Here is a 57,671-nt window from a genome sequence, read left to right as displayed (position 1 = left end):
GTCGCGGCGCGTGGCGAAGTAGCCGAGGGAGTCGCTGCGCCCGTAGGCGCCGAGCAGGGCGCGGATCCGGGGTTCCTCGTCGCCGTGCAGGGCGGCGGTCAGCCGCTGGGAGCGGAAGAGGGTGGCGGCGGCGTTCAGCAGGGCGAGGGCGCCGAAGAGGCCGAGGAGGAAGTACAGGGGCCGCGGCGGGCGGCCGTCGAACCGGCGGGCCGAGAACAGCCCGCCGAAGACCTGTTGGGCGGCCCAGTCCAGCCACTGCTCGGGCGGGAGGGTGCCGGGGAAGAGCGCGACCAGGCCCCACCCGAGGAGGACGGCGGCGAGCAGGCCGAGCCCCAGTACGAGCAGGGCCCGCCAGAAGGCTCCGGGGCGGGAGGCGGCGTAGAACTCCCTTCGGGCGGCGATCAGTACCACCAGGGCGGCGACGGCGATGACCAGGGAGGGGCCGCCGACCCGCACGTCCCCCTCGGCCGTGATCAGCAGGTCGACGAGGATCAGCAGGGCCAGATAGGTGACGACGATCCACCAGGCGACCTTCTTGCGGGTGCCGAGCGCGGCGGCGAGCAGGAAGAGGAAGACGGCGTAGGCGAGGTTCGCACTGACCGGCACCACAAAGGCGTCGAGGAACCCGACGACGTGCCGCAGGAGGTGGCGCAGCATCGGGGAGAGCGCCAGGACGGCGCAGACCAGCCCGAGGGCTCCGAAGAACGCGGCGTACGCGTCGGGCACCCGGCCCGGGAAGCGGTTCCGGGTGGCCCTGGTCCGCTCCAGGGTGGCACTCATGGTTCGCACTGTAGGGAGGAGGGGGGAGGTCCGCGCGCCGAGCCGCCCGCCCTCGGGAGGGTGGCGGAGCACGGGAACAGGGGATTCGAGCGCGGGACCGACGGTCCGCAGGTGATCCTCGCCGGGGTGGACGGGGCCGCGTCCTCGATGCGCGCGGCGGCGTACGCGGCAGGGGGCGGGCCCGTCACGGTGGTGCCGTGACGGGCCACGCCCCTGCGGGGCCGCCGGTGCCCGCCGCCGGTTCCGGGCGGGCGGGCAGTTCCGGGCGGGCGGGGCCCGGCGGCCGGTGCCGTCTACCTGCCCATCGTCAGGCCGCTCTTGGCGGCGCCGCGGGAGAGCACGGCCTCGCCGATGGCGTCCTGAGCCGCCCGGTACCGCTCCTCGTCGGGGTCCTCGGCGAGCGCGGCGGGCAGGTTGACGACCTTGCCCGAGTCGAGGTCCATCATCTGCGGGATGAACTCGGCCTTGGTGACCTGCCAGCGCTCCCCGGCCGCGGTCGGCGGTGCGAACGTGAAGCGGCCGATCGAGCCGTAGTTGCCCCGCAGGTCCCGCGCGCCGGAGTGGTTGAACATCTCGCCGGCGACCTGGTCGCCCATGCCGTAGACGATCCAGGTCCCGTTGACCTTCTCGTAGGCCTGCGGGACGTGCGCGTGGGTGCCGAGGATCAGGTCGATGTCGGGGCGGTTGCCGGTCTGGGAGGCGGTCAGTGCCCGGCCGAGCGTGAGCTGCCGCTCGTCGGGCTCGGTCTGCCATTCGGTGCCCCAGTGGAGGCTGACGAGAACCACGTCCGCGCCGGCTTTCCGGGCGGCCCGCGCCTCCGCGATGATCTTGTCCTTCTCCATGAGGTTGACGGCCCAGGGCTGCCCCTCCGGCATCGGGTAGCCGTTGGTGTCGTACGTGTACGCGAGGTGGGCGACCTTCGCGGACCCGGCCCGGTACACCGTCGGCGTGGCCGCCTCGGCGGCGGTGCGGGCCGAGCCGGCGTGCCCGAGCCCGACCCGGTCGAAGGCGTCGAGGGTGCGCTTGACGCCCTCGGCTCCGGCATCCAGCGTGTGGTTCGAGGCCGTGGAGCAGCCGTCGTACCCGGCGTCGCGCAGCCCGTCGGCGACCTGGGGCGGGGACGTGAACGAGGGGTAGCCGGTGAAGGGCCCGCCGTCCGGCCCGTAGACGGTCTCCATGTGGCACAGGGCCAGGTCGGCGGCCGAGACCAGCGGTTTGACCCGGGAGAACATCGGCCGGAAGTCGTGGCCGTCGCCGTCCGCGTCGGCCGCCGCCCGTTTGATGATCGAGTCGTGTGGCAGCACGTCGCCGCTCGCGACGAGGGTGAAGCCGCGCGCGGCGCCGGCGCTGCCGGACGGCGGCGGGCCGTGGGGGTTGCCGAGGCGGGCGGGCGAGGGCTCCCCGCCGGCGGAGCAGCCTGCGGCGACGCCCGCGAGCAGGGCCGCCGACAGGATGGCGAGGACCCGTCGGGTGTGTCTGGTCATCTGAACCGTCTCCCATTAGTACGACTATCTGATCATCTTGTAGTCCATGGAGGGAGATGCCGCACATCCAGGACCGGCTCCGTCCGCTTCCGCTGGACAGGGGATCCGCCGCCGGCGGCCGTTCGCCGCGCCGTTCGACCGTTCACCGCCGGGCGCGTCCGCTGACCGGCCGACCGGGGCGCTTGGGCGCAAGGCCCGGGCGTGACGGTTCCCGAGGCCCCGGCGGCAGGTGAGGGTGGGTGCGTCAGGACCCCGACGGACCCAGGAAGGAGCCACCCGTGCCCCTCTCCCCCACCCTCGCGCGCACCGACCCCGAGGCGCTGGCCGAACTCCAGCGCGACCACGGGCGGGCTCTGTTCGGATTCCTGCTCGGCCTCACCGGCGGAGACCCCCAGCGCGCCGAGGACCTCGTCCAGGACACCCTCGTACGGGCCTGGCAGCACCCCGAGGTCCTGGCGAGCGGCCACGACTCCATGCGGCCCTGGCTGTTCACGGTGGCGCGGCGGCTCGCGATCGACGCCCGCCGGGCGCGCCTGTCCCGGCCGCAGGAGGTGGATGCGGAGGCGCTGGAGCAGGCGCCCGCGACCGAGGACGCGGTGGCCGGCTCGGTCATCGCCATCGACGTCCGGCGGGCGGTGGGCTCCCTCGGGCCCGAGCACCGCGCCGTGCTGATGCAGGTCTACTTCCGGGACCGCTCGGTCGCCGAGGCGGCAGCGGAGCTCGGCATCCCCGCCGGCACCGTCAAGTCCCGCACCCACTACGCCCTGCGGGCCCTGCGCAAGGATCTCCAGGGGTACGGGTACGGCCTCGGCGCCTGAGCGCGCCGCGGCGCCGCGCAGACGCACCGGGAGCCTCCGGGGGAATCCCGTGGAATCCCGGAGGAATCACTCGTGGAACGATCCCAATGCATATGGATCGGACAGAAAGCGCATGGAAATCGGCCGCAGACCGTTCAAGTTGAGTAAACACGCCCCGTCGCACAAGCCGGTCGGTGAAGGCTCGACGCTGACGAAGGCAAGCTCGACACGCGGGAGAAGGTGGAACGGTGCAGCCCGAGGGTACGAACGGCACCAGTGACGGCGGGCTCGCGGTGCCCATGGCATGGCTCTACGCCGAGTACATCGCCGACGAACTGCTGCGCACGGGACGGCTGATCCCGGTCAGTACCCTGGAGTTCCGCGCCGGGCGCGACACGCTCGCCCTGACGATCTACCTCTCCGACGCGGCCGGCGAGCTCTCCGGGATCCGGGTCGTCTCGCAGCTCGACGAATGGCTCTCGCTGACCGCGTACGGGCACCCCTGGCGCGACTGGGTGCACACCCGGTTCCTCGCGCTCGGCGAGGAGGCCCGCGACAGCGGGCGCGGCGAGGACCCGGACCTGGAACTGGCCCGGGCGGCCTGGCGCTGGCTCGACAGCACGGAGCTGTTCGCCACCAACCTCGACCCCGGCCGGACCGGCCAGGCCGACGGCCCGCAGGCCCTGGACGAGAACGCCCGGGTCTGGACCCCGGCCTGGCAACTCGGCCTCCCGCTGGGCCACTTGGCGATGCACCTCTTCTGAGGCGCACGCCCGGCACCGGGACGCGTACTCAGCGGGGCCGCTGCGGGAGCGGGGCCTCGGCCGGGTCCGTCACGAGGCCGGTGAAGTCGGCCTCGTTGCGCTCGGCCCGGGCGACGTACCGGCGGGCGATCAGCCACAGCACCGGGTAGACCGCCAGGCCGAGCACCGCCCACACCAGCGGCCCCGGAGCCGGGCGCGCCAGGGCGAACAGCACGGGCAGCGTCCCGACCAGCAGGGTGAGGGCGGCCAGCGCGCACAGCCCGGCCCGCAGCTGACTGCGCATCAGGGCCCGTACGTAGGTGGCGCCCAGGGTGGTCTGCTCGGAGATCTCCGAGCGGGCCGGGGTGTGCGCGGGCGGCCGGCGGCGGGCACCGCGCGGCACGCCCGTGACGGTCTCCCGCCGGGGCGGCGGCAGCGGCTGCTCCGGCGCAGGCGAGTGCCCCGGCGAAGGCGAGTGCCCCGGCGAAGGCGGCTGCTCCCGCGAAGACGGCTGCTCCTGCGACATGCTGCGGGAGTCTACGCAGCCCGCTTCCGCCGGGCGGGTCATTTGAGCAGACGGGAGAGCCTGCGGTCGGCGAGCGGCTTGCCGCCGGTCTGGCAGGTGGGGCAGTACTGCAGCGAGGAGTCGGCGAACGACACCGAGCGGATGGTGTCCCCGCACACCGGGCAGGGCTCCCCGTCCCTCCCGTGCACCCGCAGCCCGCTCTTCTTCTCCGCCTTCAGGCCTCCCGCGGCGATGCCCCGGGCGCGTTCCACGGCCTCGCCCAGGGTGCCCCGGACGGCCTCGTACAGCCGGGTGGCCTGCTCCTCGTCGAAGGCGGAGGCCAGCTTGAAGGGCGAAACCCTCGCGGTGTGCAGGATCTCGTCGCTGTACGCGTTGCCGATGCCCGCGATCACGCTCTGGTCGCGCAGGACGCCCTTGATCTGCCGCCGCTCCCCGGCCAGCAGCGCGGCGAACGCGGCCCGGTCGAAGCCTTCCGACAGCGGGTCCGGGCCCAGGCGGGCGATGCCGGGCACCTCCTGCGGATCGCGGACGACGTGGACGGCGAGGCGCTTCTGGGTCCCGGCCTCGGTGAGGTCGAAGCCGGCGCCGCCCTCCAGGGCCACGCGCAGCGCGAGGGGCCCCTTGCCCGGGCGGGGCGGGCGGTCGGGCAGGGTGTCGTGCCAGCGCAGCCAGCCGGCCCGGGCCAGGTGGGTGACCAGGTGGAGGTCGCCGATCCGCAGCGCGAGGAACTTGCCGTACCGGGCGGTGGGGCCGGCCGGCTGCCCTTCGAGGGCGGTGAGCGGGGGGTCGTACGTCTTGAGCACGCTGACCGCGAGCGGGAGGACGCGGACGACGACCCGCCCGGCGAGGTGCTCGTCGAGGAATTCCCTGAGGGCCTCGACCTCCGGCAGCTCGGGCATGCCCCCAGCCTGACCAGACCGGCGGCGGTACGCGAGCGGACCGGGTCGACCCCTCGGGTCGGTCCCCTCGGATCAGTCCGTTCGGCTCAGTCCATCAGGAACTCGCACCACACGCACTTGCCGCTGCCCCGCGATTCCACGCCCCAGGCGTCGGCCAGCCGGTCCACCAGCATCAGTCCGCGGCCCGAGACCCCCGAGGCGCCTGCCTCCCGACGGCGCGGCAGCGCGCTGGAGCGGTCCTCCACCTCCACCCGGAGCCTGCGCTCGGGGCCGGTCAGGACACGCAGGGTCACGATGGCGGGCCCGTCGGTGTGCATCAGCGCGTTCACGATCAGCTCGTCGGCGACGAGCTCGATCTCGTCGGCCCGCTCCCCCGCGCCCCAGGCCCGTACCGCCGCCCCGATCATGTGGCGGGCGCCGACCAGGGCCTCGGGGTCCCCGGGGGCCACGTGCTGCTGGAGCCGGCCGCCGCCCTGCGCGGTCTCCTCCACCCGGCGGCGCAGCAGGAGCAGCGCCATGTCGTCGTCGCCGCCCCGCTCGTCGATGGCCTCGCACAGCCGGTCCGCGAGCTGCTGGAGGTCCGGGGGCCCGCTGCGGACCAGGTCGCCGAGCAGCCGCACGCCGTCGTCGAGGTCTGCTCCGGGGTGCTCGACCAGGCCGTCCGTGCACATCAGGAGCGTCTCCCCCGGGTCCAGCTCCACCGTGGTCACCGGGTACTCCAGCCGCCCGAACTCCGCCGAGAGGCCCAGCGGCATCCCGCCCTCGGCCGACAGCCGCCGGCAGTCCCCGTCCCGGGTGCGCAGCAGCGGGTCGATGTGCCCGGCCCGCACCACCTGGAGGACGCCGGTCGCGAGGTCGGCCTCGACGTAGGTGCAGGTCGCGAAGCGGTCGGTGTCCAGCTCGTGCAGGAACACCGAGGCGCGGGCCATGACCGTGCCCGGCGAGTGCCCCTCGGCGGCGTAGGCGCGCAGCACGATCCGCAGCTGGCCCATGACGGCGGCGGCATGGGTGTCGTGGCCCTGGACGTCGCCGATGACCGCGCCGACCCGGCCTCCGGGCAACGGGATGACGTCGTACCAGTCGCCGCCGATGTCCTGGCCCATCCGGGCGGACCGGTAGCGGACCGCGATCTCCCCGCCGTCGACGGCGGGGATCCGGCGCGGCAGCATGGCCTGCTGGAGCCCCTCCGCGAGATCGTGCTCCTGTTCGAGGAGCATGGCGCGCTGGAGGCTCTGCGCGATGCTGCTGCCGAGGGCGACGAGGAGGTTCCGCTCGTCCTGGGTGAAGCCGTCCTTGTCCTGGTAGAGGAGCCCGATCGCGCCGATCGGGCGGGCCTGGGCGATCAGCGGCAGGTAGGCGGCCGCCGAGATGTCCATGTACGAGATTTTCTGCCAGAGCCCCGGATAGTCCTCGGCGAACTCGTGCGCGGAGTCCAGGAAGCGCGGCTGGAGCGAGCGGACGACCTCGCTCATCGGGTAGTTCTCGTCGATGCGGGTGTAGCGGGTGCCGGGGACGAAGCTGCCCTCGGGGCCCTCGGCGACGAGGTGGATCCGCCCGGCCTCGACCAGGCCCATCACCATGCCCATCGAGCCGAGCCGCTCCAGGCCGTGCGCGTCGCCGATGACGTCGATGACGTCCCGCACGGTCCGGGCGTGGGCGAGGGCGGCGGTGGTGCTCTCGACGACGGAGGTCTGCCGGCGCCGCTCCTCGTCCAGGCCCAGGCGCTCCGCCGAGTGGGTCAGCTCCTCGGTGGCGTCCCGCACGATGCCGATGATCCGGTACGCCCGGCCGTCCCGGTCGCGCATGACGCGGCCCTGGGTGTGGGTCCAGCGCAGCCGCCCGTCCCGGCAGCGGATGCGGAAGTAGGCGCCGTAGCTGTCGTCGCCGCTCTTCAGGGTGCTGGAGACGAGGGCGTCGAGCCGGGTGGACTCGGCGTGCGGAACCCGCGGGGTGAGGGATTCGGGCCGGCCGTCGTACTCCTCGGGAAGGGTGTCGAAAACGTCGAGGGCCGCCTCGTCCATGTGCATGAGGCCGGCGACGAGGTCCCAGTCGAAACTGCCCATGCGGTTGAGCGAGAGCGACCGGTCCGGGTGTGCGGGCCAGTCGTCCGGCAGCGATACGGTGGTCGGCACCGGTCCACCATGACACACGGGCCGGTCAGGCGCTCTCCGGATCCGGGGCGGTGGCCGGCGGAAGCGCTTGGTCCGGGACGGGGAAGGAATCGTCCTCGTACGTGTTCCCCTGCGCGGGGTCCCCGTACACGTCGAACGGGTCGAACGGATCGAACGGGTCGGAGGGCTCGGCGGGGTCGGCCGGAGCCGCCGGGTCCGCCGGGTCCGCCGGGACCATCGGATCTGCCGGGACCGCGGGGTCCGCCGGGACCGCGGGATCCGCCGGCCACGGCAGCGAGAGGTCCGGGTCCTGCGGCAGCGCCGGATCGGCCGGCAGGTCGCCGGGGGGCAGCTGCGGGGGGACCGCCGGGGCGTCGCCGGGCTGGCTCGGCTGCGGGTCCGGCCGCGTCGGGCCGGCGGGCGCATCGGGCCGGCCCGGCGCGGACGGCAGGCCCGGGGTGCTGAGCGGGGCGGCCGGCCCGGTGGGCTGGGCGGGGGCCGGGGACGCGGAGCCGGCCGGGATGCCGCTGACCGGGTCGTGGGCGGGCTGCACCGAGGGGATGCGGTCCTGGGCGCCGTCGTCCCCGATCCGGCGTTCGATCCAGGTGTTGTCGGCCGTGCTGGCGATGACGAGGCTGCCGAGGAGATGGGGCGTCGGCTCGATGACGACGACCTGGTTGGGCTGGTAGCCGTTCCACTGCTCGCCCTTCGGCACCGGATTGCCCTTGGGGGCGCGCGGCGCGAGCAGCGGGTTGCCGCAGGCGCAGCGGACCCGCGGCATGCCGTTGCCGTCGACGAGGACGGCGGTCCCGGCCTGGAGGACGGACTGGTAGGCGTACGCGCCGCCGTCGCGGAAACCGTGGTTGGTGACCCGGGTATCGGCGCGGAGCACCACGGGGGTCAGGCCGCGCAGGAACTCGGGGAGCTTCGCCTCCTCGACGGCGGAGATGCCGGCGAACGCGCGGACCTTGGCCTCGTCGGTGGTCAGGGCGCGCAGCTGCTGCTCCACGTCGCAGCTGCCGAGGCGGCGGCTGCCGCCGTACAGGCCGGGGAGGGCCGCACTGACGGTGCGGACGCCGCGCCCGGTGGGGTTGGGCAGCGGGGGCTGGACGGGGGCGGACTCGCCGACCGCGCTGGAGGGGGTGAAGGGGTCGGGGCCCGCGGTGGCCACGGGCTGGAGGTGGAGGTTCTGGCTCTCGGGGCCGGGCGCGCTCGCGGGCTCCTCCTGCCCGCCGCAGGCCGCGGCCAGCAGGCCGAGCACGGTGAAGAGGGCGGCGCGGGCCGGTGTGTGACGACGCGGCGTCTGACGCGATGTCGGAACGTGCACGTGATTCTCCTGTTCGCCCCGGTTGCTCCCTCCTGTCTGCCGTATCCGCGCAGGGCTCGCAACCGGAGCGTCCGGCCGTCACGGGTCCAGGATCTTGAACATGTTCAGGAAACCCCGTAAAGTCACGACCGCGGATTGAACGCGTTCAAAGCGTCTGCCGCGGCAGGAGGGGAGTCCACGGTGACGGTACTGGTGAACGTGATCGTCACCCTGGGCATGCTCGGCATCGTCCCCGCCGGCCTGCTGCTGATCGACCCGGCCGGCCTGCGCAGGACGGCCCGCATCTGGCCCCTCGCGGCCGCCCCCGGGGCCCTGTGCCTCTGGCTGCCGCGCGGCGCCCCCGCCGTGGCGCTCGCCGCCCTGTACGCCCTGGCCGCGCTGGCCCTCGCCGCCCGGGTCCCGGCCCGGCTGCTGCGGGCCCGGGCCCTCGCGGGCACCCCGTACGGGGAGTCCCGCCCCCGCGGCGGGACCGCCGCCGAGGCCGCCGTGCTCACGGCGCTGGCCTCGCCCGCGGTGGCCGCCACCGCCCTGGTCGCCGAGCGCGCCGGGTACCGGCTGTTCGGCTTCGACCTGGACATCCTGGCCCTCACCGTGCCCCACTTCCACTACGCGGGGTTCACCGCCGCCCTGGTCGCCGGGCTGGTGTGCCGGGCTGCTGCGACCGGGCGCTTCGCAGGAGGGCCACGGCCGGCGCGCCAGGCGCTCCGGGCGCGCTGGGCGGCGTACAGCGTGCCCGGCGGGACCCTGCTGGTCCTCCTCGGCTACTTCGTGGACGACTGGGCGGAGCTGGCGGGCGCGGTGGTGCTGACCGCCGGAATGTGGCTGGTGGCGCTCGTGACCTGGCAGGAGATCCGGCCGGCCGGCCCGGACCGCTGCACCCGGGGGCTGCTGGCGGTTTCGGCGGCCGTCCTGGGGGCCACCATGGTGCTCGCCCTGTGGTGGGCAGTCGGCGAGGCCACCGGGGTCCCGCACCCCACACTGACCTGGATGGCCGCAACCCACGGCCTCGGCAACGCGCTCGGCTTCGCCCTGTGCTCGGTACTCGCCTGGCGCCGGCTCACCGCCGGCCCCCGACCGGAGGAGACCACCCCGTGACCCGGATCATCAGCGCCGGCAGGCCCGCGCTCAGCTACCCCGAGCGCGGCGCGACGGCCGGCGGCCGGCCGCTGCCCGCCGGCTACCACCACCTGCACCACCGCACCCGGATCGGCCGGGGCCGGGCCGTCTTCGAGGCCGCCGGGAGCGCCGTCACCACCTTCGGCGTCCACCGGGCCTCGGGCATGCGGGTCCGCTGCGGTGACGGCGCCGTCCGGCCCGGGAGCCGCGTGAGCGTCGGGATCGGCTGGGGGCCGCTCCGGATCGACGTCCCGTGCGAGGTGGTCTGGACGGTGTACGCGCCCGCGCGTACCGGCTTCGCGTACGGCACCCTGGCCGGCCACCCGGAGCGCGGCGAGGAGTCCTTCCTGGTGCTCCAGGACCCCGACGGCACGGTGTGGTTCGAGGTGACCGCCTTCAGCCGCCCGGCCCGCTGGTACACCTGGCTGGCGGGTCCGCTGGTCCCCTTCCTCCAGCGGTGCTACGCCCGCCGGCTGGGCCGGATCCTGCGCGGGCTGGCCGCGGCGGCCTGATCGGCCCGATGGCCGGATACTGGAATCGATGGACTGGTTCACGGCGCCCGGCTACTGGCTGGCCCGGCTGGTCTTCCAGCGGGCCCTGGCCGGCGTCTACCTCCTCGCCTTCCTCGGGGCCGCCCTTCAGTTCCGGGCCCTGATCGGGGCGCACGGCATGCTGCCCGTGCCGCGGTACGTGCGGTACGTGCCCTTCCGGCGCGCCCCGAGCCTGTTCCAACTGCACTACTCCGACCGCTTCTTCGCCGGCTGCGCCTGGGCGGGGGCGGCGATCGCCGCGGCGCTCGCGGCGGGCGTCGGGGACATGGTGCCGCTGGGCGCGGCGATGGCGATGTGGGCCGTGCTGTGGCTGCTGTACCTGTCGATCGTGAACGTGGGGCAGACCTGGTACGCCTTCGGATGGGAGTCGCTGCTGCTGGAGGTGGGGTTCCTCGCGGTCTTCCTCGGCAACGCCCGGATCGGGCCGCCGGTGCTGGTGCTGTGGCTGCTGCGGTGGGTGGTCTTCCGGGTGGAGTTCGGCGCGGGGCTGATCAAGATGCGGGGGGACGCCTGCTGGCGTGAGCTCACCTGCCTGTACTACCACCACGAGACACAGCCGATGCCGGGGCCGCTGAGCTGGTTCTTCCACCATCTGCCGAGGCCGCTGCACCGGGTGGAGTGCGCCGCGAACCACGTGACCCAATTGCTCGTGCCGGTGCTGCTGTTCACTCCGCAGCCGGTGGCCTCGTACGCGGCGGGAGCCGTCATCGCCACGCAGCTGTGGCTGGTGCTGTCGGGGAACTTCGCCTGGCTGAACTGGCTGACGATCACGCTGGCCGTGTCGGCGGTCGACTTCACCGGGCTGGCGGGGCCGCCGCCCGCCGCCGCCTCGGTCGGGGCGCCGCTGTGGTTCGTCGTGCCGGTCTGCGCGGTGACGGTGCTCGTGCTGTGGCTGAGCCGGCGTCCGGTGGCCAACTTGGTCTCGCGCCGCCAGGTGATGAACCGCTCTTTCGACGCCCTCCACCTGGTCAACACCTACGGGGCGTTCGGCTCGGTGGGCCGGATCCGCGACGAGGTGGTGGTCGAGGGCACGGCGGACCGGTTGCCTCGGGAGGACGGCGACTGGCGGGAGTACGAGTTCAAGGGGAAACCGGGCGACCTGCGACGGATCCCGCGCCAGTTCGCCCCGTACCACCTGCGCCTGGACTGGCTGATGTGGTTCGCGGCGCTCTCCCCCGGCTACGCGCACCCCTGGTTCGGGCAGCTCGTCGAGCGGCTGCTGGTGGGCGACCGGGACACGCTGCGGCTGATCCGCCGCAACCCGTTCCCGGACGCACCGCCGCGCTACGTCCGGGCGCGGGTGTACCGCTACCGGTTCACCACCTGGCGGGAGCTGCGCGAGACGGGGGCGTGGTGGCACCGCCGGCCGGTGCGGGAGTACCTGCCGCCGACCCGGCTCGCGGTGGACCGCGGCTCCGGCGGTGCCGGGAGCGGTTCAGAGGCCGAGTAGTGCGGCCTCCCGCGCGGGGTCGATGCCCTTGGCGGTGCGGTCCGGGCGGTGTGGGGGCGGCCCGTCGAGCGACTGGAGCCAGGCCCAGGTGTCGGCGACGGTCTCCTCGACCGGGCGGCACTTCAGGCCCGCCGCGAGCGCCTTGGAGACGTCGCCGCCGACCATGTAGTCGTACAGCTCGCCCGGCGGCAGCCAGATGGGCAGTTCGGTCCAGGGTTCGACGCCCGCTTCCGCGATGACCGCCGGGTCCGTCCAGCGCAGCTCGGCGCGTCCGCCGGTGACGGCCGCGCAGGCCTCCAGGAGGGTGCCCATGGTGGCGTGCCCGAGCGGGGAGACCGCGTTGTACGGGCTGCCGAGCCCGGCCCGGGCCGCGTCCAGGGTCCAGGCCGCGAGGTCGCGTACGTCGATGTACTGGATTGCCAGGTCGCGCGGGCCGGGGGCGAGGGTGGGGCCGCCGCGGGCGGTTCGGTTCAGCCACCACGGGAGCCGGCCGACGTTCTCGTACGGGCCCACGATCAGGCCGGCGCGCACCAGGAGGGCGCGGTCGCCGAAGGCGGCCGTGGCGGCGAGCTCGCCGCCGCGCTTGTCCTCGGCGTAGGCGGTGGCGTCCGCGTCGGGTGAGCCCTCGACCACGGGGCCGTCCTCGGCCATGCCGGCCGGGGCGGGGAAGGCGTACACGGAGCGGCTGGAGATGTACGTGTAGTGCCCGGCGCGGTCGGCGAGGAGGCGGGCGGTGTCGCGTACGGCGGTGGGGGCGCCGGACCAGGTGTCGACGACGAGGTCCCACTCCCCCGCCGCGGCGAGGTCGTCCAGTCCGCCGGGGGCGGTGCGGTCGCCGTGCACGGCCCGGACGCCCGGCGGCGGGGCGTGGCGGCCCCGGTGGAAGACGGTGACGTCCCAGCCCCGTCCCAGGGCCTCATCGGTGAGGGCGCGGCCGACGAACTCGGTCCCGCCCAGCATCAGCAGTTTCGTCATGGGGGACAGCGTGCCCGGGGCGGTCCGGCCGGCAAAGCGGTGATCGCCGTCAGCGATGACGCTCACGGCGTACACGGAACGGGAACTCCGCGGTGCCGGGCCCGCGGGGACCCGGGGCCCGGGTCCGGGGCCGGGGCCCGGGGCAGTGCCGCGCCCCCGCTGCCGGTCGGCCCGGGGGCGTGCGCGCCGGCCGGGAACGGCCGGCCGGTCAGTCGATGCCGGGGAGGATGTGGGACTCCGCCAGGTCCTCCTCGTAGCCGGCGAGCCGGATCGGGGCGGAACGCGCCCAGACTTCCAGGCTGCCGAGCCCGTCGGAGTGGGGGCGGACGCGCCAGCCCGTGCGCTCCGGCAGTTCGTCGGACTTCACCTTCGTGTCTGTCACCGCGCGCTCCTTTGTGTCGCTCGAACCGGCGGCCGAAGTGCGCCGGGCAATGGGGATAAAGGGTTTCCAGACGCGGTGGCGTCATGGCGGAGCCTGACCCGGTGGGGCCGTTCTGCTGCCCATCAGATTACACATTTGAGCGCGACTGCGCTCTATAGATTGGTCAAATCCACCCTGACGGCCCGAATTTCCGATGTGTTCAAGAGACAGCTCCCTGCTGTTGTCCGGACGTACACCGCAAAAACGGACACGCCCCGGCCCCTCGGAAGAGGGACCGGAGCGTGTCCGGAACGGTGCGGGTGCGGGTGCGGGCCTACCAGTTGGCCGGGGAGTAGTCCTTGAGGAAGACGCTGTGGAGGTCCTCGCCGGCCTCGCCGCGGACGATCGGGTCGTAGACCCGGGCCGCGCCGTCGACCAGGTCGAGCGGGGCGTGGAAGCCCTCCTCGGCCAGGCGCAGCTTGTCGAAGTGCGGGCGCTCGTCGGTGATCCAGCCGGTGTCGACCGAGGTCATGAGGATGCGGTCGGCCTCGAACATCTCCTGGCCGCTGGTCCGCGTCACCATGTTCATCGCGGCCTTGGCGGCATTGGTGTTCGGGTGCCCCGCGCCCTTGTAGCCGCGGCTGAACACGCCTTCCATCGCCGAGACGTTGACGACGTACGCACGCCCGCTGGACGCCCTGCGGGCGGCCTCGGCCATCACCGGCCGGAGCTTGCTGATCAGGATGAACGGCGACGTGTAGTTGCACAGCTGGGTCTCGAGCAGCTCCACCGGGGAAATCTGGTCGATGGTCTGCACCCAGGTGTTGCTCTCGACGACGTCCGGCAGCAGGCCGCCCGCGTCGATGGCGGTGCCGTCGAGGTGCCGGGCGATGCTGGCGTTGCCCGCGACCAGGGCGAGGTCGGCGACCTTCTGCGCCTCCAGCCCGCTCACGCCGACGGGCAGCGCCGCCAGGCCGTCGACCGCACCGGAGTTGAAGGCGCCGATGACGTGGTGGGCGGGGAGCTCGCCGGCCGGCAGCGGGGCGCTCTCCCCCTCGACCAGCGCGGCGTACGCAGTGGGCAGGCGGCGCACGGTCTGCGTCGCGTTGTTGATGAGGATGTCCAGCGGACCCGCGTCGGCCACCTGGTCGGCGAGCGCCACGGCCTGGGCCGGGTCGCGCAGGTCGATGCCGACGACCTCCAGGCGGTGCATCCAGTCCGCCGAGTCGTCCATCGCCTTGAAGCGGCGGATGGCGTCCTTGGGGAAGCGGGTGGTGATCGTGGTGTGGGCGCCGTCGCGCAGCAGCCGCAGCGCGATGTACATGCCGATCTTGGCCCGGCCGCCGGTGAGCAGCGCGCGCTTGCCGGCGAGGTCGGCGCGGGCCTCGCGCCTGGCGCGGTTCTCGACGGCGCACTCCGGGCAGAGCTGGTGGTAGAAGTAGTCGACCTCGACGTACCGCGTCTTGCAGACGTAGCAGGAGCGCGGGCGCTGGAGTATCCCGGCGATCCGGCCGGTCTCCGTGATCGAGGAGGGCAGGATGCCCTCGGTCTCGTCGTCGATGCGCTGCGCGGAGCCGGTGGCGGTGGCCTCGGTGACGGCCTTGTCGTTGGCGGTCTTGGCGGCGCGGCGCTCCTGGCGGCGGCGCTGCTTGACCGTGCGGTAGACGCCGGCGGTGGCGCGGCGTACGGCGATGGCGTCGGGGTGGTCGATCTCGAGCTGGTCGAGCTCTTCCAGCACGCTGAGGCAGACGGCCATGCGCTCGGGGTCGATGCCCGGCCCGTATTCCTGTTCCTGGTTCTCTTCGGTCTCGGTCACCGTCATGGCCGCTGCCGTTCCTTGATCACTCGTCCGCGTCCGCCTGCTGCGGAAGTCCCCAAAACGGCAACTGTACGGATCCGACGCGCCCGGAAACAAACCCGTCGGCCGCTCTCACGCACCGCGAGCGGACCGTCACGGAGGGCGGCGCGCCGACCGTACTCCGGGGGGAGTGCGCGGGCGGCCGCGTACTGCTTCAGGAGTACGCCCGGGGCGGATTCGATGCCCACCTCCAGAGGGAGGAAATGGCCGGTCGGGTGGGGCATTGTGGAAATCATGAGTGCCCTGGTGCTGTCGGTTCTGCTCTGTCTGGTGTCGGCCGTCGCGTACGCGGGTGGCGCGATCGTCCAGGAGCGGGTGGCGGAGAGCACCCCGGACCGGCCGTACGCCCCGCTGCGCCGGCCCGCGTGGTGGGCTGCGGTCGCGCTGAACGGCCTCGGCGCGCTGCTGCACGTGGTGGCCCTCGCGTACGGGCCGCTCAGCCTGGTGCAGCCGCTCGGCGCGCTCACCATCGTCGTCGCGCTGCCGATGGCCGCCGTCTTCGTGCACCGCCGGGCCGGCGCGGCCGCCTGGCGCGGCGCGGTCCTGGCGACGGTGGGCCTGGCCGGGCTGCTCGCCCTGGCGGGCGAGGGTGGGGGCAGGCTGCCGGCGGGCTGGGAGCGGAGCCTGCTGCTGGCGCTGACCGGCGCCTCGGTGGCCGCGCTGGTCCTGGCGGCGCACCGGATGCGCAGGGCGGTGCTGCGCAGCGTGCTGCTGGCCGCGGCGGCCGGCACGTCCTTCGGCATGGCCTCGGTGTTCACCAAGTCGGTGGCCGAGGGGGTCACCGCGGGGGCGCCGGCCGCGGCGGGGCTCGCGGGGCCGGTGTGGCCGGACCTGGCGGCGATCGCGGTGCTGGCGTCCGGCGGACTGCTGCTGTCCCAGGCGGCCTACCGGGGTGCGGGGCTGACCGCGCCGCTGGCCACGGTGACCGTGGTCAATCCGGTGGTCGCGGCGGCGGTCGGCATCACGCTGTTCGGCGAGGGCTTCCGGTACGGGACGGCGGGCGGGGCGGTGGCCCTGGCGAGCGCCGCGCTGGCGGCGGCCGGCCTGGTGGTGCTCACGGCCGTGCCGCCGCAGGTGCGGGGGTCAGATGCCCGCTCCGTGGGAGCGGAGGTACTTGAGCGGGTCGATGTCGGAGCCGTAGCCGGCCGTCGTGCGGATCTCGAAGTGCAGGTGCGGCCCGGAGGAGTTCCCCGTGGATCCGGAGCGGCCGATCCGCTGGCCGCCCGAGACCTGCTGCCCGTCCTTGACTGCGAGCGCCGACAGGTGGGCGTACTGGGAGTACCGGCCGTCGGCGTGCCGGATGACGACCTGGTAGCCGTATGCACCGGCCCAGCCGGCGGAGACGACCTGTCCGGGGCCGACCGCCTTGACGGTGGTGCCGGTGGCGACCGGGAAGTCGACGCCCGTGTGGTAGCCGCTGGACCACGCGGAGCCGGCCTTGCGGTAGGCGGTGCCGACGGCGGCGTCGACGGGGGCGACGAAGCCGCTCGCGGCCGGCTGCTGCTGCGGCGCTGAGGCGGGTTTCTCCGCGGGCTTGGCCGCCGGCCGGGCCGCCTGCCCGCCGGCGGGCTTCGGGGCCTGCCGCTCGGCGCGCTTCTCGGCCGGCTTCTCGGCGGACTTCTCCGCGGGCCTCTCGGCCGGCCGCTCCCCGGTCTTCTGCTCCGCGGGCGCCACGGGCGGGACCGGCTCCGCGGTGCGCGGCGGCTTCTCCGGGTTCTGGGCGGGCGGGGCGGCGGTGATGCGCAGGGTGAGCCGCTGCCCGGGGAAGATCAGGTTCGGGTTGCTGCCGATGGTGGCCCGGTTGGTCTCGTACAGCGCCTGCCAGCCGCCCTCGACGTGCCGGTGCGTGGCGATCGACGAGAGCGAGTCGCCGGGCGCGACGACGTACGGGTTCGGCAGGACCGATGTGCCGGTCGGGCGCGGCTCGGTGGCCGGCCGGTCGGCCGCCGGGGCCTGCGGCGCCTGGACGGTGACGACCTTGTTCTGGGCCACCAGGTCGGGTGCGGGGCCGCCGCGGCCGAGCCCGGCCTGCTTGCCGCACGTCGGCCAGGCCTGCGGGCCCTGGCTCCCCAGGACCTTCTCCGCGACCGCGATCTGCTGCTCCTTGGTGGCCTGGTCGGCGCGGGGGGCGTACACCGTGCCGCCGAACGCCCGCCAGGTGCTCTGGCTGAACTGGAGCCCGCCGTAATGGCCGTTGCCGGTGTTGGTGTGCCAGTCGTTGGTGGACTCGCAGTCCGCGACCTTGTTCCAGGTGTCCACCGAAGCGGCGTGCGCGGTCCCGGCTCCGGCTCCGGCTCCGATGAGAGGGAGCGCGATGCCGGCTCCGCCGGCGGTGACGGCGAGCGACGCGCGGTTGATGCTGCTCGGCTGGTACCGGCGGTGCCGGCCCCGTACCCCCATGGAAGCCCCCATCCAAGACATCAGGAACCCCACAACTTAACGTCGCGCCCAAGCCCTGACAAGGGGCGCAACAGGGCGCATGCATCGGCGAGTTGACATTGTTTTACGAGCCGGAAGATCCGCCGGGCTCCGCGCCGATGTAGCGTCGAAGGCCCCGCACGTCGAAGCACTCAGGAGCGCACGCATGAGCAGCACGGCCCAGATCGGTGTCACCGGGCTTGCGGTGATGGGCAGCAACCTCGCCCGGAACTTCGCCCGCAACGGGTTCACCGTTGCCGTCCACAACCGCACGTCCGCCAAGACCGAGGCACTGGTCGAGGAGTTCGGGCACGAGGGGTCCTTCGTCGCCGCCGGGTCCGCGAAGGAGTTCGTGGATGCGCTGGAGCGGCCGCGCCGCCTGATCATCATGGTGAAGGCCGGGGAGCCCACCGATGCCGTGATCCGCGAGTTCGCCCCGCTGCTGGAGCCGGGCGACGTCATCATCGACGGCGGCAACGCGCACTTCGAGGACACCCGCCGCCGCGAGCGCGAACTGCGGGAGCAGGGCATCCACTTCGCGGGCGTGGGCATCTCGGGCGGCGAGGAGGGCGCGCTGCTCGGGCCGAGCATCATGCCCGGCGGCTCCGAGGAGTCGTACGCCTCACTGGGCCCGCTGCTGGAGAGGATCGCCGCGAAGGCCGCCGACGGCACGCCGTGCACCTCGCACGTGGGACCGGACGGCGCCGGGCACTTCGTGAAGATGGTGCACAACGGTATCGAGTACGCCGACATGCAGCTCATCGCCGAGGCGTACCACCTGCTGCGCGAGGTCGCCGGCTACTCCCCCGCCCGGATCGCGGAGACCTTCCGGACCTGGAACCGGGGCCGGCTCGACTCGTACCTGATCGAGATCACGGCGGAGGTGCTCGCGCACACGGACGCCGGGACCGGGCGCCCGTACGTCGACGTCGTGGCGGACGCGGCGGAGCAGAAGGGCACCGGCCGCTGGACCGTCCAGACCGCTCTGGACCTGGGGGTGCCGGTGTCGGGGATCGCCGAGGCCGTGTTCGCCCGCGCGGTCTCGGGCCACGCGGAGCTGCGTACGGCCGCCCGCGGGCTCGCGGGCCCGTCGGCGCATCCGCTGCCGGGCGGGGAGGCGGACGCGTTCGCCGCCCGGGTGGAGCAGGCACTGTACGCCTCGAAGATCGTCTCCTACACGCAGGGCTTCCACCAGATCCAGGCGGGCAGCCAGGAGTACGGCTGGGACATCGACCTGGGCGCGGTGGCCTCGCTGTGGCGGGGCGGCTGCATCATCCGTGCCGCGTTCCTGGACCGCATCCGGGCGGCGTACGACGCGCAGCCGGGCCTGCCGAGCCTGCTGGCGGACGCGGGCTTCGCGGAGGAGATCGGCGCGGCCCAGGAGGACTGGCGGGCCGTGGTGACGGCGGCGGTGGGCCACGGCATCCCGGTGCCGGCGTTCGCGGCCTCGCTGGCCTACTACGACGCGCTGCGCGCGGAGCGGCTTCCCGCGGCGCTCACCCAGGGCCAGCGGGACTTCTTCGGGGCACACACGTACCGGCGCACGGACCGGGAGGGGTCGTTCCACACCCTCTGGAGCGGCGACCGCTCGGAGGTCCGCACGGCCTGACCCGGCCGCGGAGCAGCGCTGCCGGCGGCGGCCGGACCGTCGCCGGCGGGGTCAGCCCGCCGCCGTGGGCGGCGGCGTCAGCTCAGCGGGCCGGGCTGCGGGACGGGTGCGGGCCCGGGCGGTGCGGGCACCGGATCCGGTTCGGGGAAGGGACCGGGCACCGGTGGAACCGGTCGCGGGATGGGCTCGGGGTCCGGGAACGGGTTCGGGCCGGGGGTGGGCGGCGGCTCGGGCACGGGCGGCTGCGTGCCCTCGGCATGTACATCTTGCACCATATGCCCCACCTTCCCCAGATCCGGGCGGGTACGCCTCCCGGACCGGATCCGGGCGGGGTCACGTGCAGCGGTCGGCGGCGAGGGCGGCGGCGAGCCCCGGGGCCGGGCTGGAGAGCACCGGCACGGGTGTGGCGGTGAGGGCTGCGGCGCCGGCCATGGAGGCCTGGGCCAGCACGATGACGTCCGCGTCCGCCACGGCGTCGGCGGCCTCGGCGACGAGGGCCAGGTACCCGGCGGTGTCCCCCGCCTCGAAGCGGTCCCAGGCCCCGGCGACGACATGCGTCGCGATCACCGCCGACCGGCCGCCACCCTCCTCGGCGAGCAGGGCCCCGGTCGGCCCGAGGGTCGATTCCAGGGCCGCCAGCACGGTGATCCGCGGGCCGGTGCGGACGGCGGCCGCGGCCATCGGCCGGTCCACCCTCAGCACCGGCACCCCCAGCTCCCCGGCCAGGGACTCCGCGACCGCGCCGATCGTCGAGCAGGTCACGAGCACCGGGCCGGCGGAGTCCGCCAGCAGCTCCCGCAGTTCCGGAGCCACCGACTCCGGGCCCTGCGCGCGGGCCCGGTCCAGCAGCTCCGGCACCACGAGGTGGCGCAGCACGGCCCCGGGGTGGTCCCGGTCCCGCAGCGCGTCGAAGACGGGAACGTGGACCGGCGAGGTGTGCAGCAGGGTCAGGCCGGTCACCACAGGTCGGGGCCGGCGTCCAGCTGCGCCCGGGCCGCGGCGACGGCCCCGGCGGGGGCGGCGGGCGCCTGGTCGGGATGCCGGGCAGCCCAGCTCGCGGCGTAGGGGCAGAGCGGGACCACGGGGACCCCTTCGGCGGCGGCGATCCCGTAGAAGGCCTGGACCAGGTCCCCGGCGATCCCGCGCCCCTCGTGGCCGGGCTCGACGATGGTGTGCACGGCCACGAGCGCGCCGGGCTCCCGGTCGAGCACGAAGTACGCGATGAGGCCGACGGCCTCCCCGCCCTCAAGGGCGAGCAGCCTTCCGGCCTCCCGCTCGTCCTTGAACTCGATCGACCCGGCCTGCGTCATGGCCCCGACTCCTCTCAGACAGCCACTGCGTGGGGGCTGCGCTCCTGGTCCGTGCCCGGCACCGGCGCGGACGGGTCCGCGCCCAGCTCCACGATGCGGTTCTGCGCGTCCACGTGCACGACGCGCGGGGTGAAGGTCCTGGCCTCGGCGTCCTCGACCTGCGCGTAGCTGATGAGGATGACCAGGTCGCCCGGGTGCACCAGGTGCGCGGCGGCACCGTTGATCCCGATGACCCCGGACCCCCGCTCGCCCTCGATGACGTACGTCTCCAGCCTCGCCCCGTTGGTGATGTCCACGATGTGGACGAGCTCCCCGGGCAGCAGATCGGCGGCATCGAGCAGATCGGCGTCGATGGTCACGGAACCGACGTAGTGCAGATCGGCCTGCGTGACGGTGGCCCGATGGATCTTGGACTTGAACATGGTGCGCATCATGGAGGTACTCCTGGAGCTAGGCTCCCTGCCTGCGTTTTTGCAGGTCAAGGGCGGTTTCCATACCTTACAACGAGTCGCGTGTCCGGGCAGTATTCCCCAGGATTTTCAGGACTCGTGCTGACCGATTGCCGACTTCTCTGACGCAGCGCCAGGAGGGTCGCGCAAGGTTCAGCCACTCCCCCGCACCTCCGTTCCGCTGTGCCGACGCCAGCCTACGCAACCCGGCCCAGGGGGCCGGGACGGCGTCACGGCGTGACCAGGGCCAGCGCGGCGCGGTTGCCGGCGGGTGCCGCGAGGTCGTGGAGCTGCCATTCCGCGAGGCGTGGCGGGGGGCCGGCGCCCACGTAGTCCAGGTCCAGGGCGCGGGCCAGCCCGAGCCCCAGGCCCTTGAAGTACGCCTCTTTGCGGACCCAGATCCGGGCCACGGCGACGGGGCGGGAGCCGGCCGGAAGGGTGGCCAGCTCGCGCCGCTCCCGGGGGTGCAGCTCGGAGGCGAGGCGCTCGGCGGTGTCCGGGTCGGGGACCCGCTCGATGTCGACGCCGACCGGGCGGGCGGCGAGGGCGATCAGCGCCAGGCCGCCGGTATGGGACAGGGAGAAGTGGATGGCGCTGCCGCCGACGGCGGGGCGGCCGTGCGGGCCCCCGCATTCCGGGCAGGGCCGGCGCACCAGCCTGATCGCCCCGGGTGCCCGGCCGAGCGCGGCACCGAGCAGGATGCGCAGGGCGACGTGTGCGGTCATGTAGTCCAGGCCCTCCTGTTCGCTGCGGAAGGCGGCGGCCGTCCGCTGTTCGGTGGCGTCCAGGGTGCGCGGCGCGAGGAGTTCGGCGATCGGCTGGGCATCGGCCGCGACCAGCCAGCACGAGGGCAGCGGTGGCGTCCGGGGCGGGTGGCGAAGATCGAGCACGACGGGTTCGTCCATGGGACAGAGAATGCCGCCGTGACGGGACGGGCAGGGTGGCCCCGGTCGGCCTCAGCATTCCGGAATAAATCCACCGTCGGCTTTCGCCCTATGCTCACGAAGGCCGAAGGGAGGGCACGTGGGGCTGACGACGCTGGCAGACCTGGCCACACCCATGGCAGTGCGGGTGGCGGCCACGCTCAGGGTGGCGGATCACATCGTGGCCGGGCGGCGGACCGCGGCGGAGCTGGCGGCGGCCGCCGGGGCCCACCCGGACGCCCTGGACCGCCTGTTGCGGCATCTGGTGAGCGTCGGACTGTTCACCCGGGACACCGGCTCCGGCCGGTACGGCCTGACCGAGCTCGGGCAGCAGCTGCGCGACGACCATCCGTCCGGGAAACGGCGGTGGCTCGACCTGAACGGGGCGATCGGCCGGGGGGACCTGAGCTTCGTGGAGCTGCTGCACTCGGTGCGCACAGGCGAACCGGCCTATCCGGTACGGCACGGCGCCGCGTTGTGGGAAGACCTGGCCGCCGACCCGGAACGGTCCGCTTCCTTCGACGCCCTGATGAGCCATCACATCACCCTGGAGCACGCGCAGCTCCCACAGGCGTACGACTGGGCCGCGCTGGGGCATGTGGTGGATGTCGGGGGCGGCAGCGGCGGGTTGCTCGCGACCCTGCTGGCCGCGCATCCGGAGCTGCGGGGCACGGTCGTCGACCTGCCCGGGCCCGCGGCTGCCGCGCGGCGGCTGTTCGCGGACCGGGGCCTGTCCGGCCGGGCAGATGTGGCACCGGGCAGCTTCTTCGAGCCGCTGCCCGCCGGAGCGGGCGGATATGTGCTGTCCGCGGTCCTCCATGACTGGAGCGACGACCCGGCGGCGGCCCTGCTGTGCCGGTGCGCCGAGGCTGCCGGTGACAAGGGCGCCGTACTTGTCATCGAGGCGATCGGCCGGGACGGCGAGTCGCCGAACACCGCCATGGATCTGCGCATGCTCGCCTACAACGGCGGCAAGGAGCGCGGCCTGGCCGAGATCCGCGTACTGGGCGAGCGGGCCGGGCTCGCGGTACGTGGCGTACACCCGGCCGGATACCTCTCGATCATCGAACTGGCAGTGCCGGACTGAGGTGGAGGACAGCATGACGGACATGAACAGGGACAAGGACCGGGCGGCCATCGCGGAGGTCCCGGAGCGGATGATGGCGGCCTGGGCCGCGCAGGACGCGGCGGCCGTCGCCGCCCTGTTCACCGAGGACGCCACGATGATCCTCCCCGGGGACATCTACAAGAAGGGCCGCGCCGAGGTCGAGGGGTTCATGGCCTTCGGATACGCGGGGCCGTTCAAGGGCACCAAGGTGTTCGGGGCGCCGAAGGACCTCCGCTTCGTGGGTGCCGACACGGCGGTGCTGATCACTCAGGGCGGGGTGCTCGCGCCCGGCGAGACGACCGTCGCCCCGGAACGCGAGATCCGCGCGACCTGGGTGCTGGCCAGGCAGGGCGGCCAGTGGTTCATCGCGGCCTACCAGAACAGCCCGGTCAACCTGCCGTCCTGACCGGGCCCACGACCGGCAGGGGCGCCCACTGACTCCCCCGCGGGGGCGTCCCTGTCCGCGGAACGTTGAGGGGCCGAGCCCGGCGGGCTCGGCCCCTCAACGCTGTCCGCGGCTCTCGCCTCGGCGGTGTCCGGCAGCTCAGGCGGGGAGGCCGGCGAACTGGCCGGGCACCCGGCCCTCGCCCGCCGGGCCGCGGTACGCCTGGGCGATGTCCAGCCAGTGCTCGGCGGCCGGGCCGGCGGCGGTCACCGCCAAGTCGGCGCGGTGCCGGCGGCGGGTGACCAGCAGACAGAAGTCGTAGGCCGGGCCGGAGACCCGCTCGGCGGCGTCGGCCGGGCCGTACTCCCACAGCTCGCCCGACGGCCCGGTGATCTCGAACCGGAACGGCTCGGCGGGCGGCGTCAGGCCGCGCGCCTGGTAGCCGAAGTCCCGGGTGAGCACGGCGAATCCGACGAGGTGGCGCAGCCACTCGGCGGGCTCCCGGCGGATGTGGAGGGCGTCGGCGATGTCCTGCCCGTGCGCGAAGGTCTCCATGATCCCGGCGCAGGCGAGCACGACCGGCGGCAGCGGGTTGACCAGCCAGGGCACGACCTGGCCCGGCGGGACGACCGCGAGCGCGTCGATGCAGGCGGTGCGTTCCGCCCGCCAGCGCGTCAGCAGCGCGGCGGGGTCGTGGCGCGGGTAGGCGTGCAGGGCGGCGTTCACGGCGCCGTTGAAGTCGCCTTTGGCCTGCTCGGTCATGGCGGCGAAGGCCGCCGGGTCCGAGGCCGCCGTGCCGGCGAGGCGGAAGATGAAGGACATGTGGGCGACCTGGTCGGCGACCGTCCAGCCGGTCGCCGGGGTCGGCAGCGCCCACTGCTCTTCGGTGAGGTCGGCCACCATCCGTTCGGTGTCGTCGGCCGCGGTGGTCAGGTCCTTGAGCACGTTCTGCAGATCGGACATGCGTATCTCGCTCTCTGCTGTGGGTGGGGGCGGCCCGGTGGGCCTGGTCCAGCCTGGGTCACGGGGACCGTGGTGTCTTCTCGTCCGTTGCGGAGCGGGTCAGGCGCCGACCGGCGTGGCGGGCCGCGGTGAGGGCGGCCCATGCGGTGAGTTCGATCAGCGCCCGGTCGTCGGCCGGGTCCGCCGCCGCCCGGAACGCCGTGATGTCGTCCGGTACGACCTGGTAGGCGGCCAGCCCCGTGAGCAGGGCCAGCCGGGCGGCCGGGCGGTCCGCAGCGGGCAGGGCGCCTACGGCGGCCACGGCCCAGGCCCGGCTCGGGCCCGGGGCAGTGCTGTCCGCCACGGCCAGCCGGGCGCGCACCAGCTCGCGGGTGTCCGGCGGCAGCGCCCGGGCGCCGCCGGCCTCGATGACCGCCGCCGCGCGGGCGAACGCGCCACCGATGGACGGGTTTCCGGCCGCCCAGGCCAGATCGGCGGGCAGCGGCGCGGCCGGCAGCAGCTCCAGGGCGGCGCCGGGCGGCGGGCCGGCCGGGTCGCGGGGCCGCATCGCCTCGGTGACCATGCGCATGATGGTGCCGCGGGCGGCCGCCGGGGTCGCCGCCGGCAGCGGCGAGTCGTCGAGGAAGACGCTCACCATCCGGTTGAGGTAGTGGAAGGTGACCGCGACCCCGGCGTACTCGGGGAGTTCCTCCGGGGTCCCGGGCGGGCCGGCCGGGACGCCGCCGCCGCTCCCCCGCACCCAGCGCCCGATCCGCCCGTCCGGGTCGGCGGCGACGCCTGAACCGCCGGGCCGTCCCTGACGACCCGTCAGGCCGCGTACCATCGCCCCGTGCACGTCCACGCAGTACGGGCAGGCGTTGGCCTCGGACACGGCGGTGGCCACCGCTTCCTTGGCCGCCCGGTCCACCCCGGCGGGCACGAGCAGCGTCTCGCGCAGCAGCGCCCAGGCGGCGGCCAGGACGTCGGGGGCCGCCGCGTGCAGGGCGATGGGCGGGGCGAGCACGCCGAAGTCGCGTTCCGCCTGGGCGTAGACGGCGGCCACGGTGTCCTCGGCGTGCTCCGGCCGGACCACGGCGACGTACCGGGTCCGGGCCAGGGCCCCGCGCAGCGCGGTGCGGACGAGCCGTCGTACGGGGAGCAGGTCGAGCCCGGTGTGGTGGTTCACGTGCGGATCAGGGGCAGCACGCCCCGTCGTCCGCTGGTGGCGCCGTCCGGGGCCGGTGCCCCGTAGCGGACGGTCACGCCGCGTTCCTGGGCGGCCCGGATGATGCCGGGCACGGCGCGTTCGGCGACCGCCGCGATGGTCATGGCGGGGTTGACGGTGAGGGCGCCGGGGACGGCGGAGCCGTCGGTGACGAAGATGCCCGGGTGGCCGCGGAGTTCGTTGCGGTCGTCGAGGGCGGAGGTGGCGGGGTCGTCGCCCATCCGGCAGGACGCGAGGGGGTGCACGGTGTAGGCGCCGACGACGTCGTTGGTCCAGGGCCGGACCCGGGCGATGCCGTCGCGTTCGAGGATGTCCTTGACCTCGGCGTCGGAGGCGGCCCAGCCGTGCCGGGTGTTGGCCGTGGGCTCGTACCTCAGGTTGCCGCGGCCGAGCATCTGCTGGGAGATGCGCATGGCGTTTCCGGTGGCGGGCGGCGGGCCGAACACGCCCTCGTTGTCGTCCTCGCTCATCGTGAAGATGGTCAGCCAGGAGTTCCAGCGGGAGAGCATCCGCTTCTTGTCCCGGCCGAACCAGGTGGGTCCGTCGGTGGCGTCCGGGGCCTGGGCGAGGATGGTGCCGAGGCCGGGCGGGAAGTAGAGCTGTTCCAGGGAGTAGCGGGAGTACTCGGGCAGCGAGCCGTCGAGGCGGTCCCAGCTGGCGACGGTGGGGCCGCGGCCGATCGGGTTGGCGCCGTAGGCGGGTGCGCCGTCGCCGCGGGACAGGCCGAGGACTTCGGCGACCCGGTTCTCGTTGACGACCGCGGTGTTGAGCCGTTCGCCGTTGCCGGAGAAGTACCGGCCGACGGCGTGCGGCATGGGGCCGAGGCCGGCCTCGCTGCGCTGGAGGATGACGGGGGTGGCGCCGGCCCCGGCGGCCAGTACGACGATCTTGGCGTCGATCACGCCGGATCCGGTGGTGATCCGGTAGTCCTCGTCGTCGATGACGTTGTAGTGGATACGGTAACCGCCCCCGTCCGTACGGGAGATGGACTGCACCTCGTGCAGCGGGCGGATCACGGCGCCGTGGGTGACGGCGGCGGGCAGGTAGTTCAGGAGCAGGGACCGCTTGGCGTCGAAGCGGCAGCCGGCCATCATCCAGTTGCAGTTGACGCAGGCGGCGGTGTCGATGGCGACGGGCAGCGGGTTGGCGGTCCGGCCGGCGTGGTCGCAGGCGGCGGCCCACAGCCCGCCGGCGTAGGTGACGTCGTGCCAGTCCTGCGGGGTGACGGGCAGGGCCTCGGCAACCCGGTCGTACCAGGGGTCCAGGGTGTCGCGGCTGATGGCGGCCGGCCACATCCGGCGGCCGATGCTGCCGCGGCGTTCGAAGACGAAGCGGGGGGCTCTGGGCATGGAGGCGAAGTAGACGATGCTGCCGCCGCCCACACAGTTGCCGCCGAGGATGCTCATGCCGTCGCCGACGGTGAAGTCGAAGCCCCGCGTGTAGGAGGAGCCGAGCTTGTAGTCGTGCTCGGCGTCCTCGGCGGTGAGCCAGGGGCCGCGTTCGAGCACGGTCACCGCGGCCCCGCCGGCGGCGAGGTGGTAGGCGGCGATCGCGCCGCCGAATCCGCTGCCGATCACGAGGACGTCGGTCTGCTCCGCACTGTTCATGCCGGGCTCCCTGAGGGGGTGGTGTCGGGGTGGACGCGGGCCAGCCGTCGGCCGTAGGAGTGCTGGTCATAGCGCCAAAGGCGGTCCGGGCCGGGCGGTACGACGCCCATCGCGGCCAGGCCCGGGTGGTCCTGGGCGATCGCATCTGCGGTGTGCATATGCGCCGCGGAGTCGTAAGCCATGTTGCTGAAGAGGGTCAGGAGCACCCAGAATTCCTTCTCGGGGTGGCCCGGCGCTGTCAGCTCCGCCACCAAGGCTGTCCTGTGCCCGAAATCCAGGGCGACAAACGGCGGGAGTGTCGTGTCCAGAGCGAGTCCGCGTCCGTCCGCGTAGGTGCGCGCGTGCCGGTTGAGGAGATCGGCGAGTTCGTCCAGGCCCTCGGTCAGACCGGTGGCGTCCCACTCCAGCAGTTCGATCGCACCGGCCGCGACGGCTCCGCCGCCGTCGGCCGCGCCGGCGATCGCCGCATCGCCGGGCCAGCGCTTTTCACCGGGAACAATCGTGTCTGCATAAGCCTCCAGTGTCGGCGTCCGGGATGCCCTGAGAGCGCTTTCCGGTTCCACGGCAGTTCCTCCTGCCAGCTCATTCAGTTTTAGGCTTCAATAAGTTATGAGCAGTTAGTCCTTTCAAGCAACTCACAGGTTGCGAACCCCTCGGCAGAAAAACCTCACTAAGTCTTGGCCATAGACCGACGGACCATTACGCTCCTGACAACGTCACAGAACAACCACGAACACGGCACAACTGCTTGCGTTTCGGTCCTGCCATACCGACGTTCCATCGCACATGCCTTCGGGGGTTCCCAAGTGACAAGCGCTGATCCGCCGCGTCCTGCGTACCGTCTCCACACCGTCCCGCCGCCGCGGATCCACCGGGTCCCCGTGGCACGGCTGCGGCCCGCCGACTCCCCGCGGCTGGCCGGAATCGACACCGAACACATCCGCCGGCTGACGGAGACGCCCGACACCCTCCCACCGATCCTGGTGCACCGCGCCACCATGCGCGTCATCGACGGCATGCACCGCCTGCACGCAGCCGTCCTGCGCGGCCGTCACGACATCGAGGCCCTGTTCTTCGACGGCAGCCAGGACGAAGCCTTCCGGCGGGGCGTGCAGGAGAACATCGCGCACGGCCTGCCGCTGTCGCTGTCCGACCGCAAGGCGGCGGCCCGGCGCATCCTGGCCGCCGACCCGCAGCTCTCCGACCGGGCGGTCGCGGCGTGCGTCGGGCTGTCCGGCAAGACCGTGGCCGCCCTGCGCAGGCTTTCAGGCGCGGAATCCGCGCACCTGAACAGCCGGATCGGCGCCGACGGCCGGCGCTACCCGCTGGACGGCACCCAGGGCCGGCTGCGCGCCGTGCAGCTCATCGCCGAGCGGCCGGACGCGCCACTGCGGGAGATCGCCCGGGACGCGGGCGTCTCGGTGGGGACCGCGCACAACATCCGCAGCCGGATCCGGCGCGGCGAGACACCCGTACCGGCCGACCCGCCCGCGGCGCAGGAGTTACGCGCGTCACCGGCGCCGTCCGCACCCGAGCCCGTGCCGGCGGTGCCCTGCCGGGCCTTCCCGGAGGTGCTGCGCAGCCTCAGCCGGGACCCGTCGCTGCGCAGCACGGAGGCCGGCCGGCAGCTGCTGCGCTGGCTGCACACCCAGCCCGTCCTGACCGACGACTGGCACCACCAGCTCGACGCGCTTCCCGCGCACTGCACGGACAGCGTCGCCGCGCTCGCCAGGAAATGCGCGGAGGTCTGGCAGCAGATCGCCAGGGAGGTGGAGCGGCCGAAGGGGCATTGACACACAGGGGACCGCGTACCACTACAGGACCGAACACGGAGGGGATATGGAAACCACCATCGAACGCGCCGTCACCCGAGTCATCACCAGCATGCAGGAAAACCTCGGGCAGGAACTCACCATCGACGAGATGGCCAGGACCGCGTTATTCAGCAAGTTCCACTTCACCCGAATATTCAAGAACGCCACCGGGATCACTCCCGGGCGCTTCCTTTCGGCGCTGCGGCTGGAGCGCGCGAAGCACCTGCTGGTGACCACCGAACTCAACATCGCCGACATCAGCAATCTGGTCGGCTACCAGAGCGTGGGCACCTTCAGTTCACGCTTCAAGAATTCCGTGGGAATGGCCCCGTCCGCATACCGTCGGCTGGGCGGCTTCACCGAGGAGATCCAGCCCGCCGGGCCTCCCCCCGGCGGCCGGACCCGCCCGGTGTCGCTGCGCGGCACGGTGCTGCCCCCGGAGGACGGCGAGGCGGGCCACGTCTTCATCGGCCTGTTCCCCGAGTGCATCCCGCAGGGACAGCCGGTGCGCTGCGCGGTCCTCGACCGGCCGGGGCCCTACGTCCTGGAGGACGTCCCCGAGGGCACCTGGTACGTCCTCATGCAGTCGGTCCCGTACGGGATGGAGGAGCTGGACGGCATCCGCTCGGACGGCGCTCCCTCCATCGGCACCTACGGGCCGGTGACGGTGGGCTCGAACACGCTTCTCAAGCCGGCGGATGTGCGGCTGCGCGCGATGCGCGCGCTCGATCCGCCCGTGCTGCTGGCGCTGCTGGACATGAGAATGCACGCGCTGACGCGAGTGGCCGGCTGACGCCGGGAACGCCCGAGGGGCGCGGACCTCGGGTCCCCGCCCCTCGGGGGTTGTGCTCACCTTCGCGGTCGCGTTCCCGGCCGCGTTCGCGCTCGCGCGATCACCCGCCGGCGGCCCGCACCCGGACCGGCAGCCCGCCCTTGACCCGCAGCGACAGCATCGCCTCGGGGACCACCCGGTGCCCCGGCGGCGTGCTGAGCGTCAGCTCACGGGTGACCATCGCGGTCACGAACACGGCTTCCATCAGCCCGAGGTTGTTGCCGATGCAGAACCGCGGCCCGGCACCGAACGGGATGTAGGCGTACCGGGGCCGGTCCACCGGGCGTCCGGGGTCGAAGCGCTCCGGGTCAAAGCGCTCCGGGTCGTCCCAGAACCGGGGATGGCGGTGCAGCGTGTAGGGGCAGATGAGGACGTCCGCGCCGGCCGGCACGTGGTATCCGCCGACCTCGTCGGCGTTCACCGCCCGGCGGGTGAGGATCCACACCGGCGGGTACAGCCGCATGGCCTCGTGGACCACCATCGCGGTGTAACGCAGCCGGGCGAGGTCCTCGTACACCGGGTCGCGGTCCCCCAGCACCCGCTCCGCCTCGGCGCGTACCAGCGCGGCGGCCTCCGGGTTCCGGTCCAGCAGGTGGAAGGTCCAGCCCAGTGAGCTGGCGGTGGTCTCGTGTCCGGTGAGCAGGAGGGTCACCAGGTCGTCGCGCAGCCGCTGCCGGGCGAGTCCGGGGTCGGGTTCCCGCCCGGCGGATTCGATCAGCCGGGCCTGCAGCCCGTCGGCGGCGGCGCCGCGGTCGCGGACGAGCCGCTCCACGGCGTCCTGGAGTTCCGCGCGGGCCCGCCGGAACCTTCGCTGTTTGGGCAGCGGCGCCCACAGCGGCACCATGCCCTGGGTGACCATCTCGAACATGGCCTGGTCCTGTACCGCCTCGAAGGCGTGACCGACTGAGCCGTACGCGGACAGGTCCGCGTCCAGCAGCGTGCGGCCCAGCACGCCGAGGGTGAGGGTGGTGAACTCCTCGGTGAGGTCGACCACGTCTTCGCCCTGCCGGGCTCGCAGCCGGGCGGTCAGCTTGGCCGCCTCCTCCGCGATCACCCCCGCCTGCGCGGCGAGGTGCTTGACCTGGAAGGACGGCTGGGCGGTGCGGCGTTGCTCGCGCCACAGCGCGCCCTCGCTGGTCAGCAGGCCGTCGCCGAGGGCCCGTTTGGCCTCGGTGAGACCGATGCCCTTGTGGTAGTTGGCGCTGTTGTCGGCCAGCACGTGTTTGGCGTGGTCGGGGTGGTTGAAGATGTAGAGCGTACGCGGCCCCATGGCGACGCGGACGGCGTCGCCCAGGTCGGCGGCCTGGCTCAGCAGCTCCAGCCGGTCGGTGACCAGCTTGTGGAAGAGGGAGGGGAGTTCGGTGCGCCGGGGGCCGGGCGGGGTGCGCCCGGCCCGGCCCCGGGGTGCCGGGTTCACGCGACGGCCTCCCTCCGGGGCGGGGCCAGGCGGCCGTAGCGCCCGCCGGCGAACAGCAGGGCGTCCTGGTCCGGGCGGCGTCTCATCCATACCACCTCGCCGAGGAAGATCGTGTGGTCTCCGCCGTCGTAGTGGCGCCACATGGCGCACTCCAGGTGGGCCAGCGCGTCGTCGATGAGCGGCGCGCCGGTGGCCGGACCGGGCCGCCAGCGCACCGCGTCGAACTGCCGCGACCCCTGCGGGCGGGAGCGGTCCGAGAAGTGCCGGGCGACCTGGTCCTGGCCGGCCGCGAGGATGGAGATGCCGAAGTGGTCCGCGGATTCCAGGACCTTGTGCATGAGGGCGTCATCGGCGACGCACACCAGCACCAGGGGCGGCTCCAGCGAGACGGAGGTGAAGGAGTTCGCGGTCATGCCGTGCGGGGCGGCCCCGCCGACCGTGACCACGGTGATGCCGGTGGCGAACGTGCCGAATATCTGGCGTAGTTGGCCGGGGTCGGTGACGTCGGTCGGTCCGGCCCCGGACCCGGAGCCGGGGCTCATGCGGTCCGCTCCAGCCGGGGCGCCGTGGTCTGCGTGTACGGTTCCAGCGCCGTGAGCAGCGCCTCGGGGACGAGGGACGGCACGGTCGCGGTGTTCGGCCCGCGCATGCAGGCCACCCGCTGCCGGCCGCGGGCGACGAGGGTCTCGGTACCGTCCGCGCCCAGTTTGACGTAATCGAAGGTGAACTCCAGCTGGGTCTGGGCGAGATCGGCCAGCCGCATCCGGATGGACAGTTCGTCGAACGCGGTGATCTCGGCGAAGAACTCGCAGTCGACCTTCAGGGTGAACAGCTTGAGGTCGTCCTGGATCTCGGCGAGCACCGCGGGGGCCCGCGACTTGAGGAACATTTCCCGGCAGCGGCCCTGCCAGCTCAGATAATTGACGTAGTAGACGTTGCCGACGAGGTTGGTCTCCTCGAAACCCACCGTGTGCCGGTATTCGAAGTAGTCCGCCATGGGTTCAGCACCCTTCTGTCAGGAGTGCGAGGACGACCGGCCGGTCCACCCCGCGCACAGTGGTGAGGAGCGTGGCGATCAGCAGGTCCCCGGAGGCGAGGACGGCCCAGCCGTCGCTGCCGCGGGCGGTCAGGGTGAGCGGCGCGGCCGAGGTCAGGCCCGCCTTCTGCAGGCATTCCAGGGCCGTCCAGACGCGGATCGCCGCCGCGTCCGGGCCCTCGTCGGGCCGTTCCCGGACGAGCAGGTCCGCGACCGGCGCGTGGGTGCCGAGCAGCGCCCGCCACTCCGCTTCGGTGCGCGGCGCGACGGCTTCGGCGTCGCAGCCGACCGGCCCGCCGTCGGCGGACACCGCGCACAGCGTCAGGCCGGGGCCGTGGGCCGCGGACAGGCTGCCGCCGTCGGCGAGTTCGGGTCGGCCGTCGGGCCGGTAGCGGACCACGGCCGGGCGGCCGAGAGCGCGTGCCGCCGCGGTGGCCGTGCGGGCCCGCCGGTTGTCCGCCGCGGGTGTTCCGGGCCCGGCTTCGGGGCCGGGTTCGGGTTCGGGTTCCGCGGCGATCGACAGCTGGGCCCCGGTCAGGTCCTCCAGCGAGCGTTCCAGGTAGGGCCCGAGCAGCGGCACCGGCCACGGCCCGCGCCCGTCGCTCTTGCGGACCGCCCGCAGCCGCAGGCCCTCCCACCGCTCGACCGTGTCGCCCTGGGCGTCGCGGACGGCGATGTCGTAGACGTAACTGTCGCCGTCCCGGCTGCGCTCGGTGGCGACGTACCGCAGCTCGCCGGTGTCCACCGGCTTGCCGCCGAACGGCTGGATCCGGTCGACCGCCTGCGGCAGCAGGGTCGCGTGCGGCACACACACCTGGGTGCCGTGCATCAGCGCGTCCCGCGCGCCGGGGTCGCCCAGCAGCAGGTCGCCGGGGAGGAACCCGGCGAACCACTGGTCTGTCGCCGAGGTCGCCACGTCCGCGTCGACGTACCGGGCGGCGGCCCGGTGGTAGCGGCGCAGCCGGGTGAAGCGCCCGCTCTGGAACAGCACGCTTCCGTACAGCTCCTCGTGCGGGTCCAGCGGTACGGCGGGCAGGTCGTCCGGAGTCTGGTCGGGCGGACCCTGGTCCACCGCGGCCTCGCGGAACACGAGCCGGGCCCGGAAGTGCTCGGCCGCGAAGCCGGTCTCCGCGCTGCGGATCACCGCCTCGACGGTGTCGTCGTCGTCCGTGACGGTGACGGCGATCCGGATGGTGGTGGCCCCGGCCGGCGGGACGACGATGGGGCGCAGGAACTCCGCTGCCTCGATCACCGGCACCGTGGTGCGCCCGGTGCAGGCGGTGGCGGCCTGGGCCATCGCCTCCATGCCGATGACGGCGGGGAAGAGCAGGTTGCCGTCGAGGTCGTGGTCGACGAGGTAGGGGTCGGTGCCGGCGCTGAGCCGGGCCTCGGCGACCAGTTCCACTCCGTGGTAGTGCACCAGCGGTTTCTCGACGAAGCGCAGCAGCGGCAGCGGCGGGAGGTCGCGGCGGACCGTGCCGATGCCCTCGGTCCGGCCGCTGACCACGACGGTCGTCGGCGCGTCCGGGTCGGCCAGCAGCCGGCGCAGCAGGGCCACCCCCTGGTCGGGGGTCAGGGCGGTGACGCCGTTCCGGGTGAGGGATTCCACGACGGACAGCCGCTCGCCCATGCCGACGCCGGACCAGACCGACCACTCCAGGCAGAGGGTCCGGCAGGCGGGGTGGCTGCGTGCGAACTCCTCGGTGAGGTCGGCCAGCCATTCGTTGGCGACGGCGTAGTGGGCCTCGCCGGGCAGTCCGGACCGGCCGATGATGCTGCCGAAGGTGACGAACAGGCGCAGCCGGTCCTGGTCGACGGCGGCCAGCACGGCCCGCAGTCCGTCGACCTTGGGGGCGAAGGTGCGCCGGATCAGGGCGGTGTCGACGGCCGGGAGGCCGGCCGGCTCGTTGCGTCCGGCGCCGTGCAGCAGGGCGGTGACCGGCCCGAGGGCGGTGGTGAGGGTGTCGACGGCGGCCCGTACCTGGCCGGGGTCGGCGACGTCGGCGCGGGCGTAGTGCACCCGGATGCCGCTGTCGGCCATCCGGCGCAGGTTCGCCGCGAGTTCGGGGTCGGTGGCCGGGTCGGACCGGCCGAGCAGGGCCAGGGCGGCTCCGCTGTCCTGGGCGAGGGCGTGGGCGCACTCGGCGGTGATGCCCTTGCCGCCGCCGGTCACCAGCAGCACGTCGGCGGGGCCGAGCGGCTGGTCGGTGCGGGCGGGGCGGACGGGCAGGGCGCGCAGTGTCGGTACCCGGCGGGCACCGGCCGCGTCGTAGACGATCTCCGCGAAGTGGGCGGTGGCGGCGACCTCGGCCGTGACCAGGGCGACCGGGTCGGGGATGTCCGGGGAGGGGTCCGGCGGCAGCTGGACGATCGTGGTGCGCAGGCCCGGGGCCTCCAGGCGCAGGGTCTTGGCCAGGCCGGCCGCGCCCCGGCCGTGCTGGACCAGGACGAACCGGCCGGTGGGCGGGCCCGCCAGCGCGGTGTGCGCGCCGGTCAGGGCCGCTTCCACGTCGGCTTCGCCGGCGTCCGGCGGCAGGCAGACCAGGACTCCCCCGCCGCCTCCCGTGGCCCGCAGGGCGTCGCACAGGTCCGTGGCGAAGGGATGGCCGTCCGGCGCGAACAGCGTCCACGGGCCGGGCCCGGTGGTGCCCGCGGCGGGTACGGCGGCCGGCCGGGACAGCTCGTCCAGGTCGACGGCGAAGGCGCGGGCCCAGGCGGCGGCGCCGGCGGCTGCGGCGACGGGTGCGGTCGCGCCCTCCTGGCCGGTCCGGGCCAGCTCGGCCAGGGCGTCGGCCAGTTCTCCCAGGGTGGCGGTGGCGAAGTTCAGCGGGGTGGCGGCGGGGGGCAGGCCGAGCTGCCGGGCCCCCTCGTTGACGATCTGGCCGACGGTGATGGAGCTCAGGTGCAGGTCGTCGAGCAGCCGGGTGCCGCCGTGCACCATGTCCAGGGGCAGTTCGGCGCGTTCGGCGACGAGTCGGCGCAGCAGGTCGAGGCCGCTCTCGCCGGTCCCGGCACCGGCGCCGGCGCCGGCCTCGGGCCTCGCGGTGGGCACCGCGGCGGCCCTGGACCGGGGCACGACCACGTCCGGGACCTGTTCGGCGGGGCTGGCGAAGAACCGGAACTCGGCGCCGATCTCCAGCGGGCGCACCAGCCGGTCCTGGAACAGCCGGGTGAGGTACAGCGGCCCGCCGACGACATAGGCCGCCGCGGCCACCCGCAGCAGCGAGTGCAGGGATTCGTCGTCGGTGTCGAGGGACACCGCCGGTACGTCGCTGAGGTCGGCGGCGAGCCCGCTGAGCACCCGGCCGGGGCCGACCTCGACGAACAGGTCGAGCCCCTCGGCGGCGCGTCCGACGGCCTGCGCGAAGCGCACCGGTTCGGTGATCTGGCGGCGCAGCAGGGCGGCGATGTCGGTGTCCGTGGCGAGCGTGTCTCCGGTGACGGTGGAGACGACCCGCCGCCCGACGGGCGCGAAGCCGAGTTCGGCCATGCAGTCGCCGACCGTCTGGGCGGCGGAGGCCACCAGCGGGGAGTGGAAGGCGTGCGAGACGGCGAGCCGGGTGGCCGGCACGCCCGCCGCGCCCGCCCGGTCGAGCAGCGCGGTGACAGCGTCGACCGGGCCGGCCAGCACGGTCTGCCGGGGGCTGTTGTAGCCGGCGATGACCACGGGCAGGCCGGTGGCGAGCCGTTCGGCGGTGGCGGCGGGTGCCGTGAGGGAGCCCATGGCGCCCGATTCGCCGCGTTCGGCCATGGCCAGTCCGCGCAGCCGGGCGACGGTCAGCACCAGCTCCTGGTCCAGCGCGCCCGCCCAGGCCAGGGCCGATATCTCGCCGAGGCTGTGGCCGACGGCGACGGTCGCCTCCAGGCCGATGGCGGCGAGCGCGCGCAGGCCCGCCATGGATCCGGCGACGATGCGGGGCTGCGCGACCTCGGTGGCCACCGTGTCCAAGTCGGCTGAGCTGGGCAGGGCTGCGGCTTTGTAGACGGCTTCCGCCTCGGCCAGCCGGCGTCGCAGCGCCCCGCCGGTGGTGCCGCGGCCCGAGCCCTGGCCGGGGAAGAGGTAGCCGATCCGGGCCGGGCCGCGAGCCTCGCCGAGGAAGCCCCTGCCGTCCTGGGCGATGTGCCGGGTGGTGCCCGCGTCCAGGGTGTCGGCGAGCCGCCGGAGCTGCCGCTCGGCGTCCTCGGGCGAGGTGACGACGGCCGCCGCCCGGTACGGCGCGGCTTGCAGCCCGTCGTGCAGGGTGGCGGCCAGGTCGGAGAGCTGCGCGTACGACAGCCCGGCCGCGAAGTCGGCCAGTCCGGTCAGCTTGCGGCGCAGCTCCTGCGGCGATTCGGCGTCGGCCAGCAGCAGTTCGGCGTCCTGGACGGAACGGGCGAGCTCCGCCTCGCGCCCGGTGGCGGACGCGGTGGCGGCCCGGCGCCGGGGGCCGGCTGCGGCCGGCCGGTCGAGGACGACATGGGTGTTGATGCCGCCGAAGCCCATGGCGGTGATGCCGGCCCGGACCGGGAGGTCCTCGGGCCAGGGCTCGGCGCGGCGGAGCGCGCGCAGCACGTCCGGGTTCTCCAGCAGCAGCGGGTGCGGGTCGACGAGGCCGAGGGCGGGCGGCAGGGTCTCGGCGTCCACGGCCATGGCGGCCTTGATCAGTCCGGCGACGCCCGCGGCGGCCTTGGTGTGCCCGATCATGGCCTTGACGGAGCTGATCACGGCGGGCGGGACGGCGGCGCCGCCGCGCCCTGCCGCGGCGCGCGCGGCCTCGTCGCGGGCCTGGATGAGCGCGCCGAGTTCGGTGGCATCGCCGACCTGGGTGCCCGTTCCGTGGCCTTCGAACAGGCCGACGGATTCGATGCCGAATCCGGCGCGGCCGTAGGCGCGGCGCAGCGCCAGCCGGTAGCCGTGGATCTCGGGCCGGGTGATCCCGCCGTGGCCGTCGGAGGAGATGCCCCAGCCGGCGATGCTCGCGTAGACGCGGTGCCCGGCCGCGAGCGCGTCCGCCTCGCGCATCAGCACGATCATGCCGCAGCCCTCGCCGGGCCAGAAGCCGTTGGCGCCCCGGTCGTAGACCCGCATCTCCTGCCGGGCGAGGGCGCCGGTCTTGGCGAAGCCGACCATCTCGAACGGGTCGATGGACAGGTCGACGCCGCCCGTGACGGCGACGTCGATGTCGCCGTCGAGGAGCGCGCGGGCAGCCTGGGTGACGGACAGCAGGGAGGACGAGCAGGCGCCGTCGACGGTGTATCCGCCGCCGCCGAGGTCGAAGTGGTTGCAGATCCGACCCGCGATGGTGTTCGACAGGCCGCCGGCCAGGGTGTCCTCGTTGACCGGCGGGAAGGGACTCTTGTAGGTGGCCTCGACCTCGTCGAGGAAGCCGGCCAGCCGGTCGTCGTCCCAGCCCTGGAGGTCCTGGGACTTGAGGGCGGCGGTGAGCACCCGGCGTACGTACGGCCAGCGCAGCCGCATGGTGTTGGCGCGGGTGAACTCGCCGGTCAGGGTGTTGCCGACGACGACGCCGGTACGTTCCCGGGGCAGGCCCTCGCCCTGCGGGAAGCCTGCGTCGGCGAGCGCCCGGCCGGCGACGTCCAGGGCGAGCCAGTGGGTGAGGTCGGTCGAGCGGTACGTGCTGCCGGCGATCTTGTGTCCGAGCCGGTCGAACTCGTAGCCCTCGATCACGGCGGCGGTGCGGGCGTAGAACCGGTCCGGGGCCGCGGGGTCGGCGTCCCAGTAGTCCTCCAGGCGCATCCGGACGTCCGGGAGGCGGCGGAAGGCACGCCGGCCTGCCACGGCGTTCTCCCACAGGTCGCGGGGGGTGTCCGCGTCGGGGTAGCGGCAGGCCATGCCGACGATGGCGAGTCTGGTCATCGGACTGCCACCGCCGGCTGGGTGTCGACGGCGTCCGCGTCCGCCGCGGCGGGCACCCCGGCCTCGTCGCCCGCCGCGGCGGCGGCGGGCGCGACGGACCCGGTGGAGGCGGTGGATGCGGTGGATGCGGTGGACTCAGTGGACTCGGCGGGCGCGGCCCCGGCGGCCGGGGGCGCGGTCTCGGCCGCGCGGGCGGCGGCGGCCTGCTTGCCGGCCAGGTGGACTCCCCAGTGGTAGAGGCCGCGGATCAGGCAGACGAGCGCGGTGGCGAAGAAGATGCCGTATGCGATGTGCAGCGCGGTCAGGACCCCGTACATGGCGGCGACCCCGCCGCCGAAGGCGACCTGCGCCCACGGCTTGGAGGGAGTGGTGCCCGGGTCGGTGATCATGTAATTGGTGAAGAGGACGAACGCCACGCCGGTCATCATGGCGAGGCCGCCGGAGATGGACGTGCCGAGGACGAGTCCGCGGATGACCGCCTGCAGGGCGAAGCCGATGACCCAGGCGGCGATCAGCCACATCCGGCCGGTGAGCTTGGAGTTCAGCAGCGTGCCGGCGGTGATGATGATGGCCGGGATGAGCCAGTCGATGGGCGTCTCGACGTACTCGGTGAAGTGGTACGGGGGCGCGATGCTGGCCCAGGGGAAGAGCAGCAGGATGATGGCGATGCCGAAGTTCGACGGGTTCATGTAGTGCCGGAGCCGGCCCCGGACGGGCGCGCGCAGCACCCACTTGGTGCCGACGGCGACGATGACGCCGAAGATCATCACCCAGACGCGGTCGTTGACGTAGGTGAGCATGTTGAGCGCGAGGCCGGTGATGTGCGCCGGGTAGAGGAACTCCAGCAGGCCGCGGAAGCCGCCGTCCAGGAAGCGGGGGGCGCGGCGCTCGGCCTTGGCGGCGACGACCTCCAGCACGATCTCGGTGGTGTAGGCGGTGGCGAGCGCGATCAGCGGCCAGGTCCACGGCTGTTCGAAGCCGAGGACGGTGTAGCCGAGGAGGTTGAAGATGCTGATGGAGATGGCGAAGCGGCGCAGGGCGGTGACGACTTTGGGGTCGTGGCGTGGTGCTGCTGCTGTGGCGGGCAACTGCCCTGACTTGTCGGACATGTGCGTCACTTCTCCTTCGCCTCGGTGTCGAGCTGGACGGTGTGCCGGCCGCCGGTCAGCCGTAGCGAGCCTTCCTGCGGGTCGCCGGCCCGGTCGCGCCAGCTCAGCCGGACGTCGAGCAGCTGCGAGCCGTGCTCGCCGAGGCCGATGTGCACCTCGTGGCTGCGCTTGCCGGAGTGCCCGCCGCCGCCGTCGACCCGGGAGATCCGCCGGGTGCCGTCGGGCAGGGTCACCTCGACCTGGGCGTCGACCACCGGGGCGCCGTCGGGGTGGACGAGCTTGAGGGCGAGACTGCTGCGCCCGCTGGGGCTCTGGTTGCTGTAGAAGACGGGCTGGTCCCACTGGCGGGCGACCGCGAGGTCGAGCCGGCCGTCGCCGTCGGCGTCGCCGGTGGCGATGCCGCGGGTGGGGACGGGCGCGCCGAGACCGAGCTGCTGCCCGAGGTTGGTGTAGCGGCCGTTGTCGCCCTTGGCGAAGAAGTGGAGCCGCTGGTCGCCGCCGATGTCGTCGCCCTCGTTGACGTTGGGCCAGAAGAACGGGTTGGACGTCAGCGCGTCGTTGGCGGTGGCGAGTTCCTGGAGCTGGGGCCAGCGGTTGGTCTTGCCCTTGACGAATCCGGTGGCCTGGACGATCTCCAGGTCGCCGTCGTTGTCGAAGTCGCCGCTCTTGACGTCCCAGCCCCAGCCGGACCAGGCGGTGCCCAGCGGGGCACTGCGGTCGGTGTAGGGGGCGACGCCCTTCTTGAACTCGTCGCGCAGGGCCCCGCGGTCCTTCACCTCGTTGGTGAAGTGGAAGTTGGACTCCTGGATGCCGAACGACGTGGTGATGTTGCTGACGAACATGTCGTACAGCCCGTCACCGTCGAGGTCGCCGAAGTCGACGCCCATGCCCTTGAAGGAGCTGCGGCCCAGCTGCTTGGACCGGGGTGTGAGGGCGTCCCGCCGGCCGTCGACCACGGCGAACTCGATCCGGCCGGGGCGGGACTTGTTGTAGAGCAGCTTGGAGGTGCCGAAGTCGTGTGCCAGGTACAGCTCGGGAAGCAGGTCACCGTCGAGGTCGGCGGCGGAGGCGGCCAGGGTCCAGCCGTTGCGGACGCTCTCCGGGAGCGCGTCGCGGGCCTCCTCGAAGCCCTTTCCGGTGCCGCGGAAGATGAAGTCCTCGCCGCCGTTGCTCGCGTGCGACAGGGAATGGTTCATCTCCACTCCGCCGTCCTTGGTCGGGTCCAGGACGGGGCTGTCGGGGAAGTAGTTGCCGATCAGGACGTCGTCGTGGCCGTCGCCGTCGAAGTCGCCGACGGTGGCGGCGTTGGTGTTCCACTGCGGGCCGGTGTAGGTCTCCTTGCCCACTCCGGAGACCAGCTCCACCGGGTCGAAGGAGGTCGCGGCGAGCGCCGGGGCGCCCGCGCCGGGTGCGCCGGCCGTGTCCGCCTTGGCCTGGAAGATGATCGGGGTCCGGCCCCAGTAGTAGACGAGCAGGTCGGTCCGGCCGTCCTCGTTGAAGTCGCCGGGGACGCAGCCCATCGGGGCCATGGTGTCGGTCATGGGCCGGGGCGCGGGGTCGAGCGCGAACGCCCGGTAGCGGGTGTCGTTCCGGCCCGGGGTCGGGGTGACGACCACCTGGTCGATCCGCGGGTCGGTGATGCACAGGTCGTTGGGCAGTCCGTCGCCGTCGACGTCGTTCATGGCGATGGCGGCGCCGACGGAAGAAATCCACGCGTCGATTCCCTTGTACGCCTTGTTCACTTCGCGGATGGACTGGTGCCGATATCCCGCGGGCATGGCGACGGACATGGGGGTGAACGCGTAGTCCTCGGCCATGCGGGAGGATTCCGCCGCCGATGTGGTCGGTAATTGCACGGCGTAGAAGACACTCACCATGGCGGTGAGCGCGACAATTCCGGGGAGTTGGCTGCGCAGCCGGGAGCTCACTGCCATTTCGGTCTAGCGCTCCTCTCGGGAGACGAATGCGGCGGCGATGTCCTGTCGCCATTTCTCGTAGCCGGAGCCGTCCGGCGCGGCCGGGCCGGCGGGCTTGGTGGCGCGGCACAGCGCCGCGGCCTCGGCGGGGCTGATGCCGCACAGCGCGCCCACCGCGACCTCGGTCTGCGCGACCGTCAGGCCGGCCTTCTCGCGGGCCTCGGCGGCGAACGCGGCGCCCTGCCGCAGCTGCGGCAGGTACGGTCCGGCGCGCCGGGCCAGCTGGGCCAACTCGCCCTCCTCGGCACCGCAGGCGTAGGCGGCGGCCAGTCCGGTACCGCTGAACAGGTCGGCGCGGCGGCCCTCCGGGAACTTCTCGATCAGGGTGGCCGCGAGGTCCGGCTCGGTGCCCGCCACGAACCACAGGGCCCGGCCGATGCCCTGGTCGACCGCGCGCCGGGCATACTCCGGGGAGCCCCAGGACCAGGCGAACCGCGGCTCCTCGTACTGGCTGTGGACATACTTCTCGGTCTTGAAGTACGCCTGGTGGAAGCCGTATCCGTCCAGCACGAGCCAGCGGATCAGCGGGTCGGTGCGGCTCAGGTCGGGCCACAGCGGGCGCGGCAGCCGGGCCATGGCCCAGCCGATGCCGACGTAGGCCATGTAGATGTGGTCGCGGCCGTGGCCGGCCAGCAGGCCCGGCAGCCGGGTCCCCCGGCTGCCGGGCAGTGCGTCCAGCACGGTGGCGCCCATCGCGGCGCCCTCGTAGGCGAATCCGCGGAAGCGGGTGGGCAGCCGGTCGAGGCGGTCCTCAAGTTCGGCGGTGGTACGCACTTCCACGGCGTGGCCGTAGCCCTCGAGGAAGTACCGACCCACCGTCTCCAGCAGCTCCTGCGCGGCCGGGCTCTTCTTGTGGAAACCTCGGACATCAAGGCTTGTCGCAGAAATACCGGGTGTCAGAATACGGCGCCGCAGCGCACGCAGATTTGCCGACATGGAGCTCTACCACCCCTCGGATAAGGCGCACCACTCGTGCCTGCGTAACGTGCTTGCGAATCTACACATCGCGGCCGAAGCGGCGTCTACTTCATTTGTGCTCAACCGGCCATTTCCGCCAGGCGCTCGCGCACGTTCCGGCGCCACTGCTCGTACGCCGGCCGGCCCGGCCCGGCCGCCCGGTCGGCGGTGCAGTCGTCGGCGAGGGCCACGGCCTTGCCGATGTCGAGCCCGGCCAGGGCGGTCAGGGCGGTGTGGGTGTGCTCGGGCACGGTGCCGGACTGGGCGCGGGCCTTGGCGGCGAAGACGGCCCCCTGGGCCAGCTCGCCGGCGTGCTCGCCGGCCGCTCGCCGCAGCGCCTCCAGGCCCGCCGGCGGGCAGCACCCGGCGAAGGTCGCGGCGAGCCCGGCACCGCTCCACAGGTCGGCGTGCCGCTCGCTCGCGAAGCGGCCGACGGCGGCGGCCACGGCGGGCGCGTTCGCGCCGTGGATGAACCACAGGGCCCGGCCGATGCCCTGGTCCACGGCGCGCCCGAAGTAGTCCGGGTCGCCTTCCCACGGGTACGGCGGCAGACGCTTCTGTCCGTCGACGACGGCCGCGGTGTCGAAGTAGGCCCGGTCGAAGCCGTAGCCGTCGACGACCAGCCAGCTCATCTGCGGGTAGTCGGCGCCGGCCAGGTCGGGCACGGCCTTCCGCCACAGCGGGCGGGGCAGCCGGGCGAGAGCGAACCCCACGCCGATGTAGGCGAGGAAGATGTGCGGGCGGGCGGGGCCCAGCAGCAGCCGGCGGGTGCGCCCGCCGCGGCCGGGTCCCATCGCGTCCCGGACGGTGAGGGCCATCGCGGCCCCCTCGTAGGCGAAGCCGCGCAGGTCCGGCTCCATCAGCCGGATCCGGAGCTCGGTGTCCGTGTCCGCCCGGCCGGGGCCCGGTGTGCCGGGGTCGTCGACGGCCCATTCGAAACCGCACACGACCGCCTGCGGGATCGCCTCCAGCCGGTGCGTGGCCTCGTTGCGCTCGACCGGGAACCCGCGGGCGGCGAAGCCCACGTCGATGGCGGTCGGAGCCATCAGCAGCCTGCGCAGCGATCCGAGAAGGGTCGGCATGGTCGGTTGCCTCCAGTTGCTCGCCACGGTCGGGTACGGGCCCCATCGTGGAACCGGCCCTGCCGGGCGGGCATCTCTGCGCGTGCGCTTTGGGGGTGTCCGGCGGATCACGGCCGGGCCTGACGCACCGGGCGTCGGGATCGATGTGGCCCGGATGCATCGGGCTAACCCGCTGGCCACAGACCTGAAACGGTGACCCGCGAAGTCCGGGCCTAGGTGACCGGCCCGCTCCCGGCCGCTCTGCGGGCCAGCCGGCCCAGGGCGATGCGCAGGGCGTCCGCGAGGAGTTCGCCGGGCGGGACGTCGGCCAGCAGCCGGCCGTACTCGGCGGTCCGCCGCGCGGCCGGGTCGGCCTCGGCCGCCTCGATGGCTCCGACGATGTCCCGTACCTCGCGCAGGGAGTGGCCGCCGACCTCGACCAGGGCCCGGATCAGGGCGAGCCGGCGGACCTGGCCCGCGTCCTCGGCGGCCTCGTCGTCCGGGCCGGGCAGCAGCCCCTCGCAGATGTAGCGGTCGATGGTCGACACGGGAACGCCGGAAACGGCGCTGAGTGCTGAAACGCGCACGTGACGCACCTCATTTCCGCAGCGGCCCGGAGCAGCAGTGGAGCAGCGATGGAACAGCGACGATGTCCAAGGTAGCTGGCCGGAATCCGGCGGCTCGTCTTCCATGTTGCCGGGTCCTGCGAGCCCCCGCGTCAGCGCACCCAGCGCGCGGTGACCTCCTCGTTCGCGACCGGCCGCGCGCAGTCCGCGCAGGTCAGCTCGGCGTGCACGGGGCCGCCGCAGCCGATGTGCTCGGTGCGCCGCGGCGGGCCCTCCGGTCCGGCCGCATGGCGCTCGCCCCACTGCATGAGCGCCGCCACCACCGGCGTCAGGTCGCGGCCCCTCGCGGTGAGTTCGTAGCTGTGGCGGGTCGGCCGCTGCTGGTAGGCGACCCGTTCCAGGATTCCGTACGCGACCAGGTGGTTGAGGCGGTCGGTGAGGACGTTGCGGGAGATCCCGAGCTCCTCGATGAACGCGTCGAACGTGTTGATGCCGAGGAGGACATCGCGGACGATGAGCAACGTCCAGCGCTCGCCCACGACTTCGAGTGCCTGGGCGAGCGAACAGTCCTGCCCTTCATACGTGCGCCTGAGCATTCGGCCATGCTAACTCGGCACCCGGTGGCGGCAATCGGGCAATCGGAGAGAAGACGGTCCGGCGCACCGGCTGCTGAGATGACGATCCTGACACCAATCGTGGAGGTGGACGTTGACGACCGAGCTGGCGGTGGCGGGAGGGCTGCGGAGTACGGTGGCCGCCCTCAACAGCCGACTGCACCGAACCGGACTCCGGATCTTCCTGGTGATCGTCCTCGCGCACTGGGGTGAGCATGTGGCGCAGGCGGTCCAGATCTACGTCCTGGGCTGGCCGCTGCCCGAGGCCCGCGGGCTGCTCGGGGTGCCGTTCCCGTGGTTGGTCACCTCGGAGTGGATGCATTACGGCTACGCCCTGGTCATGCTCGTCGGGTTCCTGCTGCTGCGGCCCGGGTTCGACGGCCGGGCCCGCACCTGGTGGAACGTGACCCTCGCCATCCAGGTGTGGCACCACCTGGAGCATCTGCTGCTGCTCCTCCAGGCGCTCACCGGGGAGCACCTCGCCGGCAAGGCCGCGCCGACAAGCATCATCCAGCTCCTGGTGCCCCGGGTGGAACTCCACCTGTTCTACAACGCGCTGGTCACGCTGCCCATGATCGTGGCCATGGTGCTGCACAACCGCAGCGGCGGTCCGCGCTGCTCCTGCGCCGAGTGATGCGGGCGTCGACCGAACCGGCGTCGTCCGAACCGGCACCGCCCCGCCCGGTGTCCACCGCCGTGCCCGCGCCCCGCGCGCGTGCCCGGCGGCCTTCGCGTGTCACCTCCGCCGCGCTGCTCGCGGTGGCCTGCCTGTGCCTTTACGTCGGGCTGTCCAATCTGGGGCCGGCGCTGCGCGCGGCCACGGCCAGCGGGGTGGCCGGCACGTTCACGGCGGAACGGCTGGACTGTGTGCGGCATCCCGGGCACGAGACCTGCACCTGGTCCGGCCGGTTCCGGGCCGTGGACGGCCCGGGCGAGCGGCCCGGAGTCGCCCTGTACGGCAGCGGGCGCGGCGCGCTGCGGGCCGGGCAGAGCGTCCCCGCGCTGGATGTCGGCAACGCGGGGCGGGTGTACCGGCCGCAGGGGTCCCGGGAGTGGATCTTCACGCTGGTGCTGCTGGTCTCCGGTTACGGGCTGCTGGTGCAGCTCGCCCGGCGCCATCTGACGCCGCCGCGGACCGTCTGACGCCTTCGGCCGGCTCCCGCCCGCGTGGCGGGAGCCGGCCGAGGTGTGTCCGGCGCGGGCTACCCGGCGGCGGCCACGACCGCGTCCGCGGCGGTCTCCGTCCCGGTGTCGCCGTACGCTTCACGCAGCGCTCCGTGCAGGTGCTCGGCCAGCGCCGCCACGGTGGGCTTCGCCCACAGGATGGTCGGCGGCAGGTCGAGCCCGTACCGGCGGCGCAGCCGGACCCGCAGGGCGACGGTCATCACCGAGTCCACGCCGAGTTCGACGAGCGGGCGCTTGAGTTCCACGTCCGCCGCGTCGAAGTTCAGCTCGGCGGCCACCTGTTCCCGTACGTCCGCGGTGACCTGCGCCAGCTGCTCCGCGTCGTCGAGGCCCTCGGTGTCGAGGGCGAACAGCTGGCCGCCCGCCGCTTCCGCGTGCTGGTCGGAGGCGGCCAGCTCCCGGAACATCGGCAGCCGCGGTGCGTGCGGCGGCATCGGCAGCACCCGCAGTACGGCCTGGTAGTCGGACCGGAAGCGGTCGCCGAAGGCCCAGGCGGCGAATGCCTCGGACACCGATACGGCCTCCAGGCCGCGCGAGTTGGCCTCCAGCATGGTGGTCGCGATGTCGGAGGACAGGCCGAGACCGCGCCAGGCCGTCCAGCCGAGGCTGACCGTCTCGGTGTGCCCACCGGAGTTGCGGTGTGCGGCCAGTGCGTCGAGGAAGGAGTTCGCCGCCGCGTAGCCGGCCTGCCCGGACAGCCGCGCGAACTGCCCGCACGACGAGAACAGCACGAAGAAGTCGAGGCTGCCGGGCGGGAAGAGCCGGTGCAGCACCAGCGTGCCGCCGACCTTCGGCGCGAGCACCTCGCGCAGTCCGTCCGGCTCGACCTTGTCGACGAGCGCGTTGTTGACCACGCCGGCGGCGTGCACGATGCCGCGTACGGGCGGCAGCCCGAGCGCGCCGGGGGCCAGGGCTGCGGCGACCTGTTCGGCGTCGGTGATGTCGAGGGCGAGCACCCCGACGGTGACGCCGAGGGCCTCCAGCGCGAGCACGCTGTCGATCTGGCGCCGGACCTCGGGGTCGGACACGGCCGGCCAGTCGCCGCGTGGCGGCAGCCCGCGCCGGCCGACCAGCAGCAGCCGGCGGGCGCCCCGGCCGACCAGCCAGCGGGCGACCTCCAGGCCGAGCGCGCCCAGGCCGCCGGTGATCAGTACGGTGCCGGCCGGCGAGCACTGCAGCGGCGTGCCGTCCGCGGTGCGTTCGATCCGGCTCAGTCGCGCGCCCTCGGCGCCCGCCTCGGTGAGGGAGATGACGTCCTCCTGGCCGGCGGCGGTGCGCAGCAGGGTGAGCAGCCGTTCTCCGGTGTCCGGTGCCAGGGCGTCGATGTCGACGGCCCCGCCCCAGAGTTCGGGGTGGTCGCCGGCGATGATGCGGGACACTCCCCAGAGCGGGCCGTGGGCGACGCTCCGTTCGTCAGCCGCGGCACGGACTCCGCTGGTCAGGCACCACACCCGGTGGGGTGCGAGCGGTGACGTGGCGTGCGCGCGTACCTCGGCGACCCGCTGTACGGCGCGGATCAGCGACCAGGTGATCCGCTCGGTGGCGGTCTCCAGCGGTTCGTCGTGCGGCGGGAGGCCGGGGACCACGAGGACCGCGCCGGGACGGGCGAACAGCTCGGGCCGCAGGTCGAGTTCGGGGCCGGTGCCGAGTATCTCGGCGGGGGTGCCGGCCGCCTCGAACTGCTGGGCCAGCCGGGCGGTCTGACAGGGGTCGCCGACCAGCAGCACCCGCTCCACGGCGGTGTCCCCGTCGTCCGGTCCGGCGGCTGCCCGGGCCGCAGACCCGGTGGGCAGCGGGCGCCAGACGACCTCGTGGACCAGGTCGCGGGGCAGGACGGCGGTCCCGAGGTGTTCCACGGCGGCGAACCGCAGCCCGGTGACCTCGCAGACGGTGTCGCCGTGTTCGTCGGCGACGCGGACGTCGACGGTGTCGTGCGGGGAGCGGGGCGAGCGGGTGGCGTGGACGAGGATCCGGGCGGGCGGTTCGCCGTGCCAGATGACCTTGTCGATGGACCGGGACATCCACAGCACGGTGGCGTCGCCGGGCGACACGACCATGGCGCTGATGGTGAGGGCGCCGTCGATCACGTGTGCCCAGCTGCTCGCCCGGGCCGCGCCGCGTTCGATCACCAGGTCGGCGAGCTGTTCCTCGTCGTCGTGGCGCAGTTCGGCCAGGTCCCAGGGGAAGGCGTAGCCCTCGACTCCCATCCGGGCGAACATCTCGTCGGCCTTGGTGAGGGAGCCGTGCGGCAGCCGGGTCCGCAGGGCGTCGAGGTCGAGACGGCCGGCCGGCGGCTCCAGCCCCGGCGCGTGGTTCGCCGTGGAGTGGGTGATCCATTCCTCGCCGTCGCCGTCGCTGTCGTCCGCGCCGGGGTCGTCGGCGAGCCGGGTGGCCAGCGACAGCTGCCTGCCTTCTCGTACGACCTGCACCACGCGGGGCGGTTCGACGGCCAGCGGGGTGCGGAGCACGATGTCGGTGAGCGCGCCGGGCCCGTCCGCCTGGGCGGCGGCCACAAAGGTGTTGATGATGGAGGCGGCGGGGGTGACCTCGACGCCGACCAGGCCGTGGCTCTGCGGGTAGGGGCGGGTGTCCAGGTCGAGGCGGGTCTGCCAGACCTGTCGGGCGGGCGAACCGCTGACGGTCATCCGGCCGCCGAGCAGGGTGTGGCTGTGCGGGTCGTGGCCGCTGCCCAGGCCGGTGTCGGCCGCGGTGCCGGGGAAGATCCAGTACGGCCGGTGCTGCCACACGGCGGCGGGCAGCGGGAGCAGCTCGCCGGTGCCGTGGTCGGGGCGGAAGTCGACGGCCGCGCCGGCGCAGTGCAGTGCGGCGAGGTTGCCCAGCAGGGTGGCGGTCTCGTCGGTGTCCCGGCGGAGGGTGGCGGCCACCGTCGCGTCCTCGATGCCGAGGTACAGCAGGGTCTCGCGGATGGAGTGGGCCACGACCGGGTGCGAGGAGATCTCCAGGAACCGCCGGTGGCCGTCGGCCACGGCGGCCTGCACCGCCTCGGTGAAGCGGACCGGACGGCACAGGTTCGCCACCCAGTAGCCGCCGTCCCGGGGGGCCGTCGAGCGCGGGTCGGCCAGGGCGGTGGTGTAGAGCGGGATCGCCGGGGGCCGCCGATCGAGCCGGCCGGCGGCGGCCTCGACCTCGGCGGCGACCTCGTCCACATGGGCGCTGTGGAAGGCGATGTCGGAGTCCACCGGCCGGATCCAGATGCCCGATTCGGCCCAGGCCCGGCTGATCCGCTCGACCGCGTCCCGGTCGCCGGAGACGACGGTGGCCCGCGGGTCGGCGGAGATCGCGGCGGTGACTCCGGCCAGCCCGGCGAGGCGCTGCTCGGCCTCGGTGAACGGCAGGCCGGCCATGGCCATGGCGCCCCGGCCCTCCAGTCGCTGGAGAGCGGCGGCCCGGCGGCAGGCGAAGCGGGCGGCCTCGGTTCGATCGAGGGCGCCGGCGGTGACGGCGGCGGCGATCTCGCCGACGGAGTGGCCGATGACCGCACCGGGGGTCAGGCCGCGGCTGTGCCAGACGTCGGCGAGGCCGATCTGGACGGCGAAGGTGAGGGCCTGGATGTGGGCGGCGGTCCAGGGGCCGCCCTCGGTGAGGGCCTCGCGCGGGGTCCAGCCGAGCTCGGCGCGGAACACTTCGGCGAGACCGTCGACGGCGGCGGCGAAGACGGGCTCCTCGGCGAGCAGCCCGCGTCCCATGCCGGACCACTGGGCGCCGTGTCCGGAGAACACCCAGACGACGTCGCCCGCGCTGCCGGGTGTGGTGCGGCCGGTGGCGATGCCGGTGCCGGTGCGGCCCTCGGCGAGGTCGCGGAGCCGCTCGGTGAGCTGCTCGGCGGAGTCCGCGACCACGGCGGCCCGGTGGGCCAGGTGGGAGCGGCGCACGGCCAGGGTGTGGCCCACGGAGGCGAGGTCCGTGCCGGGGTGTGCGGCCAGCCAGTCGGCCACCGCGCCGGCCAGCGCACGGGTGCCGGCCTCGGTGGCGGAGGAGAGCGGGTGGACGGTCGCCCGCCGGGCCGGGCGGGCTCCGGTCGCCGGCGCCGCGTCCTCGGCGGCGGGGGCGGGGACGGGCGGCTCCTCCAGGATGACGTGGGCGATGGTGCCGCCGACTCCGTAACTGGACACGCCGGCCCGGCGGATCCGGTCGTCGGCCGCGGGCCACGGCTTGAGCTCGTCGACCAGGCGCAGCCCGCAGGTGTCCCAGTCGACGGCGGGGTGGGGTTCGCGGTGCAGGCTGGGCGGCAGCTGTCCGTGGCGCAGCGCCAGAACGGTCTTGATCACCCCGGTGATGCCCGAACCGCCTTCCACATGGCCGACGTTGGGCTTGACCGAGCCGATCAGGCAGGGGTCCTCCGCGGACCGGTCGGCGCCGAACACGGCGGCCAGGGCGGCGATTTCCTCGCCGTCCCCGGTGGGTGTGCCGGTGCCGTGGGCCTCCACGTAGTCCACTCCGGCCGGGGCGATGCCGGCCCGCCGGTAGATCTGCCGCAGCATGTGTTCCTGGGCGTCGCGGTTGGGCGCCATCATGCCGTCGGAACGGCCGTCCTGGTAGACGCCGCTGCCGCGGACGACGGCCTGTACGGGGTCGTTGTCGCGCAGCGCCTCGGACAGCCGCTTGAGGACGATCACTCCGGCGCCCTCGCCGCGTCCGTAGCCGTCGGCGTCCTTGTCGAACGCCTTGCTGCGGCCGTCGGGCGACATGGCCCCGGCGCCGTCCAGGGCGACGTTGAGGGCCGGAGTGGCCATGATGTTCAGGCCGCCGACCACGGCCAGCGGGGCCTCGCCCGACAGCAGTGCCTGGCAGGCCAGGTTGAGCGCGGTGAGCGACCCCGCGCAGGCAGTGTCGACGGCCATGCTCGGGCCGCGCAGGTCCAGGAAGTACGACACCCGGTTGGCTATCCCGTAGAAGGTGGTGCCGTTGACGGCGTAGGCGCCGGTCCGGGGGATGTCCTCCAGGAGCCGGCGCCCGTAGTCGTTGGAGTTCGCGGCGACGTACACGCCGGTGTCGCTGCCGCGCAGCGCGAGCGGCGGCAGGCCCGCGTCGGCGAGCGCCTCCCAGGTCAGTTCGAGCATGAACCGCTGCTGGGGGTCGAGGAAGTCGGCCTCGCGGGGCGAGATCCCGAAGAACTCGGCCTCGAATCCCTCTATGTCGTCGAGGAAAGCGCCCTTGAGAATGGTCTGGCGCATGATGGCGGTCGCCTGCGGGCTGCCCGACGCGTATGGCTTCCAGCGCTTCTCCGGCATGTCGCCGACCGTGCTCTTGCCGTTGGCGAGAAACTCCCAGAACTTCTCGGGCGAGGTGAGATCCGGGGCGAACCTGCAACTCATTCCAATGATGGCAATCGCTTCGTCCGATGGTGCCTTTTTCGTCAAGTCCTCGCTCCTGTTCAGATCTCCGAACCAGAATCGGGAAGAGCTCGTGCGAGGGCGCGCCCGCCCCACTGAGGCAAAGGCTGTGCCCGCCGGGGATGTCCTGACAACTTCTGACGTGCGGCGTGCGCGGGGCTCCATGAGGGGGACGGAATACCGCAATTGACGAGTCGACTGGGCCACCGGATATCCCTAGGCTGCGCGGCACGCACGCCTTCCGTCGCGTTCCGTCCGTCGAGTTCAGGAGCACGCCATGTCCGAGACTGCGGTGAAGCCTTCCCGTTCCGGGGCCGTTCCGTGGCCCGCCGAGGTCGCCGCCCGCTATGCCGCCGAGGGCTACTGGGAAGGGCTTTCGCTGGGCGCGCACCTGGCGGCGACCGCCCGCCGGACACCGGACGCCATCGCCCTGGTCGACGGGCCGTTACGGATCTCCTTCCGCGAGCTGATGGCGCGCGCCGACGGGGCCGCGGGCCGGATGCGCGGCTTGGGCATCGGCGCCGACGACCGGGTGGTCATCCAGCTGCCCAACTGCTGGGAGCATGTGGTGATGACGGTGGCGTGCCTGCGGCTGGGCGCGCTGCCGGTGTGGGCGCTGCCGCAGCACCGGCACCACGAGATGTCCGGAGTGGTCGCCCACGCGCAGGCCAGGGCGCTCGTGGTGCCCCGGGTGCTCAAGGGCTTCGACCACGAGGCGATGGCGCACGAGATCGTCGCGGCGGTCCCGGCGGCCCGGCACGTCATCGTGGCGGGAGACCCGGCCGACGGCGACGGGGCGGAGCGGCCGGGCAGGCCGGGCAGCCTGTCGCTCACCGAGCTCTGCGCCCCGGCCGACGATCCGGCGCGAGCCGCCGAGGAATGCGACAAGGCGGCCCCGGGCGGCGACGACATCGCCATGTTCCTGCTGTCCGGCGGCACCACGGGAGTGCCCAAGCTGGCCGCGCGGACCCACAACGACTTCGCGTACGTGATCAAACGGGCCGGTGAGATCTGCGCGTTCGGCCCGGACACCGTCTACCTCGCCGTGCTCCCGCTGGGCCACGGCTTTGTGTACGGCGGGCCCGGCGTGCTCGGCGCGCTGCTGGCGGGGGGCCGGGTGGTGATCGGCTCCTCGCCGGCCCCGGAGGTCGCGTTCGAACTGATCGAGCGCGAGCGGGTCACCGCCACATCGGTGGTCCCGCCGGTGATCGGCCGCTGGCTGGACCACCGCGCGGAGCACCTGGACGCCGGCCTCGCCTCGCTGCGGCTGGTCCAGGTCGGCGCGGCCCGGCTGACGCCGGAGCTGGCGGCACGGATCCGCCCCGAGCTGGGCTGTGCCCTCCAGCAGGTGTTCGGCATGGCCGAGGGACTGCTCTGCCTGACCCGGCTGGACGACCCGGACGAGGTGGTCCACCACACCCAGGGGCGGCCGATCTCCCCCGCCGACGAGATCCGGGTGGTGGGACCCGACGGGGAGCCGGTGCCGGCCGGCGAGCCCGGGCTCCTGCTGACCCGCGGCCCCTACACGCCGCGCGGCTACTACGACTCGCCGGCCGTGGACGCGCGGGCGTTCACCACGGACGGCTGGTACCGCACGGGCGACGTGGTGCGCCGGACACCGGACGGCAACCTGGTGGTGACCGGCCGGGAGAAGGACGTCATCAACCGGGGCGGGGAGAAGATCTACGCGGAGGAGGTCGAGGAGTTCGCCCTCCGGGTGGCCGGAGTCGCCGAGGCCGCGGCCGTGGCCCTGCCCGACCCCGAACTCGGCGAGCGCATCTGCCTGTTCGTCGTCCCGGACCCGGCCGCGGCCGGCCGGCCGGTGAACCTCGGCGACGTACGGGCCGTGATGAGGGCCGCCGACGTGGCGTCCTTCAAGGTGCCCGAACGGCTGCACACCCTGCCGTCCCTGCCGCGCACCCCGCTCGGCAAGGTCGACAAGAAGCGGCTGCGGGCCGACGCGGTCCGGTTGTCGGCCGCGCCGGCCGGGTCCGCCGCGACGGCCGCGGCGGACCCGGCCGGCCACTGAGCGAACGCGCCGAAAGGGACGCCCCCATGGAGATCGCCGCCCCGGTTCCCCCGCTGTCGTCCCACGCGGTGCTGCTGTTCCTCGCCTCGGTCACCGCGCTGCTGGCCACGGCCCGGCTGCTGGGCGCGCTCGCCCAGCGGGCCGGGCTGCCCGCCCTCACCGGCGAGCTGACCGCCGGTGTGCTGCTCGGCCCGAGCGTGCTGGGCGGGGTGGCGCCGGGCGTGGCGGCGGCCGTCCTGCCCGGCCCGGCCGGGCAGCTGGCGCTGCTCGACGCGGTGGGCCAGCTCGCGGTGCTGCTGCTGGTGGGCGTCACCGGTACGCACCTGGACCTGCGGGTGCTGCGCTCACGGGCCCGGGCCGCGGTCCTGGTCAGCCTGTGCGGGCTGGTGGTTCCGCTGGCACTGGGCGTGGCCACCGGACTGGTGCTGCCGGACGGGCTGGCCGGACCGCAGGCCGACCGGTGGCTGTTCGCGGTGTTCATGGGGGTGGCCATGTGCGTGACGGCGATCCCGGTCATCGCCAAGACCCTGTCGGACCTGCGGCTGGCCCACCGTACGGTCGGGCAGCTGATCCTGTGCGCGGGCCTGGTCGACGACGCCGTGGGCTGGCTGCTGCTGTCCGTGGTGGCGGCCGGGGCCACGGCCGGACTGACCCTGTCCGGGGTCGCGGTTCCGGTGCTGCTGCTGGCCGGGTTCGTGGCCGTGGCCGCGACCGCGGGGCGGGTGCTGGTACGCCGGCTGATGGAGCGGGCGGCACGCCACCCGGAGCCGGGGCCGGCCGTGGCCACCGCGGTCGTGCTGGTCCTCGGCGCCGGCACGCTCACCCACGCCATGGGCATGGAGCCGCTGCTGGGTGCCTTCGCGGCCGGACTGCTCATCGCCGGGGCCCCGGCCGCCCAGCCGAAGCTGGCGCCGCTGCGCACGGTCGTGCTGTCGGTGCTGGCCCCGCTGTTCCTCGCCACCGCGGGACTGCGGATGGACCTGAGGGAGCTGGCCGACCCGGCCACCGCCCTGGCCGCCGCCGCGCTGCTCGCGGTCGCGGTCCTCGGCAAGTTCGCGGGGGCGTACCTGGGGGCCCGGCTGGGCGGGCTGAGCCGCTGGGAGGGCCTGGCGCTGGGGTCCGGGATGAACTCGCGCGGGGTGGTGGAGGTGGTCATCGCCATGGTCGGGCTGCGCCTGGGGGTGCTCGGCGAGGCCGCGTACACGGCGGTCGTCCTGGTGGCGATCGCCACCTCGCTGATGGCGCCGCCGCTGCTGCGGCTGACCATGGCGCGGGTCGCCCGTACCGAGGAGGAGCAACTGCGGCTGCTCGACCACGAGTCGTGGCAGGGACGCGGACCGGACGGCAGCGCGGTGCCCGGCGGCCCGGGCAGCGCGCGCTGACCGGAGCGGGTCCCGGCCCGGACAACGCACGCCCGCCCGGTCCCGCGGACGCCAGCGCACGTCAGGAGATGCCCGTGCCTCCGGGCGGCGCCGATAATCACAGCGGAGCGCGGACGCCCCGACGGGGGCGCGACCCGCGCGCGGCCCGCGACGGGCCCCGCGTTGCGCCCGCCGCCCGGCCGGCACGGCGATGAGTACCCGCCGGCTGCTCCGCCGGATGCGCCGCGCCCGAGCACCTCTCGCACTCACCCGCGTCACGCGACTCGAGGAGGACTTCCGTGGCACGTCCAGTCCAGAAGATCGTGATAGTCGGCGGCGGTACGGCCGGCTGGCTCTCCGCGGCCTACCTCAATCGCGCGTTCGGCAGCAAGGTCGAGATCACCCTCGTCGAGTCGGCCCGGATCGGCCGGATCGGGGTCGGTGAGGCCACCGTGCCGACCCTGCGCACCACCCTGGCCTTCCTCGGCATGAAGGAAGAGGACTGGATGCCGCGGACCAACGCGTCGTTCAAGTCCGCGGTCCGGTTCAACGACTGGCGCACCCCCCACCCCGGCACCGACCGGCACACCTACTACCACCCGTTCTTCACCGTGCCCGAGCCGCCGGTGCCCAGCTACGAGCGGCCGTTCCACAAGCGGTTCGGGCGGGGCGTGTCCCTGGCCCACTTCTGGACCAAGCTGCGACTGGCCGGCGACTCCCGGGTGCGGGAGACCTTCGGTGACGCCGGCATGGCGCTCCAGCACCTGTGCGAGCTGAACAAGGCCCCGAAGCCGCTGCCCGGATCGGGCGCCCCGGACCCCGGGTTCCGCTACGCCTACCACTTCGACGCCGCCCTGATGGCCGAGTACCTCCGGGACCTGGCCACCGAACGCGGCGTACGGCACGTGGTCGCCGATGTCACCCGGGTCACTCGCGACGGGCGCGGCCACATCGACAAGGTGATCACCGAAACCGGCGCCGAGCTCACCGGCGACCTGTTCCTGGACTGCTCAGGCTTCCGCGGCCTGCTGATCAACCAGACCCTGGAGGAGCCGTTCATCAGCGCGCAGGACTGGCTGCTGTGCGACTCCGCCATCGCTCTCCCGGCCGATCACCACCCCGACGGCATCCGCCCGTACACCGTCGCCAACGCCCGTCCGAACGGCTGGATCTGGGAGATCCCGCTCTTCCACCGCGAGGGCACCGGTTATGTGTATTCGAGCCGGACGACGACTCCGGACCAGGCCGAGCAGGACCTCCGCGACTTCCTGGGCCCGCGCGCCCATGACGTACCGGGCAATCACATCCGGATGCGGGTGGGCCACAACCGGCGCTCGTGGGTCGGCAACTGCATTGCGATCGGACTGTCGAGCTGTTTCGTGGAGCCGCTGGAGTCCACCACGATCGCCCTGATCGAATATCAGCTGGCGCTGCTGGTCCTGCATTTCCCGGATTCGGAGCTCGACGAGCGCCGGCAGGCCCGCTACAACGAGCTGATGGTGAACGCGTTCGAGGATCTGCGCGACTTCATCGTCATGCACTACGCCCTCACCGACCGCACGGACACCGAATTCTGGCGCGCGGTACGGGAGAACCCGATTCCCGACAGCCTCGCGGAGAAACTCACCGAGTACGCGGAGAGCGTCATCATTCCCGACGGCAGTCAGCTCCGACTCTTCGAGACGCGGAGCCTGTGGGCGATCCTGTCGGGAATGGACTTCCCGTTCACCAAGGCGCCGCCTTCGGTGGAGCTGATGAGCGACGACGCCGCCTGGCAGGCGTTCGAGCAGATCGACAAGGAGCGCGAGATCTACGCCGCCGCGCTGCCCGACAACCGCACCTACCTGAAGGCCATCCACGCCGGCCGGGCCGACTCGGCCTAGCCGCCGACGCCAGACGTACGAAAGCCCCCGGCGCCCGTCTCGGACGGGTGCCGGGGGCTTTGCCGTACCGGGTACCGGCTCAGCGCACTCGGGCCGGCTTGATCCGGGAGCGCAGGGTGAGGGCGGCCACCACCATGCCGAGGGCGACGAACACCGCGCAGGTGGTGAACGCCGCCTGAAGGCCCTCGGTCAGTCCGGCCGGACCCGGCTCAGGACCGCTGAACGTCGCCGTCATCGTGGTGACCACGGCCACGCCCAGCGCCCCGCCGATCTGCAGGGCGGCGACGATGAGCCCGGAGGCGACGCCGCTGGACCGCTCCGGTACGCCCGACAGCGCGGCGACCGACGCAGCGGCGGTGCCCGCGCCGAGCGCCGGCCCGAAGACGACCAGCCCCCACAGCACATCGCGGAGGTAACTGCCGTCCGCCGGAACCCGGGCCAGCAGCAGGCACCCGGCGCACAGCAGCACCAGGCACACGCCGACGACGGGCCGGAAGCCTATCCGGGTGACGACGCGCTGACCGGCGTAGGCCCCGACGAACGCCAGGAAGGACATCACCGACTGGAGCGCGCCGAACTCCATCGGCCCGTGGCCGAGCACGGCCTGGCCGTACACGGCGACACTGACCGACAGCGAGAAGGTCGCCATGCCCATGCAGAGCGTGACCAGGTTGCCGCCGGCCAGGGTGGAGCGCCGCAGCAGGGCCGGTGGCAGCAGGGGCGCCGCCGAGCGCCGTTCGACGGCCGCGAAGACCCCGGCGAGCAGGACCGCCGCGGCCAGCGGAAGCAGGGTCTGTCCGCTGGTCCAGCCCGATCCGGCGGCCCGGCTGACCGCGAGGATGACCAGCACCAGGGCGGCCGTACTGGTCAGCGCGCCGAGGACGCCGTACGGGCCGTGCTGCCCGGCGGCCTTGCTCTCACCGATCAGGACCGGCGTGAGCAGGAGCACGATCAGCGCCACCGGCACATTGATGAAGAACACCCACTGCCAGCCGGCCACTTCGGTGAACAGGCCGCCCAGCAGCAGCCCGACGGTGGCACCGATGCCCCCGATGCCCGCCCAGCCGGCCAGGGCGGTGTTGCGGTGCCTGCCCTCCGGGAAGGTGTTCAGCAGGATCGACAGGGCGGTGGGTACCATCAGCGCCGCCGCCACCCCGCCGACCGCGCGGGCCGCGATGACCACCCCGCCGGTCCAGGCCAGTCCGCTGGCCGCCGAGCTGAGGAGGAACAGCGTGGTGCCGGCCATGAACACCCGGCGGCGGCCGAGCCGGTCGGCGGCGCGTCCGCCGAGCAGCAGCAGGCCGCCGAAGGTGAGCAGCTTGGCGGTGAGCACCCACTGCGCGTCCACCGGGGCCATGCCGAGCTCGTTGGTCAGCTGGGGGAGGGCCAGGATCACACTCTGCGAGTCCAGCAGCACGACGAAGTTGGCGGCGCACAGCAGGACCAGCGCCGCCCAGCGCCGGCGCGGGACGGGGCCGGCCGGCGGGGCCGGTACGGGGGCCGGCCGTACGCCGGTCATCTCAGCTCCTCCGAGCGCGGCGCGGGGACCCGGGGTGCGGCCGGCGCGGCAGGCGCGGCAGGCGCGGCAGGCGCGGCAGGCGCGGCAGGCGCGGCAGGCGCGGCAGGCGCGGCAGGCGCGGCAGGCGCGGCAGGCGCGGCAGGCGCG

At 73.7% G+C, this 57,671-nt stretch carries 46 protein-coding genes and 1 pseudogene (1 of these 47 running past the window's edge); 17 read left to right on the top strand and 30 right to left on the bottom strand.

Translation table 11 applies throughout. The features are described 5' to 3' along the window. Positions 1-780, bottom strand: partial view of a bifunctional lysylphosphatidylglycerol synthetase/lysine--tRNA ligase LysX gene (gene lysX, locus AC068A_RS00850; RefSeq protein ID WP_478578801.1) — the start only. It extends 2,523 nt beyond the left edge of the window; the window shows 780 of its 3,303 coding nt (coding positions 1-780); it begins with the start codon at positions 778-780; its stop codon lies off the left edge, out of view. A gap of 60 nt (positions 781-840) precedes the next feature. Between lysX and AC068A_RS00845 the strand changes: the two genes are divergently transcribed. Continuing rightward, positions 841-981, top strand: a complete 141-nt coding sequence (locus AC068A_RS00845; RefSeq protein ID WP_478578799.1) for a hypothetical protein — start codon at positions 841-843, stop codon at positions 979-981. 92 nt (positions 982-1,073) lie between these two features. Here AC068A_RS00845 and AC068A_RS00840 read toward each other — a convergent pair whose 3' ends face one another. Continuing rightward, positions 1,074-2,264, bottom strand: coding sequence for a CapA family protein (locus AC068A_RS00840; protein ID WP_478578796.1), 1,191 nt, complete (start codon positions 2,262-2,264; stop codon positions 1,074-1,076). A gap of 278 nt (positions 2,265-2,542) precedes the next feature. Between AC068A_RS00840 and AC068A_RS00835 the strand changes: the two genes are divergently transcribed. Together AC068A_RS00835 and AC068A_RS00830 are read left to right on the top strand one after the other, a co-directional pair. Further along, positions 2,543-3,082 carry a sigma-70 family RNA polymerase sigma factor gene (locus AC068A_RS00835; RefSeq protein ID WP_478578794.1) on the top strand — a complete coding sequence of 180 codons (540 nt, stop codon included), beginning with the start codon at positions 2,543-2,545 and terminating at the stop codon, positions 3,080-3,082. A 278-nt stretch (positions 3,083-3,360) separates the two neighbouring features. Next, entirely contained in the window at positions 3,361-3,825 is a 465-nt protein-coding gene (locus tag AC068A_RS00830) for a hypothetical protein (RefSeq protein ID WP_478579381.1), read from the top strand. A gap of 28 nt (positions 3,826-3,853) precedes the next feature. Here AC068A_RS00830 and AC068A_RS00825 read toward each other — a convergent pair whose 3' ends face one another. The 4 genes from AC068A_RS00825 to AC068A_RS00810 all read right to left on the bottom strand — a co-directional run bounded on the left by AC068A_RS00825 (position 3,854) and on the right by AC068A_RS00810 (position 8,667). Further along, on the bottom strand, positions 3,854-4,330 hold the full coding sequence (locus AC068A_RS00825) for a hypothetical protein (protein WP_478578791.1): 477 nt from the start codon (positions 4,328-4,330) through the stop codon (positions 3,854-3,856). Between the two features lie 38 nt (positions 4,331-4,368). Further along, on the bottom strand, positions 4,369-5,229 hold the full coding sequence (locus AC068A_RS00820; RefSeq protein WP_478578789.1) for an Fpg/Nei family DNA glycosylase: 861 nt from the start codon (positions 5,227-5,229) through the stop codon (positions 4,369-4,371). A gap of 86 nt (positions 5,230-5,315) precedes the next feature. Beyond that, on the bottom strand, positions 5,316-7,379 hold the full coding sequence (locus AC068A_RS00815; RefSeq protein ID WP_478578786.1) for a SpoIIE family protein phosphatase: 2,064 nt from the start codon (positions 7,377-7,379) through the stop codon (positions 5,316-5,318). A gap of 7 nt (positions 7,380-7,386) precedes the next feature. Next, on the bottom strand, positions 7,387-8,667 hold the full coding sequence (locus AC068A_RS00810; RefSeq protein WP_478578783.1) for a DUF6777 domain-containing protein: 1,281 nt from the start codon (positions 8,665-8,667) through the stop codon (positions 7,387-7,389). A 180-nt stretch (positions 8,668-8,847) separates the two neighbouring features. Here AC068A_RS00810 and AC068A_RS00805 point away from each other — a divergent pair, with 180 nt between their 5' ends. The 3 genes from AC068A_RS00805 to AC068A_RS00795 are packed head-to-tail and all read left to right on the top strand — an operon-like array spanning position 8,848 to position 11,784. Further along, on the top strand, positions 8,848-9,762 hold the full coding sequence (locus AC068A_RS00805; protein WP_478578780.1) for a YndJ family protein: 915 nt from the start codon (positions 8,848-8,850) through the stop codon (positions 9,760-9,762). Continuing rightward, the gene (locus tag AC068A_RS00800) at positions 9,759-10,295 is read left to right on the top strand and encodes a DUF1990 family protein (protein WP_478578778.1); all 537 of its coding nucleotides are present in this window, start codon (positions 9,759-9,761) and stop codon (positions 10,293-10,295) included. Before AC068A_RS00805 ends, AC068A_RS00800 begins: the two co-directional genes overlap by 4 nt. Positions 10,296-10,323: 28 nt before the next feature. Next, on the top strand, positions 10,324-11,784 hold the full coding sequence (locus AC068A_RS00795) for a lipase maturation factor family protein (protein ID WP_478578775.1): 1,461 nt from the start codon (positions 10,324-10,326) through the stop codon (positions 11,782-11,784). Here the strand turns inward: AC068A_RS00795 and AC068A_RS00790 are convergent. The 3 genes from AC068A_RS00790 to AC068A_RS00780 form a co-directional block, all read right to left on the bottom strand. After that, the gene (locus tag AC068A_RS00790) at positions 11,770-12,759 is read right to left on the bottom strand and encodes an NAD-dependent epimerase/dehydratase family protein (protein WP_478578772.1); all 990 of its coding nucleotides are present in this window, start codon (positions 12,757-12,759) and stop codon (positions 11,770-11,772) included. The genes AC068A_RS00795 and AC068A_RS00790 overlap by 15 nt on opposite strands. Positions 12,760-12,967: 208 nt before the next feature. Next, positions 12,968-13,141: a hypothetical protein gene (locus tag AC068A_RS00785; RefSeq protein WP_478578769.1), complete on the bottom strand. Its 174-nt coding sequence runs from the start codon at positions 13,139-13,141 to the stop codon at positions 12,968-12,970. Between the two features lie 313 nt (positions 13,142-13,454). Beyond that, a complete protein-coding gene (locus AC068A_RS00780) occupies positions 13,455-14,942 on the bottom strand; it encodes an SDR family NAD(P)-dependent oxidoreductase (RefSeq protein WP_478578766.1) in 1,488 nt (495 codons plus the stop codon). Between the two features lie 270 nt (positions 14,943-15,212). On the opposite strand from AC068A_RS00780, the pseudogene AC068A_RS00775 reads away from it, so the two are divergent. Next, positions 15,213-16,181, top strand: a pseudogene (locus AC068A_RS00775) (DMT family transporter); the annotation flags it as partial. On the opposite strand, the gene AC068A_RS00770 reads toward AC068A_RS00775, so the two are convergent. Beyond that, complete coding sequence (locus AC068A_RS00770) at positions 16,062-17,378, bottom strand: transglycosylase family protein (protein WP_478578765.1); 1,317 nt, start codon at positions 17,376-17,378, stop codon at positions 16,062-16,064. The pseudogene AC068A_RS00775 and the gene AC068A_RS00770 overlap by 120 nt on opposite strands. Before the next feature lie 184 nt (positions 17,379-17,562). On the opposite strand from AC068A_RS00770, the gene gndA reads away from it, so the two are divergent. Next, entirely contained in the window at positions 17,563-19,005 is a 1,443-nt protein-coding gene (gene gndA, locus AC068A_RS00765) for an NADP-dependent phosphogluconate dehydrogenase (RefSeq protein ID WP_478578762.1), read from the top strand. A gap of 333 nt (positions 19,006-19,338) precedes the next feature. Here gndA and AC068A_RS00760 read toward each other — a convergent pair whose 3' ends face one another. From AC068A_RS00760 to AC068A_RS00745, 4 genes are all read right to left on the bottom strand, one after another. Next, positions 19,339-19,968, bottom strand: coding sequence for an aspartate/glutamate racemase family protein (locus AC068A_RS00760; protein WP_478578760.1), 630 nt, complete (start codon positions 19,966-19,968; stop codon positions 19,339-19,341). Continuing rightward, a complete protein-coding gene (locus tag AC068A_RS00755; RefSeq protein ID WP_478578758.1) occupies positions 19,962-20,315 on the bottom strand; it encodes a GNAT family N-acetyltransferase in 354 nt (117 codons plus the stop codon). The genes AC068A_RS00760 and AC068A_RS00755 overlap by 7 nt, the downstream gene beginning before the upstream one ends. Before the next feature lie 14 nt (positions 20,316-20,329). After that, on the bottom strand, positions 20,330-20,749 hold the full coding sequence (panD, locus tag AC068A_RS00750; RefSeq protein ID WP_478578755.1) for an aspartate 1-decarboxylase: 420 nt from the start codon (positions 20,747-20,749) through the stop codon (positions 20,330-20,332). 245 nt (positions 20,750-20,994) lie between these two features. Further along, the gene (locus AC068A_RS00745) at positions 20,995-21,669 is read right to left on the bottom strand and encodes a 4'-phosphopantetheinyl transferase family protein (RefSeq protein WP_478578752.1); all 675 of its coding nucleotides are present in this window, start codon (positions 21,667-21,669) and stop codon (positions 20,995-20,997) included. Positions 21,670-21,787: 118 nt separating this feature from the next. Here AC068A_RS00745 and AC068A_RS00740 point away from each other — a divergent pair, with 118 nt between their 5' ends. Next, positions 21,788-22,774, top strand: coding sequence for a methyltransferase (locus tag AC068A_RS00740; protein WP_478578749.1), 987 nt, complete (start codon positions 21,788-21,790; stop codon positions 22,772-22,774). A 13-nt stretch (positions 22,775-22,787) separates the two neighbouring features. Further along, positions 22,788-23,201 carry an SgcJ/EcaC family oxidoreductase gene (locus AC068A_RS00735; protein ID WP_478578746.1) on the top strand — a complete coding sequence of 138 codons (414 nt, stop codon included), beginning with the start codon at positions 22,788-22,790 and terminating at the stop codon, positions 23,199-23,201. A gap of 138 nt (positions 23,202-23,339) precedes the next feature. Here the strand turns inward: AC068A_RS00735 and AC068A_RS00730 are convergent, their stop codons facing one another. From AC068A_RS00730 to AC068A_RS00715, 4 genes are read right to left on the bottom strand one after another with little or no spacing between them, the layout of a single operon-like run. Then, positions 23,340-24,143, bottom strand: a complete 804-nt coding sequence (locus tag AC068A_RS00730) for a TIGR03084 family metal-binding protein (protein ID WP_478578743.1) — start codon at positions 24,141-24,143, stop codon at positions 23,340-23,342. A 58-nt stretch (positions 24,144-24,201) separates the two neighbouring features. Beyond that, complete coding sequence (locus AC068A_RS00725) at positions 24,202-25,308, bottom strand: carboxymuconolactone decarboxylase family protein (protein ID WP_478578740.1); 1,107 nt, start codon at positions 25,306-25,308, stop codon at positions 24,202-24,204. Then, a complete protein-coding gene (locus AC068A_RS00720) occupies positions 25,305-26,954 on the bottom strand; it encodes an FAD-dependent oxidoreductase (RefSeq protein ID WP_478578739.1) in 1,650 nt (549 codons plus the stop codon). The genes AC068A_RS00725 and AC068A_RS00720 overlap by 4 nt, the downstream gene beginning before the upstream one ends. Next, on the bottom strand, positions 26,951-27,517 hold the full coding sequence (locus AC068A_RS00715; protein ID WP_478578736.1) for a DUF5987 family protein: 567 nt from the start codon (positions 27,515-27,517) through the stop codon (positions 26,951-26,953). Before AC068A_RS00715 ends, AC068A_RS00720 begins: the two co-directional genes overlap by 4 nt. Before the next feature lie 318 nt (positions 27,518-27,835). Between AC068A_RS00715 and AC068A_RS00710 the strand changes: the two genes are divergently transcribed. Further along, entirely contained in the window at positions 27,836-28,747 is a 912-nt protein-coding gene (locus tag AC068A_RS00710; protein WP_478578734.1) for a streptomycin biosynthesis protein, read from the top strand. 46 nt (positions 28,748-28,793) lie between these two features. After that, positions 28,794-29,561 (top strand): AraC family transcriptional regulator, encoded by a 768-nt coding sequence (locus tag AC068A_RS00705; RefSeq protein WP_478578732.1) that lies wholly within the window; start codon positions 28,794-28,796, stop codon positions 29,559-29,561. 100 nt (positions 29,562-29,661) lie between these two features. Here the strand turns inward: AC068A_RS00705 and AC068A_RS00700 are convergent, their stop codons facing one another. The 10 genes from AC068A_RS00700 to AC068A_RS00655 form a co-directional block, all read right to left on the bottom strand. Then, on the bottom strand, positions 29,662-31,017 hold the full coding sequence (locus tag AC068A_RS00700) for a cytochrome P450 (protein WP_478578730.1): 1,356 nt from the start codon (positions 31,015-31,017) through the stop codon (positions 29,662-29,664). Further along, entirely contained in the window at positions 31,014-31,559 is a 546-nt protein-coding gene (locus AC068A_RS00695; protein WP_478578727.1) for a flavin reductase family protein, read from the bottom strand. Before AC068A_RS00695 ends, AC068A_RS00700 begins: the two co-directional genes overlap by 4 nt. Further along, complete coding sequence (locus AC068A_RS00690) at positions 31,556-32,014, bottom strand: acyl-CoA thioesterase (RefSeq protein WP_478578725.1); 459 nt, start codon at positions 32,012-32,014, stop codon at positions 31,556-31,558. The genes AC068A_RS00695 and AC068A_RS00690 overlap by 4 nt, the downstream gene beginning before the upstream one ends. A gap of 4 nt (positions 32,015-32,018) precedes the next feature. Further along, positions 32,019-37,910 carry a type I polyketide synthase gene (locus tag AC068A_RS00685; protein ID WP_478578723.1) on the bottom strand — a complete coding sequence of 1,964 codons (5,892 nt, stop codon included), beginning with the start codon at positions 37,908-37,910 and terminating at the stop codon, positions 32,019-32,021. Beyond that, positions 37,907-39,019: an enediyne biosynthesis protein gene (locus AC068A_RS00680; protein WP_478578720.1), complete on the bottom strand. Its 1,113-nt coding sequence runs from the start codon at positions 39,017-39,019 to the stop codon at positions 37,907-37,909. Before AC068A_RS00680 ends, AC068A_RS00685 begins: the two co-directional genes overlap by 4 nt. A gap of 5 nt (positions 39,020-39,024) precedes the next feature. Next, positions 39,025-40,953, bottom strand: coding sequence for a CRTAC1 family protein (locus tag AC068A_RS00675; protein WP_478578718.1), 1,929 nt, complete (start codon positions 40,951-40,953; stop codon positions 39,025-39,027). Between the two features lie 6 nt (positions 40,954-40,959). Further along, positions 40,960-41,931: a DUF1702 family protein gene (locus AC068A_RS00670; protein WP_478578715.1), complete on the bottom strand. Its 972-nt coding sequence runs from the start codon at positions 41,929-41,931 to the stop codon at positions 40,960-40,962. A gap of 101 nt (positions 41,932-42,032) precedes the next feature. Continuing rightward, positions 42,033-43,034, bottom strand: coding sequence for a DUF1702 family protein (locus AC068A_RS00665; protein WP_478578712.1), 1,002 nt, complete (start codon positions 43,032-43,034; stop codon positions 42,033-42,035). 212 nt (positions 43,035-43,246) lie between these two features. Next, positions 43,247-43,600, bottom strand: a complete 354-nt coding sequence (locus AC068A_RS00660) for a MerR family transcriptional regulator (protein WP_478578710.1) — start codon at positions 43,598-43,600, stop codon at positions 43,247-43,249. 131 nt (positions 43,601-43,731) lie between these two features. Beyond that, entirely contained in the window at positions 43,732-44,175 is a 444-nt protein-coding gene (locus tag AC068A_RS00655) for a winged helix-turn-helix transcriptional regulator (protein ID WP_478578707.1), read from the bottom strand. 112 nt (positions 44,176-44,287) lie between these two features. Here AC068A_RS00655 and AC068A_RS00650 point away from each other — a divergent pair, with 112 nt between their 5' ends. Together AC068A_RS00650 and AC068A_RS00645 are read left to right on the top strand one after the other, a co-directional pair. Next, the gene (locus AC068A_RS00650) at positions 44,288-44,827 is read left to right on the top strand and encodes a hypothetical protein (protein ID WP_478578704.1); all 540 of its coding nucleotides are present in this window, start codon (positions 44,288-44,290) and stop codon (positions 44,825-44,827) included. A 50-nt stretch (positions 44,828-44,877) separates the two neighbouring features. Beyond that, positions 44,878-45,336 carry a hypothetical protein gene (locus AC068A_RS00645; RefSeq protein WP_478578702.1) on the top strand — a complete coding sequence of 153 codons (459 nt, stop codon included), beginning with the start codon at positions 44,878-44,880 and terminating at the stop codon, positions 45,334-45,336. Between the two features lie 59 nt (positions 45,337-45,395). On the opposite strand, the gene AC068A_RS00640 is transcribed toward AC068A_RS00645, so the two are convergent. Next, entirely contained in the window at positions 45,396-50,897 is a 5,502-nt protein-coding gene (locus tag AC068A_RS00640; protein ID WP_478578700.1) for a type I polyketide synthase, read from the bottom strand. Between the two features lie 112 nt (positions 50,898-51,009). On the opposite strand from AC068A_RS00640, the gene AC068A_RS00635 reads away from it, so the two are divergent. The 3 genes from AC068A_RS00635 (at position 51,010) to AC068A_RS00625 (ending at position 56,005) form a co-directional block, all read left to right on the top strand. Further along, positions 51,010-52,761: a (2,3-dihydroxybenzoyl)adenylate synthase gene (locus AC068A_RS00635; RefSeq protein ID WP_478578698.1), complete on the top strand. Its 1,752-nt coding sequence runs from the start codon at positions 51,010-51,012 to the stop codon at positions 52,759-52,761. A gap of 26 nt (positions 52,762-52,787) precedes the next feature. Further along, positions 52,788-54,143 (top strand): cation:proton antiporter, encoded by a 1,356-nt coding sequence (locus AC068A_RS00630; RefSeq protein ID WP_478578695.1) that lies wholly within the window; start codon positions 52,788-52,790, stop codon positions 54,141-54,143. 278 nt (positions 54,144-54,421) lie between these two features. Next, positions 54,422-56,005 (top strand): tryptophan halogenase family protein, encoded by a 1,584-nt coding sequence (locus AC068A_RS00625; RefSeq protein WP_478578692.1) that lies wholly within the window; start codon positions 54,422-54,424, stop codon positions 56,003-56,005. A gap of 79 nt (positions 56,006-56,084) precedes the next feature. Here the strand turns inward: AC068A_RS00625 and AC068A_RS00620 are convergent, their stop codons facing one another. After that, on the bottom strand, positions 56,085-57,524 hold the full coding sequence (locus tag AC068A_RS00620) for an MFS transporter (RefSeq protein WP_478578690.1): 1,440 nt from the start codon (positions 57,522-57,524) through the stop codon (positions 56,085-56,087). Positions 57,525-57,671: the final 147 nt, after the last annotated feature.

The sequence above is a fragment of the Streptomyces sp. NPDC043854 genome, assembly GCF_056436005.1.
The sequence above is the reverse complement of the archived record's forward strand: the minus strand, read 5'-3'. Positions and strand labels throughout refer to the sequence as shown.

What these genes read in the sequence shown, in the direction of transcription:
- AC068A_RS00630 (WP_478578695.1), top strand. Translation starts at nt 52,788, where the DNA reads ATGGAGATCGCCGCCCCGGTTCCCCCGCTGTCGTCCCACGCGGTGCTG.
- AC068A_RS00675 (WP_478578718.1), bottom strand. Translation starts at nt 40,953, where the DNA reads ATGGCAGTGAGCTCCCGGCTGCGCAGCCAACTCCCCGGAATTGTCGCG.
- AC068A_RS00820 (WP_478578789.1), bottom strand. Translation starts at nt 5,229, where the DNA reads ATGCCCGAGCTGCCGGAGGTCGAGGCCCTCAGGGAATTCCTCGACGAG.
- AC068A_RS00685 (WP_478578723.1), bottom strand. Translation starts at nt 37,910, where the DNA reads ATGACCAGACTCGCCATCGTCGGCATGGCCTGCCGCTACCCCGACGCG.
- AC068A_RS00735 (WP_478578746.1), top strand. Translation starts at nt 22,788, where the DNA reads ATGACGGACATGAACAGGGACAAGGACCGGGCGGCCATCGCGGAGGTC.
- AC068A_RS00795 (WP_478578775.1), top strand. Translation starts at nt 10,324, where the DNA reads ATGGACTGGTTCACGGCGCCCGGCTACTGGCTGGCCCGGCTGGTCTTC.
- AC068A_RS00830 (WP_478579381.1), top strand. Translation starts at nt 3,361, where the DNA reads ATGGCATGGCTCTACGCCGAGTACATCGCCGACGAACTGCTGCGCACG.
- AC068A_RS00745 (WP_478578752.1), bottom strand. Translation starts at nt 21,669, where the DNA reads ATGGACGAACCCGTCGTGCTCGATCTTCGCCACCCGCCCCGGACGCCA.
- AC068A_RS00730 (WP_478578743.1), bottom strand. Translation starts at nt 24,143, where the DNA reads ATGTCCGATCTGCAGAACGTGCTCAAGGACCTGACCACCGCGGCCGAC.
- AC068A_RS00640 (WP_478578700.1), bottom strand. Translation starts at nt 50,897, where the DNA reads ATGGAGCCCCGCGCACGCCGCACGTCAGAAGTTGTCAGGACATCCCCG.
- AC068A_RS00680 (WP_478578720.1), bottom strand. Translation starts at nt 39,019, where the DNA reads ATGTCCGACAAGTCAGGGCAGTTGCCCGCCACAGCAGCAGCACCACGC.
- AC068A_RS00655 (WP_478578707.1), bottom strand. Translation starts at nt 44,175, where the DNA reads ATGCTCAGGCGCACGTATGAAGGGCAGGACTGTTCGCTCGCCCAGGCA.
- AC068A_RS00720 (WP_478578739.1), bottom strand. Translation starts at nt 26,954, where the DNA reads ATGAACAGTGCGGAGCAGACCGACGTCCTCGTGATCGGCAGCGGATTC.
- AC068A_RS00665 (WP_478578712.1), bottom strand. Translation starts at nt 43,034, where the DNA reads ATGCCGACCCTTCTCGGATCGCTGCGCAGGCTGCTGATGGCTCCGACC.
- AC068A_RS00690 (WP_478578725.1), bottom strand. Translation starts at nt 32,014, where the DNA reads ATGGCGGACTACTTCGAATACCGGCACACGGTGGGTTTCGAGGAGACC.
- gndA (WP_478578762.1), top strand. Translation starts at nt 17,563, where the DNA reads ATGAGCAGCACGGCCCAGATCGGTGTCACCGGGCTTGCGGTGATGGGC.
- panD (WP_478578755.1), bottom strand. Translation starts at nt 20,749, where the DNA reads ATGATGCGCACCATGTTCAAGTCCAAGATCCATCGGGCCACCGTCACG.
- AC068A_RS00780 (WP_478578766.1), bottom strand. Translation starts at nt 14,942, where the DNA reads ATGACGGTGACCGAGACCGAAGAGAACCAGGAACAGGAATACGGGCCG.
- AC068A_RS00620 (WP_478578690.1), bottom strand. Translation starts at nt 57,524, where the DNA reads ATGACCGGCGTACGGCCGGCCCCCGTACCGGCCCCGCCGGCCGGCCCC.
- AC068A_RS00635 (WP_478578698.1), top strand. Translation starts at nt 51,010, where the DNA reads ATGTCCGAGACTGCGGTGAAGCCTTCCCGTTCCGGGGCCGTTCCGTGG.
- AC068A_RS00705 (WP_478578732.1), top strand. Translation starts at nt 28,794, where the DNA reads ATGGAAACCACCATCGAACGCGCCGTCACCCGAGTCATCACCAGCATG.
- AC068A_RS00755 (WP_478578758.1), bottom strand. Translation starts at nt 20,315, where the DNA reads ATGACGCAGGCCGGGTCGATCGAGTTCAAGGACGAGCGGGAGGCCGGA.
- AC068A_RS00770 (WP_478578765.1), bottom strand. Translation starts at nt 17,378, where the DNA reads ATGGGGGTACGGGGCCGGCACCGCCGGTACCAGCCGAGCAGCATCAAC.
- AC068A_RS00825 (WP_478578791.1), bottom strand. Translation starts at nt 4,330, where the DNA reads ATGTCGCAGGAGCAGCCGTCTTCGCGGGAGCAGCCGCCTTCGCCGGGG.
- AC068A_RS00840 (WP_478578796.1), bottom strand. Translation starts at nt 2,264, where the DNA reads ATGACCAGACACACCCGACGGGTCCTCGCCATCCTGTCGGCGGCCCTG.
- AC068A_RS00790 (WP_478578772.1), bottom strand. Translation starts at nt 12,759, where the DNA reads ATGACGAAACTGCTGATGCTGGGCGGGACCGAGTTCGTCGGCCGCGCC.
- AC068A_RS00670 (WP_478578715.1), bottom strand. Translation starts at nt 41,931, where the DNA reads ATGTCGGCAAATCTGCGTGCGCTGCGGCGCCGTATTCTGACACCCGGT.
- AC068A_RS00695 (WP_478578727.1), bottom strand. Translation starts at nt 31,559, where the DNA reads ATGAGCCCCGGCTCCGGGTCCGGGGCCGGACCGACCGACGTCACCGAC.